The sequence below is a fragment of the Oceanisphaera submarina genome (genome assembly GCF_046521305.1).
GTDB classification, from domain to species: Bacteria; Pseudomonadota; Gammaproteobacteria; order Enterobacterales; family Aeromonadaceae; genus Oceanimonas; species Oceanimonas submarina.
In genome coordinates this window covers 57,672-115,342 of sequence record NZ_JBKGFN010000007.1, presented here as the reverse complement: position 1 = coordinate 115,342, position 57,671 = coordinate 57,672, and the positions used below count along the sequence as shown (strand labels likewise).

Annotated in this window: 52 protein-coding genes and 1 riboswitch (1 of these 53 only partly in view); of the genes, 37 read left to right on the top strand and 15 right to left on the bottom strand. The window is 55.9% G+C overall.

Annotated features, from left to right (window positions below; translation table 11 throughout):
• Positions 1-429, top strand: partial view of a PTS fructose-like transporter subunit IIB gene (locus tag ACLEIV_RS08890; protein WP_410456298.1) — the end only. The gene continues 1,296 nt to the left of window position 1, outside the view; the window shows 429 of its 1,725 coding nt (coding positions 1,297-1,725); its start codon lies beyond the left edge, outside the window; its stop codon occupies positions 427-429.
• A 366-nt stretch (positions 430-795) separates the two neighbouring features.
• Here the strand turns inward: ACLEIV_RS08890 and ribA are convergent, their stop codons facing one another.
• Positions 796-1,389, bottom strand: coding sequence for a GTP cyclohydrolase II (gene ribA, locus ACLEIV_RS08885; protein WP_410456297.1), 594 nt, complete (start codon positions 1,387-1,389; stop codon positions 796-798).
• 215 nt (positions 1,390-1,604) lie between these two features.
• On the opposite strand from ribA, the gene cmk reads away from it, so the two are divergent.
• The 7 genes from cmk (at position 1,605) to ACLEIV_RS08850 (ending at position 7,323) form a co-directional block, all read left to right on the top strand.
• On the top strand, positions 1,605-2,282 hold the full coding sequence (gene cmk / locus ACLEIV_RS08880; RefSeq protein ID WP_410456296.1) for a (d)CMP kinase: 678 nt from the start codon (positions 1,605-1,607) through the stop codon (positions 2,280-2,282).
• Positions 2,283-2,446: 164 nt separating this feature from the next.
• Positions 2,447-4,120, top strand: a complete 1,674-nt coding sequence (rpsA, locus tag ACLEIV_RS08875; RefSeq protein ID WP_410456295.1) for a 30S ribosomal protein S1 — start codon at positions 2,447-2,449, stop codon at positions 4,118-4,120.
• 69 nt (positions 4,121-4,189) lie between these two features.
• Positions 4,190-4,471 carry an integration host factor subunit beta gene (gene ihfB, locus ACLEIV_RS08870; RefSeq protein ID WP_410456294.1) on the top strand — a complete coding sequence of 94 codons (282 nt, stop codon included), beginning with the start codon at positions 4,190-4,192 and terminating at the stop codon, positions 4,469-4,471.
• A gap of 108 nt (positions 4,472-4,579) precedes the next feature.
• On the top strand, positions 4,580-4,867 hold the full coding sequence (locus tag ACLEIV_RS08865) for a LapA family protein (protein ID WP_410456293.1): 288 nt from the start codon (positions 4,580-4,582) through the stop codon (positions 4,865-4,867).
• A gap of 8 nt (positions 4,868-4,875) precedes the next feature.
• On the top strand, positions 4,876-6,045 hold the full coding sequence (gene lapB / locus ACLEIV_RS08860; protein WP_410456292.1) for a lipopolysaccharide assembly protein LapB: 1,170 nt from the start codon (positions 4,876-4,878) through the stop codon (positions 6,043-6,045).
• A 96-nt stretch (positions 6,046-6,141) separates the two neighbouring features.
• A complete protein-coding gene (gene pyrF, locus ACLEIV_RS08855) occupies positions 6,142-6,855 on the top strand; it encodes an orotidine-5'-phosphate decarboxylase (protein WP_410456291.1) in 714 nt (237 codons plus the stop codon).
• A 246-nt stretch (positions 6,856-7,101) separates the two neighbouring features.
• The gene (locus ACLEIV_RS08850) at positions 7,102-7,323 is read left to right on the top strand and encodes a DUF3820 family protein (protein WP_410456290.1); all 222 of its coding nucleotides are present in this window, start codon (positions 7,102-7,104) and stop codon (positions 7,321-7,323) included.
• Positions 7,324-7,409: 86 nt separating this feature from the next.
• On the opposite strand, the gene ACLEIV_RS08845 is transcribed toward ACLEIV_RS08850, so the two are convergent.
• Entirely contained in the window at positions 7,410-7,817 is a 408-nt protein-coding gene (locus tag ACLEIV_RS08845; RefSeq protein WP_410456289.1) for an H-NS family histone-like protein, read from the bottom strand.
• A gap of 384 nt (positions 7,818-8,201) precedes the next feature.
• A riboswitch (Lysine riboswitch) is annotated at positions 8,202-8,375 on the top strand.
• Positions 8,376-8,448: 73 nt separating this feature from the next.
• Here ACLEIV_RS08845 and ACLEIV_RS08840 point away from each other — a divergent pair.
• Positions 8,449-10,008 (top strand): Na+/H+ antiporter NhaC family protein, encoded by a 1,560-nt coding sequence (locus ACLEIV_RS08840; RefSeq protein ID WP_410456288.1) that lies wholly within the window; start codon positions 8,449-8,451, stop codon positions 10,006-10,008.
• Positions 10,009-10,142: 134 nt separating this feature from the next.
• On the opposite strand, the gene ACLEIV_RS08835 is transcribed toward ACLEIV_RS08840, so the two are convergent.
• From ACLEIV_RS08835 to ACLEIV_RS08815, 5 genes are all read right to left on the bottom strand, one after another.
• Complete coding sequence (locus ACLEIV_RS08835) at positions 10,143-11,348, bottom strand: EAL and HDOD domain-containing protein (RefSeq protein ID WP_410456287.1); 1,206 nt, start codon at positions 11,346-11,348, stop codon at positions 10,143-10,145.
• 139 nt (positions 11,349-11,487) lie between these two features.
• Positions 11,488-12,756 carry an outer membrane protein transport protein gene (locus ACLEIV_RS08830; RefSeq protein WP_410456286.1) on the bottom strand — a complete coding sequence of 423 codons (1,269 nt, stop codon included), beginning with the start codon at positions 12,754-12,756 and terminating at the stop codon, positions 11,488-11,490.
• 171 nt (positions 12,757-12,927) lie between these two features.
• A complete protein-coding gene (gene putP, locus ACLEIV_RS08825) occupies positions 12,928-14,391 on the bottom strand; it encodes a sodium/proline symporter PutP (protein WP_410456285.1) in 1,464 nt (487 codons plus the stop codon).
• A gap of 252 nt (positions 14,392-14,643) precedes the next feature.
• Entirely contained in the window at positions 14,644-15,366 is a 723-nt protein-coding gene (locus ACLEIV_RS08820) for a DUF3379 family protein (RefSeq protein ID WP_410456284.1), read from the bottom strand.
• Complete coding sequence (locus tag ACLEIV_RS08815; protein ID WP_410456283.1) at positions 15,359-15,874, bottom strand: sigma-70 family RNA polymerase sigma factor; 516 nt, start codon at positions 15,872-15,874, stop codon at positions 15,359-15,361. The genes ACLEIV_RS08820 and ACLEIV_RS08815 overlap by 8 nt, the downstream gene beginning before the upstream one ends.
• Before the next feature lie 365 nt (positions 15,875-16,239).
• On the opposite strand from ACLEIV_RS08815, the gene fadI reads away from it, so the two are divergent.
• From fadI to hemH, 5 genes are all read left to right on the top strand, one after another.
• The gene (gene fadI / locus ACLEIV_RS08810; RefSeq protein WP_410456282.1) at positions 16,240-17,553 is read left to right on the top strand and encodes an acetyl-CoA C-acyltransferase FadI; all 1,314 of its coding nucleotides are present in this window, start codon (positions 16,240-16,242) and stop codon (positions 17,551-17,553) included.
• A gap of 32 nt (positions 17,554-17,585) precedes the next feature.
• Positions 17,586-19,718 (top strand): fatty acid oxidation complex subunit alpha FadJ, encoded by a 2,133-nt coding sequence (gene fadJ, locus ACLEIV_RS08805; RefSeq protein ID WP_410456352.1) that lies wholly within the window; start codon positions 17,586-17,588, stop codon positions 19,716-19,718.
• A 213-nt stretch (positions 19,719-19,931) separates the two neighbouring features.
• Entirely contained in the window at positions 19,932-21,848 is a 1,917-nt protein-coding gene (gene htpG / locus ACLEIV_RS08800) for a molecular chaperone HtpG (RefSeq protein WP_410456281.1), read from the top strand.
• 277 nt (positions 21,849-22,125) lie between these two features.
• Positions 22,126-22,770 (top strand): adenylate kinase, encoded by a 645-nt coding sequence (gene adk, locus ACLEIV_RS08795; protein ID WP_410456280.1) that lies wholly within the window; start codon positions 22,126-22,128, stop codon positions 22,768-22,770.
• Between the two features lie 83 nt (positions 22,771-22,853).
• Positions 22,854-23,822, top strand: coding sequence for a ferrochelatase (hemH, locus tag ACLEIV_RS08790; protein ID WP_410456279.1), 969 nt, complete (start codon positions 22,854-22,856; stop codon positions 23,820-23,822).
• Positions 23,823-23,990: 168 nt separating this feature from the next.
• Here the strand turns inward: hemH and ACLEIV_RS08785 are convergent, their stop codons facing one another.
• The 3 genes from ACLEIV_RS08785 to mtgA all read right to left on the bottom strand — a co-directional run bounded on the left by ACLEIV_RS08785 (position 23,991) and on the right by mtgA (position 27,134).
• Positions 23,991-25,580: a cation:proton antiporter domain-containing protein gene (locus ACLEIV_RS08785; protein WP_410456278.1), complete on the bottom strand. Its 1,590-nt coding sequence runs from the start codon at positions 25,578-25,580 to the stop codon at positions 23,991-23,993.
• Positions 25,581-25,600: 20 nt separating this feature from the next.
• On the bottom strand, positions 25,601-26,353 hold the full coding sequence (locus ACLEIV_RS08780) for an HAD-IIA family hydrolase (RefSeq protein WP_410456277.1): 753 nt from the start codon (positions 26,351-26,353) through the stop codon (positions 25,601-25,603).
• Positions 26,354-26,459: 106 nt separating this feature from the next.
• Complete coding sequence (mtgA, locus tag ACLEIV_RS08775) at positions 26,460-27,134, bottom strand: monofunctional biosynthetic peptidoglycan transglycosylase (RefSeq protein WP_410456276.1); 675 nt, start codon at positions 27,132-27,134, stop codon at positions 26,460-26,462.
• A 179-nt stretch (positions 27,135-27,313) separates the two neighbouring features.
• On the opposite strand from mtgA, the gene ACLEIV_RS08770 reads away from it, so the two are divergent.
• From ACLEIV_RS08770 to ACLEIV_RS08755, 4 genes are all read left to right on the top strand, one after another.
• Complete coding sequence (locus tag ACLEIV_RS08770; protein WP_410456275.1) at positions 27,314-28,336, top strand: adenosine deaminase; 1,023 nt, start codon at positions 27,314-27,316, stop codon at positions 28,334-28,336.
• A gap of 53 nt (positions 28,337-28,389) precedes the next feature.
• Positions 28,390-29,259, top strand: a complete 870-nt coding sequence (locus ACLEIV_RS08765; RefSeq protein ID WP_410456274.1) for an OmpA family protein — start codon at positions 28,390-28,392, stop codon at positions 29,257-29,259.
• Positions 29,260-29,372: 113 nt separating this feature from the next.
• Positions 29,373-29,681 (top strand): cupin domain-containing protein, encoded by a 309-nt coding sequence (locus ACLEIV_RS08760; RefSeq protein WP_410456273.1) that lies wholly within the window; start codon positions 29,373-29,375, stop codon positions 29,679-29,681.
• 91 nt (positions 29,682-29,772) lie between these two features.
• A complete protein-coding gene (locus tag ACLEIV_RS08755) occupies positions 29,773-30,564 on the top strand; it encodes a sulfite exporter TauE/SafE family protein (protein WP_410456272.1) in 792 nt (263 codons plus the stop codon).
• Between the two features lie 196 nt (positions 30,565-30,760).
• Here the strand turns inward: ACLEIV_RS08755 and lpxM are convergent, their stop codons facing one another.
• The 4 genes from lpxM to ACLEIV_RS08735 form a co-directional block, all read right to left on the bottom strand.
• Positions 30,761-31,729 carry a lauroyl-Kdo(2)-lipid IV(A) myristoyltransferase gene (gene lpxM / locus ACLEIV_RS08750; RefSeq protein WP_410456271.1) on the bottom strand — a complete coding sequence of 323 codons (969 nt, stop codon included), beginning with the start codon at positions 31,727-31,729 and terminating at the stop codon, positions 30,761-30,763.
• Positions 31,730-31,782: 53 nt separating this feature from the next.
• Positions 31,783-32,556 carry a DUF3025 domain-containing protein gene (locus ACLEIV_RS08745; RefSeq protein ID WP_410456270.1) on the bottom strand — a complete coding sequence of 258 codons (774 nt, stop codon included), beginning with the start codon at positions 32,554-32,556 and terminating at the stop codon, positions 31,783-31,785.
• Positions 32,557-32,894: 338 nt separating this feature from the next.
• Positions 32,895-32,996, bottom strand: a complete 102-nt coding sequence (locus ACLEIV_RS08740; RefSeq protein WP_104485092.1) for a MetS family NSS transporter small subunit — start codon at positions 32,994-32,996, stop codon at positions 32,895-32,897.
• The gene (locus tag ACLEIV_RS08735; protein WP_410456269.1) at positions 32,993-34,471 is read right to left on the bottom strand and encodes a sodium-dependent transporter; all 1,479 of its coding nucleotides are present in this window, start codon (positions 34,469-34,471) and stop codon (positions 32,993-32,995) included. Before ACLEIV_RS08735 ends, ACLEIV_RS08740 begins: the two co-directional genes overlap by 4 nt.
• 571 nt (positions 34,472-35,042) lie before the next feature.
• Here ACLEIV_RS08735 and ACLEIV_RS08730 point away from each other — a divergent pair.
• Positions 35,043-35,252 (top strand): DUF1127 domain-containing protein, encoded by a 210-nt coding sequence (locus ACLEIV_RS08730; protein WP_410456268.1) that lies wholly within the window; start codon positions 35,043-35,045, stop codon positions 35,250-35,252.
• 72 nt (positions 35,253-35,324) lie between these two features.
• On the opposite strand, the gene ACLEIV_RS08725 is transcribed toward ACLEIV_RS08730, so the two are convergent.
• Positions 35,325-36,692, bottom strand: coding sequence for an SLC13 family permease (locus ACLEIV_RS08725; RefSeq protein ID WP_410456267.1), 1,368 nt, complete (start codon positions 36,690-36,692; stop codon positions 35,325-35,327).
• Between the two features lie 69 nt (positions 36,693-36,761).
• Here ACLEIV_RS08725 and ACLEIV_RS08720 point away from each other — a divergent pair, with 69 nt between their 5' ends.
• The 18 genes from ACLEIV_RS08720 to ACLEIV_RS08635 all read left to right on the top strand — a co-directional run bounded on the left by ACLEIV_RS08720 (position 36,762) and on the right by ACLEIV_RS08635 (position 57,633).
• Complete coding sequence (locus ACLEIV_RS08720) at positions 36,762-39,440, top strand: hybrid sensor histidine kinase/response regulator (RefSeq protein ID WP_410456266.1); 2,679 nt, start codon at positions 36,762-36,764, stop codon at positions 39,438-39,440.
• 226 nt (positions 39,441-39,666) lie between these two features.
• Positions 39,667-40,920, top strand: a complete 1,254-nt coding sequence (locus tag ACLEIV_RS08715; protein ID WP_410456265.1) for a D-amino acid dehydrogenase — start codon at positions 39,667-39,669, stop codon at positions 40,918-40,920.
• 88 nt (positions 40,921-41,008) lie between these two features.
• On the top strand, positions 41,009-41,890 hold the full coding sequence (locus tag ACLEIV_RS08710; protein WP_410456264.1) for an AEC family transporter: 882 nt from the start codon (positions 41,009-41,011) through the stop codon (positions 41,888-41,890).
• Between the two features lie 161 nt (positions 41,891-42,051).
• Complete coding sequence (locus ACLEIV_RS08705) at positions 42,052-42,918, top strand: MSHA biogenesis protein MshI (protein WP_410456263.1); 867 nt, start codon at positions 42,052-42,054, stop codon at positions 42,916-42,918.
• A complete protein-coding gene (locus tag ACLEIV_RS08700; RefSeq protein WP_410456262.1) occupies positions 42,915-43,493 on the top strand; it encodes a fimbrial assembly protein in 579 nt (192 codons plus the stop codon). The genes ACLEIV_RS08705 and ACLEIV_RS08700 overlap by 4 nt, the downstream gene beginning before the upstream one ends.
• Entirely contained in the window at positions 43,490-44,140 is a 651-nt protein-coding gene (locus tag ACLEIV_RS08695; RefSeq protein ID WP_410456261.1) for an MSHA biogenesis protein MshJ, read from the top strand. Before ACLEIV_RS08700 ends, ACLEIV_RS08695 begins: the two co-directional genes overlap by 4 nt.
• Positions 44,133-44,450, top strand: coding sequence for a hypothetical protein (locus tag ACLEIV_RS08690; protein WP_410456260.1), 318 nt, complete (start codon positions 44,133-44,135; stop codon positions 44,448-44,450). The genes ACLEIV_RS08695 and ACLEIV_RS08690 overlap by 8 nt, the downstream gene beginning before the upstream one ends.
• Positions 44,447-46,063, top strand: a complete 1,617-nt coding sequence (gene mshL / locus ACLEIV_RS08685; RefSeq protein ID WP_410456259.1) for a pilus (MSHA type) biogenesis protein MshL — start codon at positions 44,447-44,449, stop codon at positions 46,061-46,063. Before ACLEIV_RS08690 ends, mshL begins: the two co-directional genes overlap by 4 nt.
• Positions 46,063-46,812 carry a tetratricopeptide repeat protein gene (locus ACLEIV_RS08680; protein WP_410456258.1) on the top strand — a complete coding sequence of 250 codons (750 nt, stop codon included), beginning with the start codon at positions 46,063-46,065 and terminating at the stop codon, positions 46,810-46,812. The genes mshL and ACLEIV_RS08680 overlap by 1 nt, the downstream gene beginning before the upstream one ends.
• Positions 46,790-48,487, top strand: a complete 1,698-nt coding sequence (locus ACLEIV_RS08675; protein ID WP_410456257.1) for a GspE/PulE family protein — start codon at positions 46,790-46,792, stop codon at positions 48,485-48,487. The genes ACLEIV_RS08680 and ACLEIV_RS08675 overlap by 23 nt, the downstream gene beginning before the upstream one ends.
• Entirely contained in the window at positions 48,487-49,707 is a 1,221-nt protein-coding gene (locus tag ACLEIV_RS08670; RefSeq protein WP_410456256.1) for a type II secretion system F family protein, read from the top strand. The genes ACLEIV_RS08675 and ACLEIV_RS08670 overlap by 1 nt, the downstream gene beginning before the upstream one ends.
• A 143-nt stretch (positions 49,708-49,850) precedes the next feature.
• The gene (locus tag ACLEIV_RS08665; protein WP_410456255.1) at positions 49,851-50,375 is read left to right on the top strand and encodes a pilus assembly FimT family protein; all 525 of its coding nucleotides are present in this window, start codon (positions 49,851-49,853) and stop codon (positions 50,373-50,375) included.
• 38 nt (positions 50,376-50,413) lie between these two features.
• Positions 50,414-50,962, top strand: coding sequence for a prepilin-type N-terminal cleavage/methylation domain-containing protein (locus ACLEIV_RS08660; RefSeq protein ID WP_410456254.1), 549 nt, complete (start codon positions 50,414-50,416; stop codon positions 50,960-50,962).
• The gene (locus ACLEIV_RS08655; RefSeq protein WP_410456253.1) at positions 50,952-51,497 is read left to right on the top strand and encodes a type IV pilus modification PilV family protein; all 546 of its coding nucleotides are present in this window, start codon (positions 50,952-50,954) and stop codon (positions 51,495-51,497) included. The genes ACLEIV_RS08660 and ACLEIV_RS08655 overlap by 11 nt, the downstream gene beginning before the upstream one ends.
• Positions 51,494-52,273 (top strand): prepilin-type N-terminal cleavage/methylation domain-containing protein, encoded by a 780-nt coding sequence (locus ACLEIV_RS08650; RefSeq protein ID WP_410456252.1) that lies wholly within the window; start codon positions 51,494-51,496, stop codon positions 52,271-52,273. The genes ACLEIV_RS08655 and ACLEIV_RS08650 overlap by 4 nt, the downstream gene beginning before the upstream one ends.
• Positions 52,263-52,661, top strand: coding sequence for a type IV pilus modification PilV family protein (locus tag ACLEIV_RS08645; protein ID WP_410456251.1), 399 nt, complete (start codon positions 52,263-52,265; stop codon positions 52,659-52,661). Before ACLEIV_RS08650 ends, ACLEIV_RS08645 begins: the two co-directional genes overlap by 11 nt.
• Complete coding sequence (locus tag ACLEIV_RS08640) at positions 52,658-55,681, top strand: DUF6701 domain-containing protein (protein ID WP_410456250.1); 3,024 nt, start codon at positions 52,658-52,660, stop codon at positions 55,679-55,681. Before ACLEIV_RS08645 ends, ACLEIV_RS08640 begins: the two co-directional genes overlap by 4 nt.
• Positions 55,682-55,959: 278 nt before the next feature.
• Positions 55,960-57,633: a putative bifunctional diguanylate cyclase/phosphodiesterase gene (locus tag ACLEIV_RS08635; RefSeq protein ID WP_410456249.1), complete on the top strand. Its 1,674-nt coding sequence runs from the start codon at positions 55,960-55,962 to the stop codon at positions 57,631-57,633.
• The last annotated feature ends 38 nt before the right edge of the window (positions 57,634-57,671 follow it).

The following is a 57,671-nucleotide window of genomic DNA, read 5'->3' as shown; positions in this document are numbered from 1 at the left end:
TTGCTGGCATCACAAACCTACGGCCCCATGGCGGCGGCCATGGCGGCAGGCATGGTGCCGGCGCTGGCCATGGGAATTGCCACCTTTCTTGCCCGACGTAAGTTTAACAAGAGCGAGCAGGAGGCGGGCAAGGCCTCTTTTGTACTGGGATTGTGCTTTATTTCCGAAGGCGCCATTCCCTTCGCCGCCCGGGATCCGTTGCGGGTGATCCCCTGCTGCATGCTCGGCGGCGCCCTCACCGGGGCTATGTCCATGTACTTTGGTGTGAAATTGCTGGCGCCCCATGGCGGAATTTTCGTGTTCTTTATCCCCAATGCCATTCAGCAACTGCTGTGGTATGTGCCGGCCATTGCCGCCGGATCCCTGGTCAGTGGCGTGCTGTACTCGGTACTGAAGCGCAGCGATGCCCAGATGCTGGCGGGAAAATAAATCGTGAAGGGGTCACTCTAAATTATAGAGACAGCAGGGTTGCCTCCACCGACCCGCTGCAAGCACATCCTTGTGACGCTCAGCAAATGCCATCCCTGGCATTTGACAGTCGGCTGATGCAATCCCTGCAGCCTTTTCCATAATGAGGTGTTGTCCGCAGGTGGTGCCATCAGATGATGCTGCAGCTGGAGGAGGGCAAAGGGTGTCTGCTTAGCCGACCATCCGCGCCAGGGAGGGGTTTACGGCGTGTCGGTGGAGTAGTGCCCTTTGTCCGATCCCCTACGGTCACCCGTCACCAGAAATCCACAAAAAAGCCCCGGGCGAAGGGCCCGGGGCGTTAGTTATATGCTCAAAGACTGACGCGCGTCAGTCTTTGAGCATATGGCCCAGCTTACCGGCCTTGGTATTCAGGTAATCCTCGTTGAAGGGATTGCGCCCTTCCTGCAGCGGTATCCGCTCCAGCACTGCGATACCGAAGTTTTCCATCGCCTTGACCTTGCGTGGATTGTTGGTCATCAGCTTCATCTGCTTGACGCCCAGGCTGTGCAGCATGTCGGCACAGATGGTGTAGTCGCGCATGTCGGCGGCAAAACCCAGCTCGACGTTGGCTTCCACCGTGTCCTTGCCTTGATCCTGGAGGTGATAGGCATGAATTTTATTCAACAGACCAATGCCTCGCCCTTCCTGGCGGACATAGAGCAGTATGCCGCGCCCTTCCTTGGCGATCCTTTCCAGAGCGGCCTGCAGCTGAAAGCCGCAATCGCAACGCAGGCTGAACAGGGCATCACCGGTCAGGCACTCGGAGTGAATACGGCCCAGTACCGGCTGTTCATCGTCGATATTCCCCATCACCAGGGCGGCATGATCCTTGCCGGTGCCTTTTTCTTCAAACCCGATCAGGGTAAAGGTGCCCCAGGGTGTCGGCAGTTTTGAGTTTGCCATCCGGGTAACACTGCTCATGGCGTTCCTCTTTTGATTATCAAGTAACAAAAAATGGCGGTCATTGTAAAGCGGATGAGCGTGCAGGTATAGGCGCAATATCGACTGGCATCGCGCGAATGGCTTTATTTTTGTCGTGTTAATGAATTGTGAGTTATGCCTTTATCTGACAACTCGGGTATAATGCCGGCCGCGCGGCACTAGGTGCCCAGACTCATTATTTACTGGAGAATGCCATGACTGAACAAGCTCCCGTCATTACCGTGGATGGCCCAGGCGGCGCCGGCAAGGGAACCCTTTGTCAGTTGCTGGCCGAGAAACTGGAATGGCACCTGCTTGATTCCGGCGCTATCTATCGCGTTCTGGCACTGGCGGCCCGGCATCACAATGTGGCACTGGACGATGAAACCGGATTAATGCCATTGGCGGCCCACCTGGATGTACAGTTTCCGGTGGTGGATGGTCACATCAGGACCATCCTCGAAGGAGAAGACGTTTCCCGCTCCATTCGCACCGAAAAAATGGGAGACGCGGCGAGCAAGGTCGCCGCCTTTCCCCGGGTGAGGGAAGCCTTGCTTCGGCGTCAGCGGGCCTTTCGGGCCGGCCCCGGTCTGATTGCCGATGGCCGGGATATGGGCACTGTGGTTTTCCCCGACGCACCGGTCAAAATCTTCCTCGATGCCAGCGCCGAAGAAAGGGCGCAGCGACGGCTTATTCAGTTGCAAGACAAGGGCTTTGATGTTAGTTTTGACCGTCTTTTAAGCGAAATTCAGGCGCGTGACGAGCGAGATCGCAATCGAGCCGTGGCGCCCCTTAAAGCGGCAGCCGATGCTCTGATAATCGACTCGACCGATTTGTCCATTACACAGGTGCTGGACAAAGTGCTGAGTCATACTAAGGTTAAGCTCGGTTAAGCTTGATTTCGGTTAAAAAAGTACGAAAGAAAAGATAACTTAAGCGAGGTCGCTGGTGCGGCCTCGCCCTGCCCGCCCCAAGGAAGAGACGGGTCTATGCTAATCACCCCACCGGTGCCGGATTGCCCTGTGGATGTTCAACTTAAAAAGTGTATTCATTAAACATGATTGAATCTTTTGCCCAACTCTTTGAAGAGTCTCTGAAAGAACTGGAAACCCGTCCGGGTTCCATTGTTAAAGGTACTGTAGTCGCCATCGAGAACGGTATCGTTCTGGTTGATGCAGGCCTGAAGTCTGAATCCGCTGTCCCTGCCGAGCAGTTCAAAAATGCTCAGGGCGAGCTGGAAGTCAGCGTTGGCGACGTAGTAGACGTAGCGCTGGACGCGGTAGAAGACGGTTTCGGTGAGACTCTGCTTTCCCGCGAAAAAGCGAAGCGCCACGAGTCCTGGCTGCAACTGGAAAAAGCCTACGAAGATCAGGAAACCGTTATCGGTGTGATCAACGGCAAGGTAAAGGGTGGCTTCACTGTAGAAGTGAACACCATTCGCGCCTTCCTGCCTGGTTCGCTGGTTGACGTACGCCCGGTACGCGACACGCTGCACCTGGAAGGTAAAGAGCTTGAGTTCAAAGTTATCAAGCTGGATCAGAAGCGCAACAACGTTGTTGTTTCTCGTCGTGCCGTGATCGAAACCGAAAACAGTGCAGAGCGCGAGCAATTGCTCGAAAATCTGCAGGAAGGCCAGGAAGTCAAGGGTATCGTTAAGAACCTGACCGACTACGGCGCTTTCGTAGACCTGGGCGGCGTAGACGGCCTGCTGCACATCACCGACATGGCCTGGAAGCGCGTTAAGCATCCTTCCGAAATCGTGAACGTGGGTGACGAAATCAACGTTAAAGTGCTGAAATTCGACCGTGAGCGCACTCGTGTGTCTCTGGGTCTGAAACAGCTGGGTGAAGATCCGTGGGTTGATATCGCCAATCGTTACCCGGAAGGCACTCGTCTGTCTGGCCGCGTGACCAACCTGACCGACTACGGCTGCTTCGTTGAAATCGAAGAAGGCGTTGAAGGCCTGGTACACGTGTCCGAAATGGACTGGACCAACAAGAACATCCACCCGTCCAAAGTGGTTTCCGTTGGCGACAGCGTAGACGTGATGGTGCTGGATATCGACGAAGAACGTCGTCGTATCTCTCTGGGTCTGAAGCAGTGTAAATCCAACCCGTGGCAGCTGTTTGCGGAAACCCACAACAAGGGTGACCGTGTTTCCGGCAAGATCAAGTCTATCACTGACTTCGGTATCTTCATCGGTCTGGACGGCGGCATCGACGGTCTGGTTCACCTGTCCGACATTTCCTGGAACGCCAACGGTGACGACGCCGTTCGTGAATTCAAGAAAGGCGACGAGATTGACGCCGTTGTTCTGCAGGTCGATCCCGAGCGTGAGCGCATCAGCCTGGGCGTGAAGCAAATCGACGAAGACCCCTTCAACAAGTACCTGGCTGACAACAAGAAAGGTGCTATCGTTAAGGGTACCATCACTGCCGTTGACGCCAAAGGCGCCGTGGTTGAGATGGAAGAAGGCGTGGAAGGTTATGTCCGCGTTGCCGACATCTCCCGCGACCGCATCGAAGACGCATCTACCGTACTGAAAGTGGGTGAAGAAATCGAAGCGCGTTTCATGGGTGTTGACCGCAAGAATCGCACCCTCAGCCTGTCTATCCGTGCGAAAGACGAAGCTGAAGATAAAGTGGTGATGGATAGCCTGAACCAGCAGCAACCTGAAGATGTTGGTTTGAGTGCCATGGCCGAAGCTTTCAAGGCGGCTAAAGGCGAATAAGCCTGTCCGAATTCAAAAGGGGGCCTTCGCGCCCCCTTTTTGTTGTCTGGTGATCAGGAGAAACACATCATGACCAAATCCGATCTCATTGAAAGACTGTCAGAACAATACAGCCATCTCTCTGCCAAGGAAGTGGAAAATGCCATCAAGGAAATTCTTGAACAGATGGCATCGACGCTGCAAACGGGAGACCGCATTGAAATCAGAGGTTTTGGCAGCTTTTCATTGCATTATCGGGCACCCCGCCAGGGGCGTAATCCGAAAACCGGCGAAAAAGTGGAATTGGCCGGTAAATACGTACCGCATTTCAAACCCGGTAAAGAATTACGCGAGCGGGTTAACCCTGTCTGAACGTACATCAGTTTGTTCTATATCACTTTTCGTGGTAACTCGACTGGCGAGCATCCGGCTTTTACGGGATAATGCCAACACTCGAAATCAGGAAGTTGAGAGGGTAAGGTGAAAATTATTTTTGGCCTGGTGATCCTGGCAATTCTGTTTGCAGTAGGGCTGACACTGGGCTCTCAAAATGATCAGTTGGTTCATGTCAACTATCTGCTGGCTCAGGGCGACTATCGCCTTTCTACATTACTGGCGGTGATTTTTGTGGGCGGTTTTGTTATCGGCTGGTTGGTGTTCGGCCTGATATTACTGCGCCTCAAGATGAACAACAGCGGTTTGCGCAAGAAAGTCGAGCGTCAACAAAGGGAATTGGAAGAGCTCAGGGCATTGCCCATTAAGGATTGACGAGCCCTATGCTGGAATTGCTGTTTCTGCTGCTTCCGGTCGCAGCTGCCTATGGCTGGTATATGGGGCGCAGGGGAGTCCGGCAGGATGCTCAAAACAAATCCAATCACTTCTCCCGGCAATACGTTGCCGGGCTGAACTTTCTGCTTTCCGACGAGCCTGACAAGGCCGTTGATCTGTTTATTCAATTGCTGCAGGTCGACAGTGAAACCATTGAAACCCATCTTGCTCTCGGTAACCTGTTTCGGTCCCGGGGCGAAGTTGATCGTGCCATTCGCATACATCAGAACCTGATTGCCCGTCCGAATCTGTTAGTGGAACAGCGTCACCTGGCGATGCTGGAGCTGGCGCGGGACTTTCTGGCGGCGGGCCTGCTCGACAGAGCAGAGCATATTCTGATTGAGCTGAAAAACGACCCGGATTATGAAGAAGAAGCCCTGAGCCAGCTGATGCAAATTTACCAGCAACTGAAAGACTGGGAGCAGGCCATTACCGTGGCCGAGCGGCTCAAGAAGCGGCAGGGCATCAAAGCCCTGGTGCCCATGGGGCATTTTTACTGTGAGCTGGCCGAGCAGCAATGGCGTCGGCAAGATACCAAGGCTGCCATCGTTCAGCTCAAGAAGGCGCTGAAGGCCGATGCGGGCTGTGTCAGGGCCAATATACGCCTGGCCGCAATCCATATGTCACAGCAGCAATGGTCGCAGGCCGCTCATTGTCTGCTACAGGTTACCGAGCAGGATGCTGACTTTATCAGCGAGGTGCTGACAGACTTGCAGCATTGTTATCAGGAGCTGGGTAAAGAAACGGAGTTTGTACAGCGACTGGAGCAATGGGTGGCCGCCGACAGCGGTGCCAGTGCCGTGCTGATGCTGGCCGACAAGGTAGGCGAAACACAGGGCACTCTTGGTGCCGAGCAATTGGTATTGTCGCAACTGCAGCGACACCCGACCATGAAAGGCTTTCACCGGCTGATGTCATATCATGCGGCCAATGCGGAGCAGGGCAGGGCACGGGAAAGTCTGGAAATGCTGAAATCACTGGTATCCGAGCAAATCAGGCTCAAGCCCAGTCATCGTTGTGGTCAATGCGGCTTTTCTTCTCAAACGTTATTCTGGCAATGCCCCTCTTGCAAACAGTGGGGCAGTATCAAACCGGTGCGAGGCCTCGATGGCGAGTGAATGATGGGGATGCGGTGGGGCAAGATTCCCAGGCAGACTTTCTACCTCACCCCTCGCTCTTCACGATACGTTGTATAAAAATTAAAAGGTAAACCCATGCAAGACTCAAAAAAATTCGATCCCAAAATCCTGATCGCCCTCGATTTTGCCGATGAACAACAGGCACGGGCGCTGATTGCCAAACTTGATCCCGCCAGCTGCCGGCTGAAAGTCGGCAAGGAAATGTTCACCCTGTTCGGGCCCGATTTTGTACGGTCTCTGGTGCAATCCGGATTTGATGTTTTTCTCGATCTCAAGTTTCACGATATTCCCAATACTGTCGCCAAGGCGGTTGCCGCCGCCGCAGAGCTGGGTGTCTGGATGGTGAATGTGCATGCCAGCGGTGGCCCGAGAATGATGCAGGCAGCCCGTGAGGCCTTGTTGCCTTACGGCGACAAGGCGCCCTTGCTGATAGCGGTCACGGTATTGACCAGTATGACGGCCGAAGAGCTGGTTCAGGTTGGCGTGCAGCGCTCTCCGGCCGAGCATGTGCTGTCTCTGGCGCGGTTGACGCGTGACGCCGGGCTTGACGGCGTGGTGTGCTCCGCTCAGGAAGCCAGCCTGCTGAAGGCGGAGTTGGGTCCGGACTTCAAGCTGGTGACCCCGGGTATTCGGCCGGCCGGTAGTGACGCAGGCGATCAGCGGCGTATCATGACGCCAGAACAGGCGGTGAGTGCAGGCAGTGATTATCTGGTGATTGGCCGCCCGATCACTCAGGCGGCCGATCCGGCGGCGGTACTGGAGCACATCAACCTCAGCTTGACGGCATAACAGCGGCAAGCTTTCCTATGGCTTTGTAGCCGGCGCTGCAGCTGCGGGAGAAGACGGCGCCGGGTCATCTGGATCGGCGCCGCTTGTGGGTGTGTGCCGGTTGAAGCGGCACCTGCAGCTTAACCAGGTACCGGTATTGTGGTTTTGTAGCCGATGCAGGCGGTGCCGAATTATCAGGCAAAGCACCGCTTGCAGGTTCTTGCGCGCTAAAGACACCGTTAATAACCTATCTGATGGAGGCATCCCATGACGCTGCAGTCGGCAGAGCTGCTGAGCATTATCCAAAAGTCGATGCCATTCGGCAAATATCGGGGGCAGCCCTTGCTCCGGCTGCCCATGGCCTACCTGTGTTGGTTGGAGCGCAAAGGCTGGCCGGCCGGTGCTCTGGGGGCTGAGCTGGCACTGGTGTACGAGCTGAAGCTGAACGGCGTCGATCAGCTGTTGTACTCATTACTGGAGCGGCGTTAACGGCGATATGTTGGTCGATACTCACCAAGCATAAACAAAAAACAGGGCCGAGTGGCCCTGTTCTTAATAATAAGCAAATAGTTTGCTTACTTGATCAGAAAATCTTCCAGCGTTTTGTCACCGTTGTCCAACGCTTGCTGGATCACGGAAGGCTTACGGCCCTGGCCGGTCCAGGTTTTATATTCGCCGTTTTCATCATGATATTCGTATTTGGCAGGGCGCTTGCTACGGGGAGCACTGGCTTTTTTGGCCGGCTCAGCCAGCTCAATCAGCTCGCTAATATCAATGCCTTCTGCGGCCATTTGCTCCATAAGCTCTTTCACTTTACGCTCGCGCTCTTGGGCTGCAGCCTGCTCGGCGGCTTTGGATTCACGCTGCTCTTCAATAACAGAAGCCAGCTTGGCCAAGCCTTCTTCCATCTGATCCAGAGTCAGTTCACGAGTGGCGGCGCGAAGGCTGCGAATATTAAGCAGGGTTTTCAAAAAGTCAGACATTACATTCACCTGTTGGGCTATCTTGATTTTATAATAAATTAAATTTACATCTTCATTTTAAATGAAGCAAGTTAATTCATGAGATCATTTCAGTAATATTAAATATAAAAGCCGGGTTAACGGTAAGGTAATGTATATCTCATTGCATTTTGCAAAGATGAGTTGCCGATTAAAAAAAGATCGGCTTATTCATTGAAAATTAATTGCCAGGCTGTGCATCGGCGGTTCTTTCAGGCTGGGAAGCCGGCCTATGGGATCGGTGGTGGCAGGCCGGATTTTATAGTATATAAAAGGTTTATAAACATGATTGGATTAGAAATCAAGCCGTTGTTTTTTGGTCAAATGTGTTGATTTTTGTCTTTTTGGCAGTAAAATCCTCCGCCTTACCTGCGTAGAGGTGCATAACTTATCAGTAAGCCAGTTCAGGGTGATGCCGCTTATCCTGGTCGAAAGGACGTTATGCCGAAGTCATGTCATTTATCCGATGACAGGGCTGGGATCGGTGCCGAAAGGGTCGATACTGTCATGAATGATTATTCATGATGCGCTATTGCTGGGAAAGAGAAGACGATCCCGATATCGGCCTCCTGCTCCTGGTAGTTATGTTGACAATTCAGAATCAGGTATTGCCGTGGAATCACATCCTTTTATTCAGACCTTCTGGTCTCTGCTACCTCCCTTGCTGGCAATTGTATTGGCCATCTTTACCCGCCGTGTCCTCTTGTCTCTGGGACTGGGAATCATCCTTGGTGTGTTGCTGCTAGAGCAATTCAGTCCTTTGACTGCCGTCACGCATTTGGCGGGCAATATTACCGGCCTGTTCTGGTCCGATAATGCCATCAATGAATGGAATGTTAATATATTGCTTTTTTTGCTGCTATTAGGTTGCATTATCAGCATGCTGAGCCGTACCGGTGCCACGCTGGCGTTTGCAGTATGGGCTCAATCTCGTATTAAAAACCGGCGACAGGCCAAGGTAATGACCGGGTTACTGGTATTTATCTTCTTCATTGATGATTATTTTCACAGTCTTTCGGTCGGAACCATTTGTCGGCCGGTGACGGATCGTTTTCATATCTCACGTGCCAAACTTGCCTATTTGCTGGATTCGACGGCGGCCCCTGTCTGTGTGCTGATGCCGATCTCTTCCTGGGGAGCCTACATCATTGCCCTGGTGGGAGGCATTCTGGCCAGCCACGGCCTCACCGGACAAAGTGCGCTGAGTACTTTTCTGATGATGGGGTCAATGAATTTTTACGCCATTTTCACCTTGTTGATGGTGCTGTTGGTGATCCGTGGTGGCTGGGATCTTGGCGCCATGGCGCGACATGAACAGCAGGCCATGAACGGTGACTTGTTTGACAAGGCCAAAGGGACGCCGCCTGGGGTGGCCGATAGCAGTGTCACCGAAGGTCGTGTCAGCGATCTGTTGCTGGCAATAGGTACCCTGACGCTGGTAACGGTGGCGGGTTTGCTGCTGACCGGTGCTCAGGCGCTGGCACAGAACCAGGTGGACTTTACGTTGCTGGCCGCCCTTGAAAACACCAATGTCGGTCGATCTCTGGTGTTTGGCGGTCTGGCGGGGCTACTGGTCTGTGCCTTTGCCATGTTCAAGCACAAGGCATCGTTGTCGGACTGGGGTCATGCCTTTAAGATCGGACTCAAGGGCATGTTGCCGGCAATATATATCCTGTTGTTTGCCTGGACCATTGCCGGACTGATTGGCGAGCTGCAAACCGGTAAATATCTGGCGTCCCTGGTACAACAAAGCATACCGTTGTTCATGCTGCCGGCCATTCTGTTTCTGCTGGCGGGGATCATGGCCTTTGCTACCGGTACCAGTTGGGGCACTTTCGGTGTGATGCTGCCTATTGGCGCCGACATGACCATGGCCATTGATGCTTCCCTGTTGCTGCCGGGGATGTCGGCGGTGATGGCGGGGGCGGTATTCGGTGATCACTGCTCACCTATTTCGGACACCACTATCTTGTCTTCTACCGGTGCCTCCTGTCACCATATCGACCATGTGATCACTCAGCTGCCTTATGCGCTCTCTGTCGCCCTGGTCAGCGTCATTGGCTATCTGGCTTTGGGGTACAGCGCCTCGGTAGGAGTGGGCCTGGTGGCGGCGTTGGTGGCCTTTATGCTGGTACTGGCGGGCTGGGCCTGGCAGCAGCAGAGAGCCCAGTGAAAAGACACTGCCGTCGCTGAACGGCTAGATTGAAGACAGATAAGTAAGAGGCCCTGTATCATGTCGATACGGGGCCTCTTGCGTTAACAGCAATTGTGTTACCGGCGGTTGCTTATCATCGTGTCTTGATGGGGTTAGTGACCGTTGTTCAGACGCTGACACCATTTGACTGCCTCTTCGTAACACCGGCTGCTGGTGGCTTCACTCAGATTAATAAAGTCCAGCCGTTGTTGCAGTTTCTGCCAGTCCGCCTGTTCATGGTCATGCATCATGCTTATCAGAAAACCCAGTTGTCCCTTGCGCTCAAGCAAGGCCTGATGTGTCGGCTCAGAGAGCTGGATGTGCGGTAAAATTTCGGCCATGGGGCGTTCGAGTAACACGTCCAGCAGAGAAAAAAGCCCACACATAAAAGCGTCTCCCTGCAGGGTCGGACATACTTTTTCGGCCAGCAGTTCACACCATTTGGCACGGATCATCGACAGCCGCTGCAGCTCGACACTCTTGTTTTTGCTGACATAGGCCGTCATCACCAGGGCGGTAAAGTATTTAAGTTGATGATGGCCAAGATATACAATGGCACTGCGCAGGTTATCAATTCTTCGTTGTCGAGTACCGGCATGCATACCGTTGACATAACGTAGCAGATTATAGGTAAGTGACAGGTCACTGCTGAACAGATTGGTCAGCTTGTTATAATCGATATCCTGGCTGTTGACGGTGGCTAGCAGTTTGAAGGCCGTCATCTCTGTGGTGGTCAGAATCCGTCGGCTAATGATCTGGGGTTGTTGAAAGTAATACCCCTGGAACAAATCAAATCCGGCAGCCTGAGCGGCAGAAAACTCGTCCAGCGTTTCTACCTTTTCGGCAATAAAGCGCAGTTCCGGATAGCGGCGGCAGCATGCGATAAAACGAGCGCAGTCCTCCATAGAGGTTTGGCGCAGATCCAGCTTGATAAAATCCACCACCGGCAGAAACTCATCCCACGCCGGATCGGGAACGTGATCGTCGAGGGCGACCTTAAGGCCTTGTTTTTTTAGTTTTTTTATACATTCCAGCAAGGTGTGATCGGGAGTAGCATCTTCCAGTAATTCAATGACCAGCTGTGGCTGATGAAGTTCATCGGCCATGCCTTCGCGCAGCAGGGTGTCGGGGAAATTGACAAAACACAGGGATTCACCGACCAGATCTTCTATTTTCTGACTTAAAAACTGTTCGGCCATCAGGCGGCGAGTCGCCAGTTCGGCATCGATATCGGGAAAGCGATTATCGAGACCAAGACGGAATAACAGCTCATATGCCAGTGGATTACCCTGATTATCCAGGATAGCCTGTTTAGCCACAAAACAGTGCATAATAGAGCCCCGCCGCAGTAACAATAAGTGGTCAAATATACAGTATGTGGTTTACATTAACAAAGTTGCATCCATAAAAAAGCGCCCCAAATGAGCGCTTGACGACATTATCTGTTTCTTGAGAAATTCAGAAGAGATAGTTCATCTGCAAACCGAACAGATAGGCGTCGCCGCCGGAGGTCATATCGTAGTCATTTGGACTGAATGCACTTTCTTCCTGCTCAACGGCGACCTGACTGCCATCCAAAAATGCAAATGCGGCATCAATACTCAAATTCTGGCTATAGGCATAGGTGGCACCCAGGGTATACCAGGTGCGATCCACGTCCGGAATCGAGATGGAACGAAACTCCGCCGGTACCGGCGACTTGTCGTAGGCCAGACCGCCACGCAATGTCCACTGATCGTTCAGCCGATGGGTGGCACCCACGCTTATCCGCCAGCTGTTTTCAAAGTTTTCAGGCTTTTCCAATAGTGGAGTACCTTGAGGGCTGGTGGCCTTCAGCTCTTTAAAGCTGCTCCACTCAGTCCACATGATGCCGTAATGCAGTGCCCAGTCTGGCTGTACCTGATGGAAACCCGAAATTTCGGCGATGGCCGGCAAGGTCAGGTCTAGTGTTCCCGGCACACTTTGACCATTAAGGCCACCTACGGCTGCAGGAAGTTCATTCGAGTAGTTACCTTCCAGCGTCAGGTCAATTTCGGAGCGGTAGGTCAGCGCCCAGCGGTTGTTGTCATCCGCTTCCAGCAGCAGGCCGATATTCCAGCCATAACCCCAGTCATCACCAGCTAGGTTCGCGGCTTCGGTAGACCTATCCACTCCGAGTGGGCCAAGTGCATTTACACCTTTCCGGCCCGCATAACGAATAAACTCGGCATCGGCATACACGGCGTTAAAGCCGGCGCCTAATGACATATGGTCATTGACCTTGAAGGCGAGGTTGGGGTTCAGGTTGATGGTTTCCAGCGACGTTTTGCCGCCGATTTCGCCAGCAGAGAACTCGGGAGAGTAAGATGTCGCCAGACCGTAGTTGGTAAAGGCGCCGAACCCGGCCACCCACTGCTCATTGATGGGATGCACATAATAGAAGAAGGGCACCACCGCATCATCGGCAATATCGTTGGCATGCTCACCGGTTTCGTTATCGGTAACATCCACTTCCGGATTAATGTAAATGGCACCGCCAGACAGGGCCGGGCGGTCAAACAGCGTCATGGCGGCCGGGTTGCGGCCCAGCACTGAAGCGTTGTCGCCGATGGCGCCTTCACCGGCGTAGGCGCGGCCCAGACCGGTTGTGTTTTGCTCCGCCAGTTGGAAGGCGGCGGAATGTGCCTGGCCGGTCATCACTGCAATGGAAGCGGCGAGTATGGACAGCTTCAACGTTTTTTGGCTCATAGAAGACTCTCTCGTCATGGTGATATGAATCGGGCGCCACTACGACTAGCGCAGCCGGTAAGTGGTATGAACTCTTACCAGCTGGCAGCATAGGAAGATGTAATGAAAAAGTAAAACACTTGTTTACGAAAAAAGGAGCCTATCGGCTCCTTTTGTGAGAGTAATCAAAGATTAAAGTTCGGATTCCATCCGTCTGAAACCCAGTACCACGGTTTTAACGGGCGGAGTATCCATACGGCTGATCAGGATGCAGGCCAGGCCGCAGACCAGAAATCCGGGCACAATTTCGTACAAGTCGAACAGACCGCCATTCAGTTGCTTCCAGCCGATCACGGTCAGGGCACCGAACACTATGCCGGCCAGGGCTCCATTGCGGGTAAGGCGTGGCCAGTACACGGAGAGAATAATCACGGGGCCAAAGGCGGCACCAAAGCCGGCCCAGGCATAACTGACCAGACTAAGCACGGTGGATTGCGGGTCGAGTGCTATCAGCATGGAGCAGACGGCGACGCCCAATACCGCAAAACGGCCTACCCACACCAGTTCGTTATCACCGGCGGCCGGACGTAGCCAACGCTTGTAAAAGTCTTCGGTAATGGCGGAAGAACACACCAGCAACTGGGAGTCGATGGTGCTCATGATGGCCGACATAATGGCGGCAATCAGCAAACCGGCCACCCAGGGGTTGAATACCGCATTGGCCAGCGCCAGGAATACGGTTTCCGGGTTATCCAGCGGGGCACCGGCAAAATAAACGGCACCGGCCAGGCCTACGCCCAGAGAACCAATCAGTGACAACAGCATCCAGCTCATGGCGATGCGACGCGACAAGGGAACCGAGTTCGGTGAGTCGATGGCCATGAAACGCGCCAGAATATGGGGCTGACCAAAATAACCCAGGCCCCAGGCCAGCAGACTGATGCCGCTGAGCAGCGAAAAGTCGTGGAACAGATCCAGCTTGCTCGCGTCCATGCCGTTCAGAGTGGTCAGGGTCTGGTCGATACCTCCCAGTTCGTTCATCACCGCCCAGGGCAGGGCTATCAGCGCCAGCAGCATCAGTATGCCCTGGAAAAAGTCGGTCCAGGATACCGCCAGAAAGCCGCCCATAAAGGTATAGGCGACGATGACACTGCCGCCGAGGAGCAAGGCGGTGAGGTAGGGCAGGCCAAAGACCTTCTCGAACAGGATGGCGCCACCCACCAGCCCGGAAGCGGTGTAGAAAATGAAGAACACCAGTATGGTGACGGCAGAAACAACCCGGATCAGGCCGCTGTGATCGGCCAGGCGGTTTTCCAGAAAATCGGGCAGGGTGAGGGAGTCGTTGGCCTGTTCGGTATACACCCGCAGCCGTTTGGCGACAAACAACCAGTTAAGCCAGGCACCTATGACCAGGCCGATGCCAATCCAGGACTGATTGATGCCGTAGAGGTATACGGCGCCGGGCAAGCCGAGCAGCAGCCAGCCGCTCATGTCGGAGGCCCCGACGCTGAGGGCTGCCACACCGGGACCCAGACGGCGACCACCCAGAATATAATCGCTCAGCGAACTGGTGGCTTTATAGGCCACCAGACCGATAAGCATGGTCAGCAGCAGATAGCCGACAAAGGTAATCAGAATAGGGAGTTCTATGGTCATAAGCGGGTTCCTGTTGTTCCGAACAGCATGTTCGCCTTCCGTATGGGCGAAATAACTAAATGTTACATCATAAAACCGAAGAACTCCCGATTCCTGTAACCTTATGACGGAATGGCATAATTTATCGACAGACTTCATACTGTTCTTGTTGGTTCAATGCAGAATGATTGCAAAAAGAAAAGGGGCGGAGTCAATTTGGAATAAACATTCCTGAAAATTGACTCCGCCCCTTTTTATCTCGATTTACTGTGGTTATATCGCTCTTTCCAGCGAGGCCTTGAGCTTGCCGGCCATCTTGCCGACATCTTCTTCCAGCTCGCTGACCACCACCAGACGGTTGAGGGCCATGGGAATCACTTCACCGTGGTAATGAGAATCCGAAAAGCTGTTTACCAGCTGCAAGGCCCGGTCGGCCGGCACGATAAAGACATGCACCCTGTCGTGCTCCCCCTGGATCACCAGATGGGCCGCCGGCCCCCCGGCAAACATGCAATGGTTGGCAAAATACACCTTGCCCACATCGGCCATGTCTTGGATCCGGGCACCATAAGGCGCCAATTTGGCATTGATGGTGGTGAGGCTGACTTCCTCATCCACATTCTGGGTGAAAGGCATTTCCAGACGCACATGTTCTATCGCCACCTGACCAACCGCCGGCGGCAAGGACTCGGCCGATAAAGGCAGAAAGCGGGTAGAAAATCCCAGCACAAAGGTCACGGAAGCGGCGACCGCCAAGTGGCGCCAACCGAAGCCTTCTGGCTTGTCCGCCTGACGCAGCAGAGGCGACAGCATCAGCTTGCCGGGCAGGGTATTGGGCACCGGCTCGTGCAGCGCACGTGTCAGCTTGTGGTTGAAGTCTTTGATTTCCCCCATAAACTGCCGGTTGCCGGCGTTATTCGTTGAGGCACTAATAAAGTCAGGGCTCTTGTCGTTGGGGTCGGCATAAGCCCGACGTCTGAACTCCAGGTCATCCATTGCTTTGGCCTCGTGAGGATTTGTCTTGGTCCATGGCTTCTTTCAATTTATTGCGGGCACGAAAGAGGCGGGTCATTACGGTATTCTTGTTCAAGTCCAGTATCTCGGCTATTTCTTCGCCACTGAAACCACCCAGCACCTGCAGTAGCAGTGGCTCACGATATTCTTCGGCCAGCTCGGCAATATGCCGGCGCAGCCATTCGGTTTCCATATCCTGCTCCGGCCCCGGACTGTGCTTGTCGGGCACCGGCACACTGTCCAGATCGACCAGGTCGAACTGCTTGCGTTCGAAACGGCGGGCATTTTCTCGCCGCAATATGGTGATCAGCCACGCCTTGGCGGCTTTTTCGTCTTTAAGGCTGTCCAGCGCCTTCCAGGCACGCAAAAACGTCTCTTGCACCAGATCTTCGGCTACCTGCCGGTCGTGGCACAGCCAGAACGCATAACGAAACAAGTCGCCATGCAAGGCATACACCAGCGCCTCATAACGCTTTTGCTTTGCCACCATGCTTTTAGAGACCGCATCCGGCCTGGTCTTCTTTCGTCTGAATAAAGAAATCATCGTTCACCGTTACAATAGGGTGGCTCATTTCAGTCTACTCAGTCTTAAAGTCACGTGCGAGTATTGATTGATGACGAACTGGTGTGTTGTCGGGGCCGGTGTAGACGTAAAAAACGCCATGATAGTGACTGATATACCACCATTTACCGGCCATCAATATTTTCAATCGACTGTTTAAAACCGGTAATGCCGTTGCTAAGATACCAGCGAGGTCAGACCTCTTTCCTCATCAGAATTTGCCGCTTATGGCCGGTTACTGGTGGCTTATAACGAACGCCTGATAACTTACGCCTTATTAACAAGGAGCCTGCATGTCGCCGACTACCCGACTGACTACCCGCAATGGCGACCGTATCGCCATCGTTTCCGGGCTGAGAACGCCGTTCGCCCGCCAGGCTACCGCCTTGCGTGGCATACCGGCGCTGGAGCTGGGCACCATGGTGGTGAACGAACTGCTGGCACGCACGCCCATGGCGGCGACCGAGGTGCAGCAGGTGGTGTTTGGCCAGGTGATATTGATGCCCAGCGCTCCCAACATTGCCCGGGAAATCGTGCTGGGCACCGAGCTGCCGGTCGGCACCGACGCCTACAGCGTAACCCGCGCCTGTGCCACCAGCTTCCAGGCGGTGTCGAGCCTGGCCGAGTCGATGCTGGCCGGGCAGGTGCAGGCAGGTATTGCCGGTGGCGCCGACTCCGCTTCTGTGTTGCCCATCGGTGTTTCCACCCGGCTGGCCGAGGCCTTGCTGGATGTGAGCAAGGCCAGATCCTTTGGTGCAAAACTGGCAATACTAGGTGGTCTTAAATTCAGGGATCTGGCGCCGGTGCCGCCGGCGGTGGCGGAATATTCCACCGGCTTGTCGATGGGGCAGACCGCCGAGCAGATGGCCAAGAGCCACGGCATCGGCCGTCAGGCCCAGGATGAGCTGGCGCACCGATCTCATCAACGAGCCACCGAGGCATGGCAGCAGGGCTGGCTGGCGGATGAAGTCATGGCTGCCCATGTGCCGCCATTCAAGGCCGCCTTCGAGCAGGACAACAATATTCGTACCCAGTCCAGTCTGGCCGATTACGGCAAGCTCAAGCCCGCCTTCGATCGCCGCCACGGCACCGTGACCGCCGCCACCAGTACCCCCCTGACCGATGGTGCAGCGGCCGTATTGATGATGACCGAAAGCCGGGCGAAAGAGCTGGGTCTGACGCCGCTCGGTTATCTGCGCAGCTATGCCTATGCCGCCATCGATGTACGGCACGACATGCTGCTGGGCCCGGCCTATGCCACGCCGCAGGCTTTGGAACGCGCCGGTTGTACCCTGGCAGACATGGATCTGATTGACATGCACGAGGCCTTTGCCGCCCAGACCCTGGCCAACCTCAAGATGTTTGCAAGCCACACCTTTGCCGAGCGCGAGCTGAACCGGGCCCGGGCCATCGGCGAGGTGGACATGAGCAAGTTCAACGTACTGGGTGGCTCTTTGGCCTATGGTCATCCCTTTGCCGCCACTGGCGCGCGCATGATCACCCAAACCCTGAGAGAGCTTCACCGCCGCGGCGGTGGCCTGGCACTGACCACCGCCTGCGCCGCCGGCGGCCTGGGCGTGGCCATGGTACTGGAGGCAGCACAATGAACGACGTTATCACCGAGACAAGGACCGAACAGATGGACTCTTCGACCTTTACCCTGCGTAACGAAGACGGCATCGGTATCATCACCATGGACGTGCCGGGCGAGAGCATGAACACCCTGCGCGCCAGTTTCGTGGACGAAATACAGGCACTGCTGGCCGACATTGCCGCCGACAGCAGTATCAGGGGCCTGGTGCTGTGCTCGGGCAAAGCCGACTCCTTTATTGCCGGAGCCGATGTGCGCATGCTGGACGAGTGCCAGACCGCCGAACAGGCCGGAGCCCTGTCCCGCGCCGGACAGCAGATATTCAACCAGCTGCAAGCGCTCGAGATACCGTTGATCGCCGCCATTCACGGGCCTTGTCTCGGCGGTGGTCTGGAGCTGGCGCTGGCCTGTCATGGCCGGGTGTGCAGCGACGACGACAAGACCCGCCTGGGCTTGCCCGAGGTGCAGCTGGGGCTTATTCCCGGCTCCGGCGGCACCCAGAGACTGCCCCGTTTGGTGGGACTGACCGCGGCGCTGGGCATGATGCTGACCGGCAAGCAGTTGCGGCCCAAACAGGCGTTGAAGGCCGGGCTGGTGGATGACATTGTGCCGCGCAGCATCCTGTTGCAAACGGCCGTCGGGCTGGCGCGCCAGGGCAAACCGGCTCGCGCCCGCAAAAAAGATCTGAAAACCCTGGCGCTGGAGGCCAATCCCCTGGGTCGCAAACTGGTCTTCGACAAGGCGCTCAGCACTCTGCGCTATAAGACCCGTGGCAAGTACCCGGCGCCGGAGCGTTTGCTGGAGGTGGTGCGTACCGGACTGGAACAGGGTATGAGCAAGGGGCTGGCCGCCGAAGCCACGGCCTTTGGCGAGCTGGTGATGAGCCCGGAGTCGGCGGCGTTGCGCCAGTTGTTTTTCACCACCACCGAGATGAAGAAGGAAACCCGCTGGCAGGGAGCAGAGCCAAACTCGCTGACCCGCATCGGCGTGCTGGGCGGCGGCCTCATGGGCGGCGGCATCGCCTTTGTGACGGCGACCAAAGCCGGACTGCCGGTGCGCATCAAGGATATTTCCCACCAGGGCATCAATCAGGCCATGGCCAACGCCCACGGTTTGCTGGTGCCCAGGGTGAAGAAGAAACAGCTGCGGGACAGCGAGATGCAACGGCAACTGGCGCGTATCACCGGCACCCTGGATTACACCGGTTTCGAGCGAATCGACCTGGTAGTGGAGGCGGTGTTTGAAGATCTGGAGGTCAAGCGGCAGATGGTGGCCGAGGTGGAGACGAACTGTCCGGCGCACACCATCTTTGCCACCAATACCTCGTCGCTGCCCATTCACCGGATAGCCGAAGGCGCGGCCCGGCCCGGGCAGGTGGTGGGACTGCATTACTTCAGCCCGGTCAACAAGATGCCGCTGGCGGAAATCATCCCCCATGCGGGCACCAGCCCGGTCACAGTGGCAACGGCACTCAAACTGGCCCGGGCCCAGGGCAAGACGCCGATAGTGGTGCAGGACAAGGCCGGCTTTTACGTGAACCGCATACTGGCTCCTTACCTCAATGAGGCGGCGCGGCTGCTGCTGGAAGGCGAGCCTATCGAGGCCATCGACAACGCGCTGCTGGATTACGGTTTTCCGGTGGGGCCCATGACCCTGCTGGACGAAGTCGGCATCGACGTGGCCGCCAAGATCTCGCCCATTCTGGTGCGGGAGCTGGGTGAACGTTTTGCCGCGCCCGATGTATTCGGCAAGCTGCTGGAAGACAAGCGGTACGGCAAGAAGAATGGTCGCGGCTTTTATCGCCATCATGAAAAGGCCAAGACGGACAATAAAGGCAAACACAAGCCGGTGGATGAAAGCCTGTATTCGTTGCTGGGCATCAAGCCCCAGCGCCGACTGCCGGCCCAGGATCTGGCCGAGCGCTGTGTGCTGCTGATGCTGAACGAGGCGGCGCGGGCGCTGGACGAGGGCGTCATTGCCCTGGCCCGGGACGGCGACATCGGTGCCATCTTCGGCATTGGCTTCCCGCCCTTCAGCGGTGGCCCCTTCTATTACATGCACCAGCAGGGCATGCACGCTGTGGTGGATAAGATGGAAGAATACGCCCGCAAATACGGCGAACGCTTCGCGCCCTGCGAACCTCTGCGAAAACTGGCGGAAAGCGGCGGCAGTTATTACTGAAAAGCAGCGGTAGGCGCCGCTTCGGCCGGCGCAAACCCACAGACAACACCAGCCCTACAGATATAGCCCGAATCCTGCCGCCATGGTGTTTGTTATTAATTTAACGCTTATGGCGTACCGCTTTGTGTTCGCTTTTTACTGTTTGCTCTTGAAATCCTCCCGGCCAGCCCCATCTTTCTGTACATAAGTCAAACCCAAGCAAGGAACATGAAGATGTCAGAAGCTGTGCATACCGAAACTCATGGTTTTCAAACCGAAGTCAAACAACTGCTCAACCTGATGGCCCACAGCCTCTATTCCAATAAAGAGGTGTTTCTGCGCGAGCTGGTGTCCAACGCCGCCGACGCCGCCGACAAGCTGCGCTTCAAGGCGCTGTCCGACAGCGCCCTCTACGAAGCAGACGGTAATCTGCGAGTACGTCTGGTGCTGGACAAAGACAACAAGACCCTGACCATTTCCGACAACGGCATCGGCATGAGCCGGGACGAGGTTATCGAGCACCTGGGCACCATCGCCAAGTCCGGCACCAAGGCCTTCTTCGGTCAGCTGTCTGGCGATCAGGCCAAAGACTCTCAGCTGATCGGCCAGTTCGGCGTAGGCTTCTACTCGGCCTTTATCGTGGCCGACAAGGTGACTGTGCTCAGCCGAGCCGCCGGCCAGCCCACCGACAGGGGAGTGCGCTGGGAGTCCGATGGTGACGGCAGCTTCACCGTGGCCGACATCGACAAACCCGGTCGCGGCACCGACGTGATACTGCACCTGCGTGAAGCCGAGCTGGAATTTCTCGACGACTGGCGCCTGCGCAGCATCATCGGCAAATATTCCGATCACATCAGCATCGCCGTGGAAATGTGGAAAGACGGCGAGCCCGAGCAAACCGACGAAGACGGCACCGTTACCTCTCCCGCCACCGAAGGCGAGTGGGAGCAGGTAAACAAGGCGACCGCCCTGTGGACCCGTTCCAAGGGCGAGGTGAGTGATGAGGAATACCAGGAACTCTACAAGCACATTTCCCACGACTGGCAGGATGCCCTGGCCTGGAGCCACAACAAGGTTGAAGGCAACCAGGAATACACCAGCCTGCTGTATGTGCCGGCCAAGGCGCCGTTCGACATGTGGAACCGGGATCAGAGCCACGGCCTCAAGCTGTATGTGCAGCGGGTGTTCATCATGGATGACGCCGAGCAGTTTATGCCAACATACTTGCGGTTCGTGAAAGGCGTGCTCGACTCCAACGATCTGCCGCTGAACGTGTCGCGCGAAATTCTGCAGGACAACAAGATCACCGCCCAGTTGCGCAAGGCCTGCAGCAAGCGGGTACTGACCATGCTGGAGCAGATGGCGAAGAACGATGCCGACAAATACCAGGGCTTCTGGAAAGAATTCGGCAACGTGCTGAAGGAAGGTCCGGCCGAAGACTACGGCAACCGGGAGCAAATCGCCGGTCTGCTGCGCTTCGCCAGCACCCATAACGACTCCGACGCCCAGACAGTGTCGCTGGAAGACTACATGGCGCGCATGAAGGAAGGTCAGGACAAGATCTATTACATTACCGCCGACAGCTATGCTGCCGCCAGCCACAGCCCGCACCTGGAAATCTTCAAGAAGAAGGGCATCGAAGTGCTGCTGATGTGGGAGCGGGTTGACGAATGGCTGATGAACCACCTGAGCGACTTCAAGGACAAGCAGTTCGTGTCCGTGACCAAGGGGGAACTGGATCTGGGCGAGCTGGACGACGAAGAAACCAAGAAAGCCCAGGAAGAAGCGAAAGAAGCGCTGGCGCCGCTGCTGGAACGGGTAAAAAACGCCCTGGGTGAAGAGATAAAGGAAGTGCGTCTGACCCATCGTCTGACCAGCACGCCTTCGTGTGTGGTGGCCGATGATCACGACATGAGCACCCAGATGATCAAGCTGATGCGGTCTGCCGGTCAGCCGGTGCCGGAGCAGAAATACATTCTGGAGCTGAACCCCGAGCATACCCTGGTGAAAAAACTGGAAACGCTGGCGGAAGGCGATCAGTTCAAGGAATGGTCCCAGTTGCTGCTGGAGCAGGCACAGCTGGCCGAGCAGGGCGGTCTGAAAGATCCCGCCGCCTTCGTGGCCCGGGTAAATCGCCTGCTGCTGGGCTGATAGCCCCGCTGAATAACCCAAAAACCCGGCCAGGCGCCGGGTTTTTTATTTCTCCGCGCCATGTAGTGTAGCCGGCGCTTCAGCTGCCGGGCAGACGCTGCCGGTTTTTGCAGATATGGTGCTGTTTATCGCAGTCAGCATAAGGCTCCCGGGAGGGTTTGGCTTCAATCTAGTCAATAGGTCTAACTGGACCCTGCTGTGACTTGTCCCCATGGCGGTGTCGTGACACAATCGTGCCCCAAATTATGAAATAACTAATCAAGAAGAGGACGCTGTTATGCGCATCGTTTTGTTGGGTGCTCCGGGCGCGGGCAAGGGAACGCAGGCTCAGTTCATCATGGAAAAGTTCGGCATTCCGCAAATTTCCACCGGTGACATGCTGCGTGCCGCTATCAAGGCCGGCACTCCGCTTGGTTTGAAAGCGAAGGAAGTGATGGATCAGGGCCAGCTGGTATCCGACGATCTGATCATCGGTCTGGTCAAGGAACGCATCAGCCAGGATGATTGTGCCAAGGGCTTTTTGCTCGATGGCTTCCCGCGCACCATTCCTCAGGCCGACGCCATGAAGGAAGCCGGTGTGGCGGTGGACTTTGTGCTGGAATTCGCCGTACCGGACGAAGAAATCGTCAAGCGCATGAGCGGTCGTCGGGTGCATCCGGGCTCTGGTCGGGTATATCACCTGATTTACAATCCGCCCAAGGTGGAAGGCAAGGATGATGTGACCGGCGAAGAGCTGGTGATCCGTGTCGACGATGAAGAAGGTACGGTGCGCAAGCGTCTGGGCGTATATCACGAGCAGACGGCACCGCTGATCGACTACTACAAGCAAGCCGCCGCTGCCGGCGAGACTCGTCATTATAAAGTCGATGGCACCCAGTCAGTTGACACCGTCAGCAAAGAGCTGGCCGACATCCTGTCCTGATCTCATCGTGTTAGCCGGGCGCCTCTTGCGCCCGGTTTCTTTTGTACCGCTTCTATTCCGCTTTTTCAGACATGGGTAACAAAGTGAAAACAGGTGTTTTACTGGTTAACCTGGGTACCCCGACCGCTCCCACCGCCAAGGCCGTAAAGACCTTTCTCGGACAATTTCTGCATGACCACAGAGTGGTTGATGTTCCCAGAGCAATATGGTGTCCGGTATTGCACGGCGTGATACTGCCGTTCCGTTCCCCCAAAGTGGCCAAACTCTATCAATCCATCTGGTGGCCAGAAGGATCGCCGTTGATGGTGGTTAGTCGGCGTCAGCAGGCGGGCCTGAGTGCGGCGCTGCAAGAGGCGGGAATCGATATGCCGGTGGCACTCGGCATGAGCTACGGCGAGCCGTCTATTGGCACTGCCTGGCAGGAGCTGAAAGATGCCGGCGTCGACCGGATCATTATTCTGCCGTTGTATCCGCAGTATTCGGTCAGCACTACCGCCTCGGTATTCGACAGCTGGGCCCGGCTGATGAAGCCGGAGCGGATGCTGCCGGCGTTTCGCTTTATTCGCGATTATCATGATCATCGTGGTTATATTCAGGCGTTGGCGGAGTCGGTGCGTGATCACTGGGACGCCGAGGGCCGCACCGATTTGCTGTTGCTGTCTTACCATGGCATTCCCAAGCGGTTCGAAGACGAAGGCGACCCCTATGGTCACCAGTGTCATAGGACCTCCGAGCTGGTGGCGGCCGAGCTTGGCCTGGAGCGTCATGAGTGGCGTACTACCTTTCAGTCTCGTTTTGGGCGCGAGCCCTGGCTGCAGCCCTATACGGACGAAACCATGAAGGCACTGCCGGGCGAGGGCACCAAAAAGGTGAGTGTGATTTGCCCTGCCTTTTCGGCCGATTGCCTTGAAACCCTGGAAGAAATTGCCGAGCAGAATAAAGAGATCTTCATGAAAGCCGGCGGCGAGGCCTATCACTACATTCCCGCCCTCAACGACAATCCCGCCCATATCCGCATGATGATGGATCTGGTCTGCCGGGAGCTGGTGTAAGCACATCCAGCAGCTATTGGCGCCGCTGTTCTGAATGGGTCACCTCCGCGAAGGCGGAGAACCATGGCACAGGGCGCAGGATTCCCGCCTTCGTGGGAATGACGGCGAGAAACATTGATGAAAAGGGTCGGCGTCATTAAAAATGACGCCGACCCTTTTTTAGTGGCGCTATGCGGACTGTAGCTGCAGGCTGGTGTTTTCGATCACATGGCGGGCAAAGCCACTGCCGGCTTCTTCGTAAATGTTGAAGATGTCGTCTGCCCCCATGTCGCGCAGCTGAGCGCCTTCTTCCGAATAGCAGATAATGGCGGCCACCTTGCCTTTGAAATGGTTGTGGCGGATCTGCTCCAGGGCGTAGAGGTTACCCGCATGATTCGGCATGGCCAGGAAGATGTATTCCAGTTGTTCGCTGATGTTGGTCTTGTCCCAGAAATCCGAGTCGGATGCATCGCCTTCGATGGCGTTGATGTTCAGCTCCTGCAGCAGGTTGATTTTTTTCTTGTCGCTGTCTATACCCAGCAGCTGACCCGGATAGCTGCTTTCCAGCTCCATGTAGGCACCCTGGCCGATGCGGCCCATGCCGATAATCAAGACCCTGGCGTCGCCCAGCTGAATGGGCATGTCGTCCGGGTGCAGTTGCGATGATTCTTTGGGCTGGAAGCGATTCATCAAGCGGCGATAGATGTTTTCATTTTCGGCGTTCAGTGGCGCCGAGATCATGAAGGACACCGCCAGCGCGATGGAGGCGACGATCGCCCAGTCGTTGCTGAGCAGCCCCTGCTTGGCCGCCAGGGCGGCCACGATAAGACCGAACTCGGAATAGTTGCTCAGGCTGAAGGTGGCCAGCAACGAGGTACGAATACGCAGGCCGTAACGATTGTACATCAGGTAGTAAATCAGGCTTTTCAGCGGCAGTACCAGCAGCAGTATGGCGGCAATCCACAGGGCGTCCATGGTGGGCATGCCGTTCAGGCCTATGCTCAGGAAAAACGCCACCAGAAACAGCTCTTTCATGTTGAACAGGGACTTGGCCAGCGCCGAGGCGCTGTAATGGGAGGCCAGCATCATGCCGATGATAAGTGCCCCCAGATCGCCCTTGAGACCGACCAGCTCGAAGCCACCCACGCCCACCACAAGCGCCAGAAACACCGCAAACAGGGTTTGCAATTCGCCGTGACCGCTTCTCTCCAGCACCCTGAAGAACAGCGGCCGCAGCAGTGGCAGCAGCACCAGCAGGCCCAGAGCCCAGGGGCTGGGCACCTTGCCGCTGGAAACGGTTAAAAATGCCACCGCGAACAGATCCTGCATCACCAGCACGCCGATGGCGATACGACCATAGAAGGTGTTCATGTCGCTGCGTTCTTCCAGCACCTTGACCGCAAAGACGGTGCTGGAAAAGCTGAGCGCAAAGCCCATCAGCATGGCCTGACGCCATTCCAGTTCCAGCGCCAGGCTGAAGCCGATGGTTTTCACCGCCAGCAGTACCCCGGTAAACAGCAGGGTCGAAAAAACGATATGGCCGGTGGCCGTGCCCCAGACTTCTTTCTTGAGCAGGGTCTTGATGTCCAGCTTGAGCCCTATGCTGAACAGCAGCAGGGTTACCCCCAGGTTGGCGAGGGTGTCGAGGGTAGCGTTGCTTTCATAGCCAATGGCGTTGAGCACGAAGCCTGCCGCCAGAAAGCCAATCAGCGGGGGCAGGTTAATCAGATAAACGGCCAGGCCGCAGCCAAAGGCAATAGCGATAAAAATCGGGTCCATTAGTGCTTCTTATTACTGAGTCAGAACAGGTCGATATCGGCGACGGAAGAATAAATATGCTGCGGACGGAAGGGCATCTTGTCAATGTCCGCGATTTGGCTGACACCCGTCAATACCAGTACGGTTTCGAGCCCGGCCTGAAACCCCGCCAGGATGTCCGTTTTCAGGTTATCACCCACAATCAGGGTGTTTTCGGAATGGGCATCCATGTGATTGAGCGCGGCGCGCACTATCCAAGCGCTGGGCTTGCCGACGTAAAACGGTTTCTTGCCGGTCATGCGTTCTATGGGGGCACAAAGGGCGCCACAGGCCGGATGCATGTTGGGGCCGTGGGTATCCGGGTTGGTGGCGATAAAGCTGGCGCCGTCGGCGACGAAGCGGGCGGCCATTTGGATCATGCTCCAGTTGTAGTTGCGGGTCTCGCCCACCACCACAAAGTCCGGATCTATATCGGTAATGGTAAAGCCGGCCTTGTACAGTTCGTGGATCAGTGCGCCTTCACCGATGACGTAGGCTTTTTCGCCGTTTTGTCGCTTGAGAAAGTCGGCGGTGGCCATGGCCGAGGTATAGAAGCTGCTTTCCGGTACTTCGATGCCGGCGGAATAAAAACGGTTTTGCAGATCCTTGGGCGTCTGTGCCGGGTAATTGGTGAGAAACAGCAGGTTGATATCCTGTTCCAGCACCCGGCGTACAAAGGCGTCGGCGCCGGGAATTAAATCGTTGTTATGCAGTATGACGCCGTCGATATCACAAATCAGGTTTTTCTTATGCACTCATGCTCTCCTTGAGGCCCGTGTCGCGTAGGTTGAAGCCAGCTTCTACTTTCTTCCTACTGTCATCGCAGCTTATGACAAATTGATGACCATAGTCATCGTTTTATTACTTTCTCACGCAGCTAAACAGGGGGCCGAGTTGATTTATGCGATAGCCAATGGTGGTGGTGCGTCGCTGCACATAGGCCGATGGCCGACCTGCGTTGTATTGTCGGGGATTGGGCAATACCGCCGCCAGCAAGGCGGCCTGATGACGACCGAGGTTGGCGGCAGAGGTATTGAAATAGGCCCGGGCGGCGGCCTCGGCGCCATAGATGCCGGGGCCGAATTCGGCGATGTTCAGATATAGGGTCATGATGCGGTCTTTCGGTAATACCAGCTCCAGCATGGGGGTATAAATCGCCTCCAGCAGCTTGCGGGTGACGCTGCGGCCCGGCCACAGATAGAGATTTTTGGCGGTTTGCATGGTAATGGTACTGCCGCCGCGCAGCCGGCCTTCGTCCCTGAATTCGTTGAATACATCATTGAAGGCATCCCAGTCAAAGCCCCGATGGCGGCAGAACTTGTTGTCTTCGGAGGCAATCACCGCCATTTTCAGATGGTGGGAAATACGGGATGAAGATTGCCAGTCTTTGGCCAGTGACTCGCCTTCAAACAGGCGGATCACCATCAGTGGAGTTACCGGCACCGGTACGTAGCGATAGAGTAAAGTCAGCAGCAAGGGACCCAGGATCACCAGGCCCAGCAACCAGAGTACACAACGTTTTAAAAAAGAGATCATCGATAGGGTGTTCCCATGGTGGTGTTTGTACGAGTACGCTGGCGTTGACCCGAATGAGACAATTTTTTGACCTTTCGGTTATTCTTTGGCGGCAGCGGTGACTCAATTTTTGTTATCTTTAACCTAATGGTTTTCGGATTTGACTCGAGCCACCGGTTTATAAACAGCGGAGAAACGCCATGTCCACGTTTATCAGTGAATTGCCCAAGGTGGAACTGCATCTGCACATAGAGGGAACCCTGGAGCCTGAAATGGTGTTTTCCCTGGCCAGGCGCAATGGTATCACCCTCGATTACAAGGATGAAAGTGCCCTCAAGGCGGCCTATCGGTTTGAAGACCTGCAATCGTTTCTCGATGTCTACTATCAGGGCATGCAGGTACTGGTCACCGAACAGGACTTTTTCGACCTGACCTGGGCTTATCTGTGTCGGGCCCATGCCGAGCGGGTGCGCCATGCAGAGATTTTCTTCGACCCCCAGGCTCATACCGGGCGGGGTGTCCCCCTGGCGGTGGTGGTGAGCGGTATAGTCAGGGCGCTGGAGCAGGCCCGGCAGCAATGGGGGCTGACCAGCCGTCTGATCATGTCGTTTTTGCGTCACCTGTCGCAGGAGTCGGCCTTCGACACATTGCACCATGCCGAACCCTTCCGCCAGCAACTGTCGGGTATCGGTCTCGACTCGGCGGAAAAAAACAATCCGCCGACCAAGTTCACCCAGGTTTATGCGGCCGCCCGGGAGCAGGGTTATCGGCTGGTGGCCCATGCGGGCGAAGAAGGGCCGGCCGGCTATATTCGCGATGCACTGGATATTCTCAAGGTGGAACGCATAGATCACGGGGTGGCGGCCATTACCGACACGCCCCTGATGGCACGGCTGGCGCAGGAACGCATTCCTCTTACCGTGTGTCCGCTGTCCAATCTCAAGCTCAAGGTCATAGATACCATGGCGGAGCACCCCATGCTTCAGTTGCTGCATGCGGGCCTGTGTGTGACGGTCAATTCCGATGACCCGGCCTACTTCGGTGGTTACATGAATGCCAACTATGAGGCATTGCAGCAGGGGCTGGGGGCCAGCAACGAAGACTTGCTGCAGCTGGCGATGAACGGGGTGGAAGCCTGCTGGTTGTCGCCGGAAGAAAAGGCGGTGCTGACGCGAGAGCTCAATGCCTATGGCGAGCAAGCCGGCATCACATTAAAGCATTAAAGAGTTGGTTACAGGCGCCGATAACATGCGTAACGATGAACAGGAGAGCTGACGTGCGCATTATTTCTGTAGTTGCAGGGTTGACCCTGTGCGCCGGTGTCTGGGCCCAACCCCGCACCTATATGGCGAATATGGATCAGTCTTTGTGGCGGCTCACCTCGGACTCGGCGGTGCAATGCCGTCTGGAACATCCTATTCCCGGTTTTGGTACCGGTAGCTTTATCAGCCGGGCGTCCAAAAACATCAACCTGGTGTTTGAGCTTCACCCGTTGCGGGCCGTGCCGCGCACCCAGTCGGCCGCGCTGAAGAGCGAATCGCCGCAATGGCAACCGGGGCGTGCGGCACGCAGCCTGAGCAACGTTACTTTTTATCAGCAGTTCGATGCCATGGTCGAGCAACAGTCGGCCTGGGTGATGCTGGACGAGCTGAGTGAGGGCCGCTGGCCGACTTTTTATTTCGATGACTGGTATCGTAATGGCCAGCTCACCGGGGTGGGCCTGTCGTCGGTCAACTTTCGTGCCCGTTATGCCGCCTTCCTCGACTGCCAGACTAACCTGTTGCCCTACAGCTTCGAGGATATCTCCTTCAGCGTGCTCAATTATGTCAACAATAACGACGTACTGACTGCCCATTCCAGCCAGCGGTTGGCGATGATTGCCGAATATGTGAAGGCCGATCCCAACATCGGTGAGGTGGTGATCAACACCTATACCGACAGTTTTGGTACCGCCAGTCACAACAAGCAATTGTCGCAACGTCGTGCCGAGGCCATCAAGGCACACTTCATGAGCATAGGCCTGCCGGAAGACACCATCAGCCTGGAAGGGCACGGCGAGCGCCGTCCCATTGCCGACAACCGTACGCCCGAAGGGCGTAACACCAACCGACGTGTGGTCATCAGCCTCGGTCACGGTCGGCTGTAAGCCATTTTCGATGGCAAAGGGCTTGCCATCATTCGATCCAGGTCACAACACTGACTCATTCGACGCCTTATTATCTCGCTTCCTGTTTTTTAAGCTAAAGAAGAGAGTCATTGATGTCACAAGCCCCCATTTCTTCTCCCCGTCAGTCGGTCGACGCCATCACCCAGATCGATCACCCCAGAGTCAGGGTCACCGAGTTGCGTTTCCCGGCCCACAGCGAAACTCGCTGGCATCGGCATCAGCACGACTATGTGATAGTGCAGATGACCGGCGGCGAGCTGCAGCTGGAAACGCCGGACGGGGACAAGCGCTTCCCGCTGGAGTGCGGTAAAACCTATTATCGGGACAAGGGTAACGAGCATAACGTGATTAACGACAGCGAGCGGGAAGTGGTATTGCTGGAAATCGAGCTTCTGGACTGAGTTAGCAATAAATAATCGCTTGGCGCCGATGTTGGTTGGCTTTTAACACCGCCTTAGGTAGTTTATGGCCTTTTCTTGTTAGGGATTCAACATGACCTGGTTGATGTACCTGGCTCTGGGCGCCTTTGCTGGCACCCTGGCCGGACTGTTTGGGGTGGGCGGTGGGCTCATTATCGTGCCGGTGCTGATTATCAGCTTTAAATTGCAGGGTATCGGCGGCGATCTGGTGACTCATATGGCGGTAGGCACTTCGCTGGCCACCATCATGTTTACCTCGCTGAGTGCCATTCATACCCACCATGGCCGCAGGGCCATCGACTGGCGCCTGGCGGCGTTGTTGTCCGTCGGCATAGTGGTGGGTGCCTGGCTGGGCGGTTATACCGCCGACAAGCTATCGGGACCCCTGTTGCAGCGCCTGATTGGTCTGTTCGCCTGGCTGATGGCGGCGCAGATGCTGTTTGGTTTGGCACCCAGCGGCGGTGCTCGGTTGCCCGGCAAGCCGGTGCAGGTGGCGGTGGGCGGTGTGATTGGCTGGGCCTCGGGCATCTTCGGCATCGGTGGCGGCTCTCTGACGGTACCGTTTCTCAGCTGGTGCTCTGTGCCCATGCAGCGGGCGGTGGCGGTATCGTCGGTATGCGGCTTTCCCATTGCATTGGTGGGGGCACTCAGCTACGTGGTGCACGGCATGGCGCATCAGGGCTTGCCGGACGAAGCCTGGGGTTACGTTTATCTGCCGGCGATGATCGGCATCAGTCTGGCCAGCATGCCGTTCGCCCGTTTAGGCGCCATACTGGCGCATAAACTCTCGGCTCCGGTACTGAAGCGCGCCTTTGCGATATTCCTGTTGCTGGTCGGCGCCAAATTCCTGTTTTTCCCGGGTTAATGCCTTTGGTCGAATAAATTCGACCCGAGCCCGTTGGTGCCATGTTAAAAAAATACCGAGCGGTTGGGCTCGGTATTTTTTCTGACGGCCTACGGCTTTTTACTTCGTTCTTTGGCGATCAGCCAGTCGTCGATACGGGCCACCAGCCACATGACCAGCAGGCCGGTGGAGATCGTCAGCAGATATTCCATCCAGCTCATCGTTTTCTTATCTCCCGGATTCCCGCTTCATAACGGCCTTCGTCGGTATCGACCTGGGTCTGAAAATATTTCAAAAACCACATGTACTGCTCGGGCCACTCGGTGAGCAGGGTCTCTATTTCCGCGTTCATCGCCCGGGTATCGGCGGCAATATCGTTGGTGGGGTAGGGTGCCATGGCCGGGCGAAGGATAAGCTCGTAGCGATGCCGTTCGGCGTTGTAGACGCTGAGCACCGGTATTACCCTGGCGCCGGTCAGTTTCACCAGCTTGGGCAGGGCCGGCAGGGTAGCCTTGAGCTCGGCGAAAAAGGGCACGAAGAGGCTGGCTTCCCGGCCGTGATCCTGATCCGGCAGGTAGAAAAAATGTTTGCCATTCTTGATGGTTTTTATCACCGCCTTGATGCCGGCGTCGCGCTCGTAAACGATGCCGTTGAAACGTGCACGCTGACGATTGATAAACCAGTCAAACACCTGGTTCTTGGCGCTGTGCATCATGGTGCACATGGGCAGGCCTAGTGACGTAAGGTACAGCCCCCCGGCGTCGATAGCCCAGGTATGGGGGATCATGAAGATGATTTTTTCATCTGCCGCCAGGCAGGCATCCAGATGCTCCCGGCCCTGCACCACGAAGCGGCCTTGCAGGTAGTCACGGCTGCGGGCGGTCCACTCGCCATAGCCCATAAAGGTCATCAGGCCGGCACGAATGGAATGAAGCAGCATCTGCTCTACCTTATCGGCGGGCAGCGCGGGAAAGCACAGCCGGATATTGGTACGGGCGATATAACACTGCTTTTTGGCAAGCCTCACCAGCAAGGGGGCGAAAGCGCCGGCAAAGGCGTCGCGTGCACGTAGCGGCAGCCAGGCCAGAAGCCACAGACAGCCAATGGCCAGCCAGGTTAGCCAGTATCTGGGGTGCAGATAATGACGTTTGAATTCAAGGTCATAAACGGGATCGGACCCAGACATAACAACATCCTTTTTCTGGTAAGGCGCAAGTGTAAAAAAAAAACGGCGTTAAATCATCTGTTACGCCGGGGGCGGAAGTAATCCCGGTTCTGATAAAAGGCCGGCTCTTCGTTGGCCGGCCACCAGCCGGGGATGCCCAGCAATGGCAACGGCAACAGCGGGCGTGGCCGATCGAACAGCGTATCCTGCTCAAGATGTTCTGCCAGCCGGGCATCCAGCAGCGGATAACGGGCGGCGGCGGGCAATGAAAAAAAGACGGTGTCCATTTCCAGCACCACACATTTTCCGGTCATGCCGATAAAGGGCGCCAGTGCCTGTTCGTACAGTGCATGGCCGAAGATAAAGGACTGCCAGTTATTCCCCCATCGATCACGCTCGCTAATAAACAGCCGCTGCCAGTCGTGCTCGCGCAGCCAGTGTTCTGCCTCGGCTTTATCCGATACCGCCAGCACCAGACCACATTCGTCGAAGTGGGTCACCCGGTCTCGCCGGGGCGTGCGCTTGCCGAAGCCGTTGGCCGCGATATCTTCCATGTGCAGCCGGTTGAGCAACGCCTTGGTGCGGGGAAACAGCGCCCAGATAACGGCACCAAAAAAATCATGCCAGTTGGCGGCACGGGTCGGGACCATGCCCTGAGCCACTGCCTGCTCGTAGTAACAGTTCAGCTCGGCAAAACGGCCATCATCGATAAAGTGCACCGGCAAGTCGGCGGCCAGCTGCCGGTTCAGCTCGGCCAGGGTGGGCCACTGCGGTGTGCTGGTGTCGATGAGATCGGCAAGCTGTGCCAGTACACCATTGCGCCCGGTAACATGGGGATCCCAGTCCATTATCACTACCTGCATGGATGAAAACGCGCAAGCATACCCCTAGTCGGGGCCGAGATCATCTTTGGGGGCGAGTTCCGGTGCATGAGATGGCAATTCGGTGGCAGTTCTACGTCGGCCAAAGGACCCGCTCCGCCGACACGCCGAGCAAGCTCGCCCCATGGGGGCTCTCTGTTTCATCCTTGAAACAGAAGGTCGTCGGAACAGATCCCTTTGTCCTCACTAATTCGCCGGTGTTGCCTGTTGGCGCCGTCTGCGTACAACTGTGTTGTCTCTAGATTACGGGAATTGGCTTACACAAGGCTGAAAAGAAAAGGCAGCCTCTCGGCTGCCTCGGTACGTTATTTTGTTTTGGACTTCATCGCCCGGCGAATACAGAGGGCGGCGCCGCCCCAGGTAATGCCGAGCCCGATCAGCATCATGATGATGGCTCCGGTGCTCATACGGTGGTCTCCTTCTTGCTGCTGGCGTTGATGATGATGGCCACCACCAGCATCAGTGCAATCATGCCCCAGCCGATAAAGGTCACGTCATTATCTGAGTAGCCGCCGTAGTTCTCACGGAAGGCACCCAGAATGTTGTTGAACAGGATCACCACCAGAATACCGATGGAAACGAATTTGATGCAGATGGCCCACCAGCCGCCGATGGTGAACTCGGACAAGCGGTTGGCATGGGCACGGTAATCTTGCAGTTTGCACAGCCAGCCGACCAGGAACAGCTCCAGCAGGCAGGAGCCGAGCAGGGCGATGTTGTTGATGAAGTAATCCACCAGATCCAGCAGCAGCAGGCCGCCCTGGGTGATGAACAGCAGGCTTACCACCAGGCCGGTCGAGCAGAAGACGGTGGCGGTTTTCGGGCGGCTCCAGCCCAGCTTGTCCATCAGGCCGGTGGTGACCGCCTCGGCGATGGAGATGTGGGAGCTGATACCGGCAAACACCAGGGCCAGGAAGAACAGCGGCCCCATCACGCCCGGTGCGGGCAGCAGGTTGATGGCGGTAGGTAGGGTCACGAAGGCGAGACCCACGCCGGAGCTCACTACCTCGGTCAGCTCCTTGCCCTGGGCATTGGCCATGTAGCCGAGGGCACCGAAGATCATGATACCGGCCAGCATAGAAAAGCCGCAGTTCATCAACACCGTCATGAAGGCGTTATTGTTGATGTCGGACTTTTCCGGCAGGTAACTGGCGTAAGACAGCATGATGGCGAAGCCGACACTCAGGGTGAAGAAAATCTGGCCGTAAGCGGCAGACCACACCTTGAGATCCCAGATTTTGCTGAAATCAGGCTCCAGTAGCCAATTGATGCCGTTTAGTGCACCGGGCAAAAAGGCGATGCGGCCGATCAGCAACAATACCATCACGAACAGCAGCGGCATCAGTACCTTGTTGACCTTCTCGATACCGCCTTTTACGCCCCGGTAGGTAGCGAAATAGGTGGCAGCCCAGGCCAGACACAGGGGCAGCAGCAGGTGCCATTGCAGGCTACCCAGGCTGGAAGGTGCGCTGTCGTCGCCCAGTCCCAGGAATTCACCGAAGAAGAAGCCGTTGCTGTCTTCCCCCCAGGCCTGGGTAAAGGCGAAGTAGGCATAGGAAATGGCCCAGGCAATCACCACCACATAGTAGAAGGCGATAATGGCCGAGATCATGACCTGGAACCAGCCCAGCCACTCAAAACGCGTATTCAGGGCCTTGAGCGTCCTGGGGGCGCCGGAGCGGTATTTATGACCCAGAGTAAATTCCAGGATCATGAAGGGAATGCCTGCGGTCAGCATGGCAAACAGGTAAGGAATGAAAAAGGCGCCACCGCCATTTTCATATGCCATGTAAGGGAAGCGCCAGATGTTACCCAGGCCGACGGCAGAGCCGACGGCGGCAAGGATAAAGCCGGTGCGAGAACCCCATTGTTCTCGTTTCATAGTGACTCCTAAGCGGGATATATCAGATGTAAGGATAGATAAGCGGGCGCAGGGTAGGGAGAGCGGGCAATAAAAGCAACGAGTCAATTGGCTATCTCGGCGTATTTTAACCTTGGATAAAAGGGGTTACTGCCACTTTTGCGGTGATATTGATTGTTTTTTATTGTTAATCTGGCGTTATTGTCTGTTGTTGTGGGGTGGAGCCAGCGCATCTGTGTTTTTTGCATTTTGATAATAATTGTCGAAAGGCGCACATTTGGTTGGCTGTAGAGGTGATTTGGTATTTATGCAGAATATCCTCTTGATTGTGGGCTGATAGGCCGGTTGATTCGTTTTTTATGCAGTTACTCTGGTCCCGAAAGGAAATGAGGTAGGATTTTTAATCTTTTTAATGGTGTGCTGTTCGGCATGCTTGTGCATGGTTTGTTAAGGCATTGATAAAGGGTTGATTGTTATTTTATATAGAACGCTAACACATTATAAAAACTAATACTGCGTTCGAATAAAAGTGGGTTGAGCCGGTATCAATGGCTCTCTATGCTGTGCCCGACATCAGCTCAGGAGGCGCATCATGAATACCACAACATATCAAACTCAAGACCTGTCCTTTTCAGGCAAAAAACCGGCTCAACCGGGCCTGTTGGCTACCTTGGAACTGTGGCTGCAGCGTACCCGCACTCGCCGTCAGCTGTCCGAGCTGCCGGCCTATCTGCTGAAAGACATTGGCCTGAATGAATCAGATCGCTATCAGGAGATCAGCAAGCCGTTCTGGCAGCAATAAACCGGCAAGGATGCGCCCGAAAAAAGCCGCTGACGTTCAGCGGCTTTTTTGCGTTTACGGCATGAGTGGGCCTCATGCGAAGACGAAGAAATACACCGCCAGCATGCCGATACAGACCAGGTTGAGCACAAAACCCGCCTTCATCATGTCTTTCTGGCGAATGTAACCGGAGCCGAACACGATGGCGTTGGGCGGGGTAGCCACCGGCAGCATGAAGGCGCAGGAGGCAGATACCGCAATGACCGAGGCTACCATCACCGGGGTCAGCCCCAGGCCTTCGGCCACCGCCACAAACACCGGGATCAACAGCGCCGCACTGGCGGTGTTGGACGCCAGCTCGGTCAGGAATACCACAAAGGCGGTAATGACCAGCAGGATCACGAAGGGGCTGGCATGACCCAGCATATCGGTCAGGTGATGGGCGAGGAACTCGCTGGTGCCGGTGGTTTTCAGCACATGGCTCAGGGTGAGGCCACCGCCAAACAGCAGTAATACACCCCAGTCGGTGTGTTTTTCAATGTGCTTCCATTCCGCCACCCGGGTGATGCCGATCAGGGCAATGGCCAATAACGCGACTATGGTGTCGAAGGATGCCAGGCCGCCGAGAGCCTTGGACACGGGGCCGGAGAACACCCACAGACACACGGTCAGGGCAAAGATGGCCAGGGTGATCTTACGCTTGCCGGTCCAGCTGATATGCTCTTCGGCCAGCTCGACACGCTCGCCCAGTTTGGGGCGGAACAACAGGTAGAGTACCAGAACGGCCACCGGCAGCAGCAGCAGGGTAATGGGCAGGCCCAGGGCCATCCATTCGCTGAAGCTCAGCCCGACCTGGGCGGCGGCAATGGCATTGGGCGGGCTGCCGACCAGGGTGGCGATGCCGCCGATGCTGGCGCTGTAGGCCACGCCCAGCAGCACGAAGAGATAAGTACTGCGATGACGCTCGGCATCCAGACAGCTCAGCAGGCCCAATGCCAGCGGCAGCATCATGACGGTGGTGGCGGTGTTGCTGATCCACATCGACAGAAAGGCGGCGGTCGCAAACAGCAAAAACACGGCGGTACCGAGCCGGCCCCTGGCCAGTTGCAGGATCCGGCCGGCAATCAGCCGGTCGAGTTGCTGGCTGTGCATGGCGGCGGCCAGTGCAAAACCACCCAGAAACAGAAAAATGATGGAATTTGAGAAATTGCTCAGGGCCGCATTGGTATCCAGTACGCCGAGCAGGGTCGCCAGCAGCGGCACCAGCAGGGCAGTGATGGTAATATGGACCGCCTCGGTCAGCCAGAGCACGGCAATAAAGACCAGCAGGCTCAGCCCCTTGGTAACGCCGGGATCGAAAGGCAGCGTATTGAGCAAAAACAGGAACAGGATCAGGTTGGCGCTGAGAATGCCCCACCTGGCCCTGGTGTTTACACTTTGTTGTGGAGTCTCGTCGGACATGTTTTTTTCTCGTTATGTTGTTGTTTTGGTTGCGATTGTGAGTATATCACCAGATGATGGATACAAAAGATGATGAGGGTGGCAAAACGGCGCATTCTTCTGGCCCCGCGCTGGGCGATACTGGCTTATGCGCTCATTATGTCCTTGTTGCTACTGGGCTATGGTGGCAACCAGTATAGTCAGTATCGCTATTATCAGGCGTTACAGCAGCAGACCGAGCCGGTACTGAAGGCCCTGAATCAACAGCACAGGGTGACGACCAATGCAGACAGCGGCCTGCTACTGAGCGAGCAGGTCACCTCGCTGGCGTTGGCGGTGTCACACTTTGTTCAGTTTATCGAACAACACCCGACTCCGCTGGTAGGCGTCGACGAGGTGCTTGCCGAACTGAACCATTATCAAGAGACCCTACAGGCCCTGCAGGATGCGGATATGCGCGGGCGTTATGCGCTGAAGTCGTTCGCCGACGCCCTCCAATTACTGCCGGCCCGGCCGATGTACGAACAGTTACTGCAGCATAGTCGGCTCTATCTGACCGCGCCTAACCAGTTGTTTCTGTATGCGCTCGACGCCGAAGCCGAGCGCTTGCAGCAAGCGGCCGGTGCCGAGTGGCAGGATACGCTCTATTACCATCAGCTCTATCGGCACAGCCTGGGAGAGGTGATACGGCTGCGCGAAGCGATTGCGGCGGATGATCTTTCTGCTCTGTTCGAACGGATCACAGCCTGGCGGCTCCAGGCCGAAGACAGCTGGGAAAGTATACAGATGGTAGTGGCATTGCTGCTGCTGCTGTTCTTCAGCCTTGGGCTGCTGTTGCTGGCGGTACGCAACCGGCAGTTGCGCGAGGCGAGCCAGGCCTCTTTTGCGCTGGCTCAGGCCAAAACCGACTTTCTTGCCAACATGAGCCACGAAATTCGTACCCCCATGAACGCCATCATCGGCTTTGCTTCCCTGTTGCAGCAGACGCCACTGAATGTGCAACAGGCCGAATACCTGAAAAAAATCAAGAACTCGTCCGACAACCTCTTGCTGTTGATCAACGACATTCTGGATCTGACCAAGGTAGAGGCGGGCAAGCTGGAACTGGAAGATATCGAGTTTGATATCAACGAACTGCTTGAACGGCTGTCCGGGCTCTTTGCCGACATGTCCGAGCAGAAACAGCTGGAGGTCATCATCAACAAGGTCGCCGATGTGCCCGACTGTTTGCGTGGTGACCCATTACGGCTGGGACAGGTGCTGGTCAACCTGGTCAACAATGCGGTCAAATTTACCGAGCGTGGCGAAGTGGTGTTGACGGTGTCGGTGTGCGCCGATCCCGAGCCCCGGATCTGTTTCGAGATCAGCGATACGGGCATCGGCATCATGCCCGACCAGCTCGACCGACTGTTCCTCTCCTTCACTCAGGTCGATGCCAGCACCACCCGCAAGTACGGTGGCAGTGGTCTGGGCCTGAGCATCAGTCGCCATCTGGTGCAGTTGATGGGAGGGACTATCGAGGTCTCGAGTCAGCCGGGACGGGGCTCCATCTTTACCGTCAGTCTGCCGGCGCAGCCGGCGGCGGTAGCCAGGGCCGAGTTGCCGCCGGCACACCTTGCTGGGAAAAAGGTGTTGTTGGTCGACGACAACGTCCTGGTGCTGGAATTGATGGGTCGGTTACTACGAGGATTGGGGATGGTGGTGTACGGCGCCCAGGATGTAGTGACGGGCAGAGAGTTGCTCCACAAGCGCGGCGTTGAGCTGGATTTGGCGTTAATCGATTGCTGCCTGGGGCAGGATAACGGCCTGGATCTGGCCCGTTACCTGGTGCAGCAGCCTCATTTTGGCCATATAGGCGTGGTGATCATGAGCGCCTTCGGCCGGGAGCGGCCAGATGTCCAGATGCGGACCTTGGGCATTCATCATTATCTGTCCAAGCCGGTCACAGAGCATAGCCTGCGTCTGTGTCTGAATCAGATGCTGGGTGATGACGCCAATACCGCAGGTCGAGCCGTGGTGACAGGCTTGCAGGATCTGGCGTTTTATCACGCCCGGCTGGCAGGAAAACAGATATTGCTGGCAGAAGACAATCGAATGAACCAGCAGTTGATCGTGGAGTTTCTGAAACAGGTCGAGGTATCGGTCACGCTGGCCGACAACGGTCGCCAGGCCGTTGAGCTGATGACCCGGCGCCGCTTCGATGCCATCCTGATGGACTTGCAGATGCCGATACTGGATGGGGTGGAGGCGACGCGCCAGATACGCAAGCTCAGGATACATCACGATATTCCCATCATCGCGCTCACCGCCAGCGCCATGCGTGGCGACCGGGAAGCCAGCCTGGATGCGGGTATGAATGGTTATGTCACCAAGCCGGTTAATCGCTTCGATCTCTACCAGGCCATGATGCAGGTATTGGCACTCTCGACGGAGCCGGTGGCAGAGGACAGGGCGGCCGATAACGCGGTCGCCGATCCCTTCGCCAGACAAAGGGCTGATTTCAGCGAACAACATCAGGACGATGTCTGGCTGTTGCAGGCCGCCCTGGCCGGCGAAGACTGGACGGAGGCGTTGGCGGTAGTGACAGAGCTGGCCACACAGGCCGAGGCCTGCGGGCTGACATCACTGGCGGCGCAGGCACTGGCATTGTGCGTGCCGTTGCAGCAGCGGCGGCGACCGGAGATGGAACAGCTGGCGGCTCTGACCGACTCTCTTGGCCGGCTGGCGAGCGGGCGACGGGATCCTGACATCGTGATTTCGTCAGATTGAGATGTTTGTCACATTTCATGCTTTGCCAGTTAATTGTTCTGGGTTTTTATTTTTTATTGAATTTATACACCATCGATAAAAGCGGGGTCAGATAAAGATAGAACCCCCGTATTTGCTGGCCGTTGTCCGGTTACTCCCGCCGGATTTCGCGCTGCGTTTTACTCTGGATTTTATTATTTTTTTAGATGATATTGTTGGCATATAAGCATCTTGGTAGGGGAGTGTCATGAAAGTATTAGTATTAGGTAGTGGTGTCGTCGGTGTTACCAGCGCCTGGTATCTGTCGCAACAGGGCCATGAGGTGGTGGTGGTCGACCGACAGCCTGACGCTGCCGAAGAAACCAGTTTCGCCAACGCCGGCCAGCTGTCCTTCGGCATGACCTCTCCCTGGGCCGCCCCCGGTATTCCCCAGAAAGCTGTCAAGTGGATGTTCCAGTCCCATGCACCGCTCAAGGTGCGCCCCAGCCTCAATCCGGCACAGTGGCAGTTTATGCTGTCAATGCTGGCCAACTGCAATGAAAAATCCTACGGCGTTAACAAGTCGCGCATGGTACGGGTATCCGAATACAGCCGTCAGTGCATCAACGCGCTGCAGGAAGAGCTGAAACTGCCGTTCGAAGGCCGCAAACAGGGTCTGTTGCAGGTATTCCGCACCCAGAAGCAGATTGATGACGCCGCCAAGGACATCAAGGTGTTGCAGGAATTCGACGTGGCTCATGCCATGCTGAACGTGGACGAATGCATTGCCCGCGAGCCGGCCCTGGCTCGGGTGAAGCACAAGCTGGCGGGCGGCCTGCATTTTCCCGAAGATCAGACCGGAGACTGCAACCTCTTTACCAAGTCGCTGGTGAAGAAGTGTCAGGAAAATGGCGTTGTGTTCAAGTTCAACACCGAGATCAAGGCCCTGGTCAGCGAAGGCGACAGCATCCGCGGCGCACAAACGTCTCATGGTCTGGAAACCGCCGATCAGGTACTGGTGTGCATGGGCAGCTATTCTCCTTTCCTGCTCAGCCCGCTGGGTATCCGCCTGCCGGTCTACCCGATCAAGGGTTACTCGCTGACCATCGACATCAAGAACGACGCCGATGCGCCCCAGTCCACCGTGATGGATGAAACCTACAAGGTGGCCATTACCCGGTTCGAAAACCGTATTCGTGCCGCCGGCACCGCCGAACTGGCCGACTTCAATGCCGACTTGCCCAATGCCCGTCGTGCCACCATCGCCGAGTCGGTGAAGAGTCTGTTCCCCGAAGGCGGCAAAGTAGATGAAGCCGTGTTCTGGACCGGGTTCCGCCCCATGACCCCCGACGGCACCCCCATTATCGGCGCCACCCGTTACAAGAACCTGTGGCTGAACACCGGCCATGGCACCCTGGGCTGGACCATGGGGGCGGGCTCCGGCAAGCTGATTGCCGATCTGATCAGCGGCAACAAGCCGGAAATCGACGACAGCGGCCTGGCGTTCAGCCGCTACGGCTGAAGCGTTTCGTGGCACCGCCGCCGCCGGTTCCGGCGGCTGGACAGTACCATAGCAAGGCGCCATACTGGCGCCTTTTGCGTCTCTATCTATGTTTTCTACCCTGCTCAATATAGTGGTGCCGGTATTTGCGGTGGTGGCGGTGGGCTTCGCCTTCGGTCGTCGTCAACGCCATGCCGACATGGGATTCGTCAATCTGGCCAACGTGGCGGTGTTCTGCCCGGCGCTGGTGTTTTCTGCCCTTATCGACAATCCGGTGCGGCTGGGTACCAGTTGGCCGCTGATGTTGGCGGGCGTGCTGGTGATACTGCTGCCGGGCCTGCTGTTGTGCCTGTTTCGTTTTCGGGGGCTGGAACGCCGGACCCTGGTGCTGGGCGGCATGTTCCGCAACACCGGTAACATAGGCATTCCGCTGATGATGCTGGCCTATGGTGAAGATCAGCTCGGCGCCATCATCATACTGTTCGTGTTGTCCAATCTGATTCATTTTTCGCTGGGGCTTTTTATCCTGTCGCGCGAGGCCGGTCGCTGGCAATGGCTGAAAAACCCCATTATCTGGTCTGCGGTGCTGGGTATGGTGTTGGCGGATCATCCGACCCTGTTGCCCGAATTCGTCTATACCAGCGCCGGGCTGTTGGGGCAGATAGCGGTGCCGCTGATGTTGTTTGCCCTGGGCGTGCGGCTGTCGGGCGGTGAAATGGGCGATCTGGGACTGGCGCTGCGGGTCAACCTGGGTTATTTGCTGGCCGGGGCGGTAAGCCTGCTGCTGGTGGCCTGGTGGCTGCCGCTCAGCGCAGACTGGTTGCGATTGCTGGCGTTGTCGGTGATGCTGCCGCCGGCGGTACTCAATTATTTATTGTGTGAACAATATCGCTGTCAGCCCGATAAAATGGCCAGCATAGTCCTGCTCGGTAACGCCTTGTCGGTACTGACGATTCCGTTGGTGATCTATCTGACCCTGACGTTGCTCTGATTTTTATGCCGGGTGTATCTCTATGAATCCTTGATTTTAATCAAGATGGAATTTTAAAGGAGGGGCTATTAGAGCCCCTTTTCTAACTGTCTTATAGTGGCTTGTTTATAAATAGTTTTTATCTGTTTATACTGGCGTTTTGATTTTTTCATTCGGTGCAAATGGCTCTTATCTCTCGTTGGTTCAAACCCGCCAAAGCCTCATCTTCGGTGGGGATTTATCTTACTCCTCACTGCCTGATCGCCATCGATGAACACCCGCCACAACTGGTGGTACGACGTGAACTCGGTAACGGCGAGCCGGTGGCACAGGCGCTGCGTGCACTGCTGGATGAACAGCAATGGCAGGGGCGACGGCTGCATCTGGTGTTGAGCCGACTCTGGTATCGACAGAGTCAGATAGATAAACCCGCCATGCCCGATGATGAACTGGCACAGGCGCTGCCCTGGTGTATGAGAGAATTGGTGGATAAACCGTTAGACACCCTGTTGTTCGACTATATCGAGCTGCCGGCCAGCCCGACGGGGCAGGCACGCATTGCGGTATACAGCAGCGAGCGGGATCGCCTGGCCGAGCTGGTGCAGGCGGTGACGCCGCAATGTGACATCGCCACCATAGGGGTGGATGAACTGGCCATGGCCAACCTGCTTGAGCCTGAGGTCCGGGGCCTTTTGCTGCACAAGATGCCGGGGCAGGAGTTGACCCTGACCTTTATTCATCAGCGGCAATGGCATTTTTCCCGTACCATACGCGGCTTTCAGGCGCTGGATGACGAGCGGATGCCGGTCGATCAGTTTGTATTCGACAACCTGTTGCTGGAGCTGCAGCGCAGCATCGATTATGCGGTCGGGCAGCTCAAGCTCAATGCGCCCAATCGCTGGTACCTGGCACTGCCTCGGCGGGTGACACCGGCCATTCAGGAGGCAATCAGTCAGGTATTCAATATTCAGTCCGAGTCTTTAACCAGCGACACCCTGAGCCCCATCAGCCTGCCGGCGCTGGGGATATTGCGGGAGGAGCAAGCGTGAAACGGCGCATCGAGTTTTATCAGGCTGCCCTCAAACCCTCGCAAGACCCGGCCTCCATTGCCTTGCTGTGGCGCATTGGCCTGGTCATCGTCTTGCTCTGGGGCATCATGTTCGCCTATGCGGGCCTCAGCCAGTATCAGTTGCAGCAACAGAATCATGCCTTGCAGGCGGCGGTGTTGTCCGGTGAAAGCGATCTGAACCAGCTGCGCCAGGGACTGGCCGCGCTCAACAGCCGGCAGGATGACGGTCAGCAGGAACGGATAGAACAGAACATTAACGTGCGGCAGCGGTTGCTGAACGTCCTGCAGCAGGAAAATTTTGTGTCTTATGCCAATACCCTGAACGATCTGGCACGTATTCCCTGGCAGGGGGTGGCTTTGCAGGGCCTGACCTTGCAAGGCAAACGCATGGTGTTGCGTGGTGAGGCCGCCAGTGCCAGCCAGGTACCGGCCTGGATCCTCGGCTTCGAGCAGCGCGACAGCCTGCGCGGCCATGGCTTTGGCCAGCTCGAGATCAGCCGACGGCCCGAAGGCGGCCTGGGCTTCAGCCTCTATAGCGCAGAGGTGACCCCATGAGCCGATTAACCCAACGGCTGCAAGACTGGCAGCAACGCTTCGATGTCCTGTCCGGTCGGGAGCGCTGGCTGGTGCTGGGTGTCAGTTGGGCGCTGTTGGCCTGGATGGGGCTGCTGCTTTACGAAGCCACGATGCAGGCCGGTGTGATGCGTCTGGAGCAGGAACAGCGTGGGCTTCACCGCCAGTTGACCGAGCAACAACAACTGCGTGATGAACTCACTCAGGGCATAGCCCGGTTGTCGAACAGTGATCGAGAGCAACAGCTGGCACGGCTGAACCGCCGACTGAATAAACTCAACAAGAATGTCGAGCAGCGCATGCGCACCCTGGTGGGCCCGGAGCAGATGTCCGGGTTGTTGCTGACCATACTCGAGCAGAGCCAGGGGCTGGAACTGCGGGAGCTGAGCAATCAGCCGCCTCAACGGCTGACGGCGGCAGAAAATGTCGAGCCCCTGTATCGGCATGATTTGAGCCTGCATTTAAGCGGCAGTTATATGGCGTTGCTCGATTATGTACAGCGGCTGGAACAGCTGTCCGGACGAGTCTTCTGGCGTGGCCTGGAATTTGAGCTGGAGGAATATCCAGAGGCCAGTATTCGTCTCGATTTCTTTACCATCAGCCAATACAAGGAGCTGTTGCGTGGTTAATTCGTTATTGCTGCTGCTGTTGAGCAGCACCACGGGTCTGCAGGACCCGACCCGGCCATTAACGCCGATGGCCGTTGAATCGCCCCCTCAGACGCAACATCGGCAGCCGGCTCCGTTTCGGTTACAGGCCATCTTTACCGGCGGCAACCGGCCCAGCGCCATTATCGATGGCCGCCGTTACCAAACCGGTGATGCGGTTGCCAGCTACCGGCTGGTGCGTATAACACCGGATCATATTCTGCTTGAAGGCCAGGGCGCTCCCCTGACCCTGACTCTGTTTCCCTCATTATCAACCCCGGGTAGCCAATGAATTTTCCGATACGACCTTTAGCGGTGGCCTTGCTGGGCGCCTCTCTGGCTGCCTGTGTACATGCGCCGGATGGCTCTTTACCCAAGGCCGCGCTGGATGAGGCTTTGACCATGCGTCCGGATGCGGTGCCGGCGGCGGTAGAGCAGGAATTGCTCGGCGGCCGTTCGACGGCGGCGGCCCCGAGTGCCGAGCCGCGACTTCGTCGCTTCAATATTGCCGCCAATGACGTAGAGGCGGCCGACTTTTTCAATGCCCTGGCCAGCCAGCACGGTTTCAGTATTGCCGTGCATCCCGAAGTGCGGGGCACCATCAGCCTGAACCTGAGTCAGGTCTCCCTGGCCGATACCATGGCCGCGATTTCCCGGTTGTACGGTTATGGCATAGAACAACAGGGGGGTGTCTATCAGGTATATCCCAACGGGGTACGTACCCGCACCTTCAGCGTGAATTATCTGATGTTGTCGCGAGATGGCCTGTCGCAAACCGCCATCAGTGGCAGCAGCCTGTCGAGCGGTGAAGACGGTAATAGCGCCGGCAACAGCTCGACCCGCATCAACACCGAGTCCAGCAACGACTTCTGGGCCGATCTGGAGTCGGCATTGGGGCGGCTGATTGGCAACGAAGACGGCCGGGTGGTGGTCACCAACCCCCAGGCCGGACTGGTGAGCGTGCGGGCCGCCCCCGACGAGCTGGCGCTGGTGGAAGATTTTTTGAACCGGGCCGAACGCCAGCTCAAGCGTCAGGTGATACTGGAGGCCCGTATCATAGAGGTGGAGCTGAACGACGGTTATGAACAGGGGATCGACTGGCAGCATCTGAGTCGTGGTGCGGATACAGGTACCGTTCCCGGAAATAGCGGTAATTATCTGAATCCTATTGCGAACCTGGTGAGCGCAGGAGGCTCTTTTCAGTCGTATGTCGACAATGTGTTCACCTTTAGTGACGGCGATTTTACCTCCGTTATCACACTGCTGAAAACCCAGGGCGAGGTCAATACGCTCTCGAACCCCAGGGTGACCACCAGCAATAACCAGAAGGCGGTGATCAAGGTCGGCACCGACGAATATTTTGTTACCGATTTTTCGCTGACCACTACTACCAATAGTGCCACCAGTGAAACCACGCCCGATATTGAGCTGACCCCCTTCTTTTCCGGCATATCCCTAGATGTCACGCCGCAGATAGCGGAAGATAACAAGGTGCTGCTGCATATTCACCCCTCGGTGAGTGAAGTATCGGATGTGACCAAGATCATCCAGTTTGGCGATAGTCAGGCGGTGGCTTTGCCGCTGGCAAGCAGCACCATCAGGGAATCGGACACCATCGTCGAGGCCCGCTCCGGCGAGATGATCATCATCGGCGGTCTGATGCAGGAAAAACAGTCCAGCAGTGAAACCGGTTTGCCCATTCTGAGTGAAATTCCGGTGATAGGGCAACTGTTCAAGAGTCAGAAAATAGGTAACCAAAAAAGCGAGTTGGTGATCATGCTGCGTCCTGTGGTGGTGAATGAAAACACTTGGCAGACCGAACTACAGCGCTCACGCGATCTGCTGGAAAAATGGTATCCGCCGTTGCCCGAACCCTTCACGTCATTGCATAGCGGTATCCGTTGATGAAAGGCGCTCGTTATTGGTCTCGACTATTACTGATGCTGCTGCCGCTGGTACAGACGGCTCAGGCTCAGGCTCCCGATGAAGAAGAGTGGGAACTGTCCGAGTGGGCCGACCTCATGGTGGCGCCACCGGCGGCGGAAAGTTCGTTCAGCATCAGCGAAGTGACCCTGAGCCGGGGCGACTGGCTGGCCGACATCGGCCGGCAGGCCGATGCGGCTCTGGCCGCCGGTGACTGGGCCCGGGCCGAGTTTCGACTGGCTCAGGCGCTGGCTGAATACCCGGACGATCAGGAAACCCGGCTGCGACTGGCTTCACTTCAGTTTGGCCGTGGCGCCCTGGATCAGGCCCGGTCCCAGCTGCAGCAGGGACTGGAGCTGGACCCGGACCAGGCCGACATGCGCCTGGCACTGGCCCGCCTGCTGGCCGAACAGCAACGTTATAACGCGGCGCTTCAGGTATTGGATGAATCCTCTCCGTCCTTATCGCAACACCTCGACTATTACAGCCTCAAGGCAGATATGGCCCGGCGCAGCGGTCAGTGTGAACGGGCGGCAGAGACGTATCGCCAGCTGTTGGAGCATAGTCGGGTAGGTGGCTGGTGGCTGGGGCTGGGGCTATGCCAGCGCCAGTTGGGTGAAGACTTTTCCTCGGCCTTTCAACAGGCCCGGACCAGTGCCGATCTGGGCATGGCCTCGCAGCGTTTTGTAGAACAGCAACTGGAGCAACATGGCACAGCGCAAACTCACTAAACGTCTCGGCGAGCTGCTGATAGAGCATGATGTCATTAGTGCCCAGCAACTGGAGTCGGTCTTACAACAGCAGCAGCGCGAAGGCGGTCGTATCGGCACTCTGATAGTGCAGATGGGCATTCTGACCGAACTGGAGTTGCTCGGCTTTGTGGCCAGACAGCTGGACCTGCCCTTGCTGGATCTCAACAAAATCGAGATAAATCGTCAGGCGGTCAAGCTGTTGTCTGAAGTCTACGCCCGTCGCCACCGGGCGCTGGTCATCGCGGCAGACGATACCCAGGCCACCGTAGTGTTGTCGGATCCGGCGGATCTGGACACCCAGGATGCCATCGCCAACCTGCTGGTGCCACGTGAGATAAAGCTGGCGGTGGCGCCGCAGGATCAGTTGCTGGGGCTTTATGATCTGCTGTATCGGCGTACCGACGACATTGCCAACCTGGCCGAGCAACTGCAGGGCGAGAATACTCCCAACCGACCGGCACTGGAGGCGGCGGGGCTGGACGACAGCGACGCCACCGTGGCCAAGTTGCTGTATTCGATGTTTGAAGATGCGCTGCAGATTGGCGCCTCCGATGTGCATATCGAGCCCGAGAAAAGCCTGATCCGGCTGCGTATGCGTATCGACGGCCTGTTGCAGGAAACCGAGCTTAAAGAAGTGAACATAGCCCCGGCGCTGGTTTCCCGGCTCAAGCTGATGGCCGGGCTCGACATTGCCGAACGGCGGCTGCCGCAAGATGGCCGCTTCGCCCTGAAAATAAAAGACAGCCCGGTGGATGTGCGCATGGCTACCATGCCGGTGCAACATGGCGAAGCGGTGGTGTTGCGACTGCTGGATCAGTCAAGCGGTGTTCGTAGCCTGGCAGAAGCCGGCATGCCGCCGGCACTGCTGGCGGCCTTCCGGCGCAAGCTGACCAGTCCCAACGGCATTATTCTGGTGACCGGCCCCACCGGCAGCGGTAAAACCACCACCCTGTATGGCGCCTTGAGTGAACTGAATACTCCGGATCGCAAGATCATCACCGCCGAAGACCCGGTGGAATACCAATTGCCACGGGTCAATCAGGTACAGGTGAACATCAAGGCGGGCCTGACCTTCGCCCGCATCCTGCGCACCAGCCTGCGGCAGGACCCGGATATCTTGCTGATTGGTGAAATGCGCGATCAGGAAACCGCCGAAATAGCCATGCGTGGCGCGCTGACCGGTCACCTGGTGCTGTCTACCCTGCATACCAACGACGCCCCCAGCTCGGCGGTGCGACTGATGGACATGGGTGTCCCCGGTTATCTGGTAGCCAGCACCCTGAAGGGGGTGCTGGCCCAGCGACTGGTGCGCCGTCTGTGTGAACACTGCAGGGTGGTGCATGTACCCGAGCAGAGCGAACGGCAGTTCTTACGGTATCTGGAGCCCACTCTTGCCGACGGTCTTTTTTATCGGGGGGCAGGCTGTGCCAGCTGCAACCACAGCGGTTGCAAGGGACGGGCTGGGGTTTATGAATGGCTGGAGATCACCCAGGATATGGCCGACACCCTGCGCGAGCAGAATATAGAACGTTTTAACGAGCTGGTAGCGGCCGAGCCCGATTACATTACACTGGCACGTTCTGCCCTGCAGCTGGCGCTGGCGGGTGATATTGCCCTGAGTGAAGTGCTTCGTCTGGCCGAGTGGGTGGAATAATGGCGTTTTACCAATACAGAGCCCGAAACCGTCAGGGCCAGCTTAACGAAGGCCGGCTGGAAGCCGCCTCGTCTCAGGCGGCTGCCGAGAGTCTGCTGAGCGCGGGTTTGCTCCCGGTCGAGATCAAGGAGACTCGCGCCGGTACCAAGGGCTGGATGCAACTGCAGCAGTTCCTGAAAGGGGGCGTCAAGCCGGAGGTGCTGCTGATACTGAGCCGCCAGTTTGCCTCCCTGACCCGGGCAGGCATTCCCATACTGCGCATCGTCGAAGGACTGAGAGACACCACCGACAGCAAGGTGATGAGCGGGGCGCTGGACGAGGTCGCCTCGTCGCTGAATCAGGGCCAGACCCTGGCCAATGCCCTGGCGGCCCATCCGCACCTGTTCAGCAGCCTCTATGTGTCACTGGTGGAAGTCGGCGAAAGCACCGGCCAGCTGGAGCAGGCTTTCTTGCAATTGGCCCATTACTTTCAGCTGGAACTGGACACCCGCCGCCGGGTCAAGGCCGCCATTCGCTACCCCGTGTTTGTCAGCATCACCATGGTTGCGGCCATGGTGGTGATGAACATCTATGTGATCCCGGCCTTCAGCGGTATTTTTGCCAGCCTGGGGGCCGATTTGCCCTGGACCACCCGTTTCCTGATAGCCACGTCCAGCTTTTTTACCCAGTACATCGGTCATATGGCGGTGGGGTTGCCGGTAACAGGCGTATTGCTGTGGCGTTATGTCAACACCCCAGCCGGTCGATTGCGCTGGCACTGCTGGCAGTTGCGTATTCCCATCATGGGCCCGCTGATAAAACGCATTTTACTGGCTCGTTTTTGCCGCAGTTTTGCTATGATGCTGACCGCCGGCGTACCCATAGTCCGGGTACTGACCCTGGCGGGCAGTGCCACGGGCAACGCCTGGTTGACCCGCGCCATTCTGGGTATGGGCGAACAGTTGTCGTCGGGTCACAGCCTGTCGGCGGTGGCCGAGCAAAGCCGGGTATTTACGCCCCTTATTCTGCAGATGTTCAGAGTGGGTGAAGAAACCGGGCGAGTCGACGAAATGGTGATGGAAGGAGGCCGTTTCTACGAAGAAGAAGTGGATTACGACATCACCAACCTGACCTCGAAAATCGAGCCCATCCTCATCGTCTGTATCTCTATCATGGTGTTGATCCTGGCGCTGGGCATCTTTACCCCCATGTGGGACATGATGAAGGTGGTCAAGGGCTAGCAATGCAAAATGACTGATTTACAGGAATATCTTCGATATCATTTTAGATGAAAGAGATTGAAGGGTTTTATCTGGACCAGTATGATCAAAACAGAAATATCCACCATATCACTATCTATCACTAACGGAAAAATGAGGAAAGCATGAGAAAAACAGCGGGTTTTACCCTGATCGAACTGGTTATCGTTATCGTCATCCTGGGTATTCTGGGTGCCGTGGCTGCACCGCGCTTTATCAACCTACAGGGTGATGCGTATGAGGCGAATATCAATGCACTGAAAGGCTCACTTCAGTCGGCGGTAACATTGGCTAATACCCGTGCCATACTCGATGGGAAAGAAGAAGCGGATGGCACTTCTGAAGTAGTAACAGGTTTTGATGGTGTTGCATTTTTGGCGGGTTACCCTAAAGCAGAAGTAAACAATACTGGTATTTTGGGGACCTTACAGGACTTTGATCTGGCAGCTTATGACGTGACAGTCATAGATGCAGCAGCAGATGGTTCTACTGCAAGGGGCATTCGTATTCGCCCTGAAAATCGTAAAGCAGTAACGTGTGAAGTTGTCTATTACGAAGCGCAAAAAGCAGCAGCTCAAAACGGAGCTACTCCTGCTAAGCCTGCTCTTTTGCCAAAAATTAGTGCTGACATTTCTTCGTGTGATAATTAATACTTTTAAAGGCGGCTTAGGCCGCCTTTTTTAACCTCATGAATAAACCCCTTGGCTTTACCCTTATCGAATTGATACTGGTGCTGGTGCTGATTGGCATACTGGCGGCGGTGACCTTGCCACGACTGCAGTTAGGTAGCCAGTTCGAACAACGATTGCAGGCGGATAACCTGGTTGGCCTGTTGCGCCTGGTGCAGTTACGGGCCATGAACGACCCTAAGGCCGTGCAAACAGGTGCCGGTTTACAGCGTTGTGCCAGAGTCGTTATTACCAACACCGCTTTTTCTCTTACCCAAAACTGCGAGTCTACGGCAACGCTGCTTGCCGATAACGTGCTTGATGAACATACGGTTAACGGGCTGTTTGTCGGTAGTCGAAAGCTCGATATCAAGGCAAACCGGAATTTACCTCTGGTACTGCAATTTGGCAAAGTGGCAGAAAAAATAGAAGATATTGAATTTCTAAGTGAAGACAGCCGTTTGGGACGTCCCTTTATTAATGATACCCGGCTTGTCGAGACCCTTGAAATAACGATAGGCGGCAAAACCGTTCATATCGAAACCGAGGGTTATATTCATGCACCCTAGCCCCTATCGTCACAATAACCGCCGCAACAGCGGCGTCAGCCTGCTGGAATTTGTGCTGGGGCTGATGATACTGGCCATAGTACTGGTCGGGGGCGGGCTCTTCTTTGCAAGTCAGCCGCGTCAGCTTGATCCCGTGTTTCAGTTCCGGGCCGTATCACTGGCCGAAGCCCTGACCGAGCACGTGCTGGCGGTGAAGTTTGATGAGCGTAACCAGCCCGACAAACAGCTCAGGTGTACAGTCAACTGCACCAAAGAGAAAAATTTTGCTACAGACGGCAAGGAAAGTGGTTTAAGCGATTTTGATGACGTGGATGACTTTCAGATCTGGTGTGATGATGGTGCCATTAATGGCGAGGAACTGGCTAATCAGCTGGGTTTAACAGAAGTTCGGCTTTACCGACGGTTCACGGTAGAAACCTGTGTGGCAATGAACGACGATGATCCTGCCAATATCTTCAAACAGGTAGAGATAAAAGTCAGCATCGAGCGGGGTTCTACCCTCTCCTTTACCCTGCACAGGTACAACATTCGATGAAGGCGCGTGGCTTTACCCTGCTGGAGCTGGTGATTGTGCTGGTGCTGATCGGCATCAGCGCCATCTTCGGCACCCGTTTCATCGCCGACATGGCCACGACTTATGTGGGTACCGCCGAGCGTGGTCAGGCCCTTGCCGGCGCCCGTTTCGCCATGGAGCGTATCAAGCGAGAACTCAGCCTGGCCTACAGCCCGAGCGTGTATGTGAGTGCCAACGATGACGGCATTAATAAGCGTTGTGTCTCCTTCGTGCCGGTTCTGGCGTCGGGTCGTTATCTCGGTCAGGTAAAAGACGAAAGTGCGAGCTTTATTATTCCGCTGGTACAGCAAGGTAACGCCATTGAAGGCGTTAACCTGGCGGTGCGGGCCGACAGCGGCGAAGCGGTGTGGCAGGATTATCCGCAGCAGCCATTGCCCACCAATGTCGCCGAGTTTAAAAATTTGGCAGCACCGGCACCCGCCATACTGCCTTTTGAGGATGCCTTTAATAGCCCGTTGCCCAGTTTTGAGTGGGAAGGCATGGGTGAGCGCTATGTTCTACTGCAGCGGTGGCAGGTGCGTTTTTGCCTGGATAATCAAGGCGAACTCTGGCGAGAGGAAAAAGAAGGTACCACCGATTGGTCTGACAAAACTTTGATGTTGACCGGCCTCACATCCGACGCGCTTTATACAGGCTACAATGGGCCTCTTCAACTGCTGGGCGTCAATTTCAGGCTGGCGACCCGAGAAGGAGAATTGGTGTTGCCCAGCCAGATTCAGGTGATTTATGAACCCTGATATCACTCCCGACCTTTGCCCAGGGCAGCGTGGCAGCATGCTGCTGAGTGTACTCTTTATCATTTTGGTGCTGGCGGCCCTGATGGCGGGCCTGGCCACCTTGTCGAGCCAGAGCAGCCAGCAGCTGGTGTACGAAGTTCAGGCGCTGAAGGCCCGCCTGGCCGCCGAGTCGGTACTGGAAAAACAAGTTTTTGCTTTGCTGAACAGTATCGATGCCGATGTGGTTTCCGAGGAAGACGATATGAATGGCTGCAGTGCTTATATAGTCGATCCGCTTAATAGAGCCGAGGCTGCGGGAATTAAACAGGTAAATGTGACCGCGGTTGGAAACTGTGACTCTGGCCAACTGACGGTGATCCGCAACATAGAAGTAGAGGTGATTGAATGAAAATTAAATACTGCTTGTTGAGTACCTTGCTTTTTCCCTTTTCCGGGTTGGCTGCCGATATTGACACCTTGTTTCCCTATGCAGCGCAAAGCCACAATAATAACGGCGAAATTGATATGGAAGGGGGGACTGTAATCAATGGAACTCGTAACGAGAGTGGTGATCTTGATTTCATAAAAAACGATGACTTGAAGGGCCGCTGTGATGGAAGAAAATGCAAAATAACCGGCGATATTACGCCTAATTATTCCTTGCCGGGTTTTAACGATTATCCGTTTTCTCTACCTGAATTTAAGACTACCTCTGCGAACAATAATGCCACATGCCGCGGCTCCGGCAATATCACCTATTCCAAATCCGAGTATAATTCCGTCAGTGCCAGTGGCAGTTGTGATATCCACCTTACTAATGATGGTGATGTTGTTATTCGTGATGAAATATCGGCCAGTGGCAGTGCCGACTTATATCTTGAGGCTGGAAATTACTGGATGGACTCCTTTAGTCTGTCCGGTAGTTCAAAAGTAATCATCACTACGCAGGGTGAAGTTAATCTGTATGTCAGAGATAAGGTTAATCTGACAGGTGGTTCTCCACTGGGCAGTGTCGATTTACCGGTAAATCTTATTCATTATGGTGATGATGATATCGAACTGGCCGGGTCCCTGACCTGGTACGGTAATTTGTCCAGTATGGCGGACCTTACAGTCACTGGAAGCAGTAAATTGTATGGAGCGGTTCAGGCTCGCTCGCTGAAACTGGGAGGAAGCTCCCGTCTCTACCAGACCTCCGGGGATTACTGGTTTGAGGATGTGGAGCTGGGCGGCAGTAGCAGGTTGATACCTACGGGTGATGGTATTACTCGCCTGTATGTCCGCGACGAGCTGGAACTCGAAGGCAGTGCCGAGTTGGGATTGGATGGACAGTCATTACTGGTGCTGGTTTATGGTGATCAGGACGATGATGGCGACGACGGTGACGTGGATCTGGCAGGCTCATCGGACATTTACGGCCATCTTTATATTCAGGGAGACCTGGAAATGGGAGGGTCCACGCGTATTTATGGTGCCGTTAACGTCGTTGATCTCGAAATGGAGGGAAGCTCGGCGATCCACTATCGTGAGTTGGAGGTATCGGTATCGGATAAAGTTCACCATTATGAACTGCACTTCAACAGCTGTAGCGCCGATCTTACCGTGAAAGCCTGTGGTGATGCGACTTGCTCGTCCGAGGCTCTCTATAAAGAAAATGCGACTGTGCATGTCAAGAATCAGAGAAAACCATCGAAAAACATATACAAATTTAAAGACTTCCAAAGGCAGGCCAGCCGAAATATATCCAGTGAAGCCCAGAAACTGAATTATTACTTTGAGTTAGGTTACCAAAGTAACGGCAATGGTAACCTTAACCCCAAGCCCGATAATGATTTGGTCTGTTATGTTGACGGTGAAAAAACCTGTATGGTAAACGGGCGGAGTGGCGGAGGGGACTCTGGAGAACTCCGGCTTATCATTGATACCGCCTATGCAGGTGGAAAATCGGCCATGAGACTCACCGGAGCTTGCTTGCCTGAGAATGGCGAGACTGAGGTCTTGTTGCACTTTGATAGCAACGAAAGTGGTTCGCAAGAAGCGATCACTCTGAGCAGGGGTGACAATGTTATCACCTTGTCACCCTACGATAGCAAAGCATTGCGTTTACCTGTTAGTGGTGCTTTCTTGAGTTATCCCGTTGCGGATGTGCTTACAGTAAGTATTCAGCAGGCTCTGCCAGAGGGTGATTATGGCAAGCGTATCACAGACAGTGTGGCTTTTGTTCCTAAATCCTGGCAGATACAAAAGCCGGTAAAATGCAGCAGCGATGATGGCTTTAACTATGAGCAAGATGCCGATAATTGCACCGTACTGGCGCATGCCGGTGATACACTTTATTTTGGTGTCTCGGCATTAGATATTAATGAGCAACTATTGCCTCTAGCGTGGTTATCAGAGCAAAAAATTGATAACTCTATTAAGGCTGAAATTAAAAATCCCGGCTTCAGGGGGAATAATGGGGATTTTGCATTCAATGCTGATAATGAAACTATCTCCCAGCACTCCCTCAAGAGTAACATCGTTGGTTTGCTCGAAGTGGCGGCTGCACCCTGGGTCGCCGGATATATTCCCGAAGGAGATAGCAAGCTGACAACGGAAGGTGATATTCAGAACATCGGCCGGACCGTGCCTGCCGTGCTGCAGGCTACTGCCATTGCCGGCGATGTTGAAGGCGATGTGATATATGCCGGCAAACCCGGTGTGAATTTCATCACCAAACCCTCTTTTACCGTGGAGGGGCTGGATGTAGCTGGTAAGCCGCTGCCCAGCTACAGCGGTGGGTTTGCCGGGGGTCTTAAGACTAACGGCAATGTTCAGGCCGAGCTGGAGACTATGTTGTCATATTCCGACTTGACGTTGACTTATTCGGAGCCTGTGCCAGGACAGCACCTGATCACACTGAACCCGGATAAACTGAAGTTTATTAAAGATGAACCTTTTGCCGAAACTGCATTAGCTTTGCCGTTGGCACTCAACATTGTCGATCATGACGGAACCTCGGGGCTTGAAAGTGGAACTTCTTTGGGGCAGGCAGAAGACAAATTACGGTATGGTTTTCTGACGCTGGCGGATACTGAAGTCAAGGTGGGGGAAGCTGGCCAGATGACAACGCGCCTGAATTACTTCGATACGAAGAATCAGCTTCTGGAAGACAAGCATACTGACTATAGTCTGTCTGGCGGACGGTCGGGCTACAGTCCAGTTCTCGATCCTGCCCTGATGCTGGGGCTTGACTCTCAAAATGTTGTGGTGGCTCCTTATGATAAGGAACAGAAAGGCATAAAGGTTGTGATTGAAGAACTGGATACTTGGCTGCGACCGGATCGGGGTGGTGAGCTGGTCGATCCCGAAGCTCGGCTGGATATTCTGACTCAGCCACGTCGTCGGGCCAACGACAGTACCTTCAACCGTCGTGAAGTGATCCACTGACCACTGCGTTGATAAGGGATCATGAATAGAGCAGGGCGCCCCGGCGCCCTTTGTTGTGTTTGTGACCCGTAACAGCGGATTTTGACATGGCGCAAGGTTCTGAATGATGCTTGTGTTAGAGTTAAGATGTAAAAATTAATAAATAACAGTAACCTAGCACACCTGGTAAGGATACCCGAGCAGTGCAGAACATCACCACGTATACGAAAAATTGGCCGCTACCAGCCGAGTTGTCTGGTTTCTCTTCGGGCCACAGTAGGCAATTCAAGCGTCAGCTGTTGCAGCACCTGTTTGATCATTCGATAGAGTCGATCATGGTGACCGACGAAGAAGGTATCATTCAGCAGGTTAATGCGGCCTTTACCCAGATCACCGGTTATGAAGCGGAAGAAGCCATCGGTCAGACCCCTCGGCTGGTGCAGTCGGTTCGGCACGAACCCGAGTTTTACCGACTTATGTGGCAGCAGTTGCAACAAAGTGGCAGTTGGAGCGGCCAGGTGTGGAACCGGCGCAAGACGGGCGAAGTCTATCTGCAATGGCTCAATATCAATAGCCTGACCGATGAGGGGGGCCGGGTGACGCATCGCGTCGCCATCGGCCATGATCTGACCGGCCTCAAGTCTGTTCATGACGAACGCCGCCTCTTTACCTTCAAGGATCCACTCACCCAGTTGGGTAATCGCCAGCTCTTGACCAGCCGGCTCGATCAGGCCCTGGCCGAAGCGGAGCGAAACAAGATACGGGTGGGCTTGATGGTGCTTGATATTGGCCGTCTGCGGCCGGTGAATGAGCAACTGGGGCTGGCCTGGGGCGATGATGTATTGCGCCAGCAGGCACGTACCTTGCAGGCGGCGGTGGATGAAGCCGACACCCTGGTGCGGCTGCAGGGCGATCAGTTTGCGGTGTTGCGCCACAGCCGGGCGGGGGATGCCGCCATGGCCCAACTGGCCGACAAGTTGCTGGGCCTGCTGGGTCAGCCGATAGTGTTGGCCGATCAAAACATCGTCAAGCTGCAATCGAGTATCGGCATTGCCATTTATCCGCGGGATGCCACCGACAATGCCGGTCTGCTGCAGGCGGCGGAGCATGCACATGCCATGGCCAAGCGGGCAGGGCGCAACCGCTTTCAGTTTGTGGATCAGCGACAGCACGATCTGCATCATCGGGAACTGCAAATCGAGCACAGTTTGCATCATGTGCTCAACACCGCCGCGGGCGAGGGCCTGAGCCTGCATTATCAGCCCCAGGTGTGTTCGAGTAGCGGCGAGATCCTGGCGATGGAAGCCTTGTTACGCTGGCAGCACCCGACACTGGGCCCTGTCTTTCCGGATGAATTTATTGCGGTGGCGGAGCAAAGTGGTCAGTCGGTACGGCTGGATCGCTGGGTGCTGGAGCAGGTCTGTGCCCAGGTGGCCAACTGGCTGCAAGATTATCCGCAACTGCCGATGGTGTCCGTTAATCTCAGCGCTCAGCAGTTCAGCCAGCCGGACTTTGCCGACTGGCTGCAGGCCTGCGTGGATAATGCCGGCATAGCGCCGACACGGCTGAAGCTGGAAGTGACCGAAACCACCATGATGGAGCATACAGACACGTGCGTGGCCATGCTGGAGCGCTTGCGCCAGATGGGTTTCAGAATTTCGCTCGATGATTTCGGCACCGGTTACTCGGCGCTGGCCTGTCTGCATCAGTATCCGCTGGATGAGCTGAAAATCGACCGCAGCTTCATGGTCGAGGCCAGCGTGAACGAGCGTGCCTTCATGTTGCTGAAAACCATTGTCAGCCTGGCGCAGCAGTTGTCGCTGAGCCTGGTGGTGGAAGGAGTGGAGCAGCAGGAACAGCTTGATTTGCTGGCCGATTTTGGTCCATTGATGGTACAGGGTTACTATTTTTACCGGCCGCTGCCGGTGGCAGACATCATGGCCCTGCTGGACGAGCGGCAGCCCGGGATCTGATACCAATCCGACTAAACGAATGATCTATTTCAGCTCAG

Coding starts and splice junctions, on each gene's coding strand:
- ribA (WP_410456297.1), bottom strand. CDS start 1,389: ATGAGCAGTGTTACCCGGATGGCAAACTCAAAACTGCCGACACCCTGG.
- cmk (WP_410456296.1), top strand. CDS start 1,605: ATGACTGAACAAGCTCCCGTCATTACCGTGGATGGCCCAGGCGGCGCC.
- rpsA (WP_410456295.1), top strand. CDS start 2,447: ATGATTGAATCTTTTGCCCAACTCTTTGAAGAGTCTCTGAAAGAACTG.
- ihfB (WP_410456294.1), top strand. CDS start 4,190: ATGACCAAATCCGATCTCATTGAAAGACTGTCAGAACAATACAGCCAT.
- lapB (WP_410456292.1), top strand. CDS start 4,876: ATGCTGGAATTGCTGTTTCTGCTGCTTCCGGTCGCAGCTGCCTATGGC.
- pyrF (WP_410456291.1), top strand. CDS start 6,142: ATGCAAGACTCAAAAAAATTCGATCCCAAAATCCTGATCGCCCTCGAT.
- ACLEIV_RS08850 (WP_410456290.1), top strand. CDS start 7,102: ATGACGCTGCAGTCGGCAGAGCTGCTGAGCATTATCCAAAAGTCGATG.
- ACLEIV_RS08845 (WP_410456289.1), bottom strand. CDS start 7,817: ATGTCTGACTTTTTGAAAACCCTGCTTAATATTCGCAGCCTTCGCGCC.
- ACLEIV_RS08830 (WP_410456286.1), bottom strand. CDS start 12,756: ATGAGCCAAAAAACGTTGAAGCTGTCCATACTCGCCGCTTCCATTGCA.
- putP (WP_410456285.1), bottom strand. CDS start 14,391: ATGACCATAGAACTCCCTATTCTGATTACCTTTGTCGGCTATCTGCTG.
- ACLEIV_RS08820 (WP_410456284.1), bottom strand. CDS start 15,366: ATGGATGACCTGGAGTTCAGACGTCGGGCTTATGCCGACCCCAACGAC.
- ACLEIV_RS08815 (WP_410456283.1), bottom strand. CDS start 15,874: ATGGTGGCAAAGCAAAAGCGTTATGAGGCGCTGGTGTATGCCTTGCAT.
- fadI (WP_410456282.1), top strand. CDS start 16,240: ATGTCGCCGACTACCCGACTGACTACCCGCAATGGCGACCGTATCGCC.
- fadJ (WP_410456352.1), top strand. CDS start 17,586: ATGGACTCTTCGACCTTTACCCTGCGTAACGAAGACGGCATCGGTATC.
- htpG (WP_410456281.1), top strand. CDS start 19,932: ATGTCAGAAGCTGTGCATACCGAAACTCATGGTTTTCAAACCGAAGTC.
- adk (WP_410456280.1), top strand. CDS start 22,126: ATGCGCATCGTTTTGTTGGGTGCTCCGGGCGCGGGCAAGGGAACGCAG.
- ACLEIV_RS08785 (WP_410456278.1), bottom strand. CDS start 25,580: ATGGACCCGATTTTTATCGCTATTGCCTTTGGCTGCGGCCTGGCCGTT.
- mtgA (WP_410456276.1), bottom strand. CDS start 27,134: ATGATCTCTTTTTTAAAACGTTGTGTACTCTGGTTGCTGGGCCTGGTG.
- ACLEIV_RS08770 (WP_410456275.1), top strand. CDS start 27,314: ATGTCCACGTTTATCAGTGAATTGCCCAAGGTGGAACTGCATCTGCAC.
- ACLEIV_RS08760 (WP_410456273.1), top strand. CDS start 29,373: ATGTCACAAGCCCCCATTTCTTCTCCCCGTCAGTCGGTCGACGCCATC.
- ACLEIV_RS08755 (WP_410456272.1), top strand. CDS start 29,773: ATGACCTGGTTGATGTACCTGGCTCTGGGCGCCTTTGCTGGCACCCTG.
- lpxM (WP_410456271.1), bottom strand. CDS start 31,729: ATGTCTGGGTCCGATCCCGTTTATGACCTTGAATTCAAACGTCATTAT.
- ACLEIV_RS08745 (WP_410456270.1), bottom strand. CDS start 32,556: ATGGACTGGGATCCCCATGTTACCGGGCGCAATGGTGTACTGGCACAG.
- ACLEIV_RS08740 (WP_104485092.1), bottom strand. CDS start 32,996: ATGAGCACCGGAGCCATCATCATGATGCTGATCGGGCTCGGCATTACC.
- ACLEIV_RS08735 (WP_410456269.1), bottom strand. CDS start 34,471: ATGAAACGAGAACAATGGGGTTCTCGCACCGGCTTTATCCTTGCCGCC.
- ACLEIV_RS08730 (WP_410456268.1), top strand. CDS start 35,043: ATGAATACCACAACATATCAAACTCAAGACCTGTCCTTTTCAGGCAAA.
- ACLEIV_RS08725 (WP_410456267.1), bottom strand. CDS start 36,692: ATGTCCGACGAGACTCCACAACAAAGTGTAAACACCAGGGCCAGGTGG.
- ACLEIV_RS08720 (WP_410456266.1), top strand. CDS start 36,762: ATGATGAGGGTGGCAAAACGGCGCATTCTTCTGGCCCCGCGCTGGGCG.
- ACLEIV_RS08715 (WP_410456265.1), top strand. CDS start 39,667: ATGAAAGTATTAGTATTAGGTAGTGGTGTCGTCGGTGTTACCAGCGCC.
- ACLEIV_RS08710 (WP_410456264.1), top strand. CDS start 41,009: ATGTTTTCTACCCTGCTCAATATAGTGGTGCCGGTATTTGCGGTGGTG.
- ACLEIV_RS08705 (WP_410456263.1), top strand. CDS start 42,052: ATGGCTCTTATCTCTCGTTGGTTCAAACCCGCCAAAGCCTCATCTTCG.
- ACLEIV_RS08695 (WP_410456261.1), top strand. CDS start 43,490: ATGAGCCGATTAACCCAACGGCTGCAAGACTGGCAGCAACGCTTCGAT.
- mshL (WP_410456259.1), top strand. CDS start 44,447: ATGAATTTTCCGATACGACCTTTAGCGGTGGCCTTGCTGGGCGCCTCT.
- ACLEIV_RS08680 (WP_410456258.1), top strand. CDS start 46,063: ATGAAAGGCGCTCGTTATTGGTCTCGACTATTACTGATGCTGCTGCCG.
- ACLEIV_RS08675 (WP_410456257.1), top strand. CDS start 46,790: ATGGCACAGCGCAAACTCACTAAACGTCTCGGCGAGCTGCTGATAGAG.
- ACLEIV_RS08670 (WP_410456256.1), top strand. CDS start 48,487: ATGGCGTTTTACCAATACAGAGCCCGAAACCGTCAGGGCCAGCTTAAC.
- ACLEIV_RS08665 (WP_410456255.1), top strand. CDS start 49,851: ATGAGAAAAACAGCGGGTTTTACCCTGATCGAACTGGTTATCGTTATC.
- ACLEIV_RS08660 (WP_410456254.1), top strand. CDS start 50,414: ATGAATAAACCCCTTGGCTTTACCCTTATCGAATTGATACTGGTGCTG.
- ACLEIV_RS08655 (WP_410456253.1), top strand. CDS start 50,952: ATGCACCCTAGCCCCTATCGTCACAATAACCGCCGCAACAGCGGCGTC.
- ACLEIV_RS08650 (WP_410456252.1), top strand. CDS start 51,494: ATGAAGGCGCGTGGCTTTACCCTGCTGGAGCTGGTGATTGTGCTGGTG.
- ACLEIV_RS08645 (WP_410456251.1), top strand. CDS start 52,263: ATGAACCCTGATATCACTCCCGACCTTTGCCCAGGGCAGCGTGGCAGC.
- ACLEIV_RS08640 (WP_410456250.1), top strand. CDS start 52,658: ATGAAAATTAAATACTGCTTGTTGAGTACCTTGCTTTTTCCCTTTTCC.